At 57.5% G+C, this 57,671-nt stretch carries 34 protein-coding genes and 19 pseudogenes (2 of these 53 cut by a window edge); 31 read left to right on the top strand and 22 right to left on the bottom strand.

What is annotated here, in order from left to right:
- The 14 genes and pseudogenes from nodI to BC1002_RS33755 all read left to right on the top strand — a co-directional run.
- On the top strand, positions 1–610 hold the 3' portion of the coding sequence (gene nodI / locus BC1002_RS33825) for a nodulation factor ABC transporter ATP-binding protein NodI (RefSeq protein ID WP_013094470.1). Its footprint begins 305 nt before the window's first position; 610 of the gene's 915 nt are visible here — the last part of the coding sequence; its start codon lies off the left edge, out of view; its stop codon occupies positions 608–610.
- A gap of 2 nt (positions 611–612) precedes the next feature.
- Positions 613–1,401, top strand: a complete 789-nt coding sequence (locus BC1002_RS33820; RefSeq protein WP_013094469.1) for an ABC transporter permease — start codon at positions 613–615, stop codon at positions 1,399–1,401.
- Between the two features lie 90 nt (positions 1,402–1,491).
- The gene (locus BC1002_RS33815) at positions 1,492–2,244 is read left to right on the top strand and encodes a sulfotransferase (protein WP_013094468.1); all 753 of its coding nucleotides are present in this window, start codon (positions 1,492–1,494) and stop codon (positions 2,242–2,244) included.
- Between the two features lie 222 nt (positions 2,245–2,466).
- Positions 2,467–3,057: a NodA family N-acyltransferase gene (locus BC1002_RS33810; RefSeq protein ID WP_013094467.1), complete on the top strand. Its 591-nt coding sequence runs from the start codon at positions 2,467–2,469 to the stop codon at positions 3,055–3,057.
- Between the two features lie 86 nt (positions 3,058–3,143).
- On the top strand, positions 3,144–3,773 hold the full coding sequence (gene nodS, locus BC1002_RS33805; RefSeq protein WP_013094466.1) for a nodulation methyltransferase NodS: 630 nt from the start codon (positions 3,144–3,146) through the stop codon (positions 3,771–3,773).
- Between the two features lie 14 nt (positions 3,774–3,787).
- Entirely contained in the window at positions 3,788–5,533 is a 1,746-nt protein-coding gene (nodU, locus tag BC1002_RS33800) for a nodulation protein NodU (RefSeq protein WP_013094465.1), read from the top strand.
- A 180-nt stretch (positions 5,534–5,713) separates the two neighbouring features.
- The gene (gene cysC / locus BC1002_RS33795) at positions 5,714–6,310 is read left to right on the top strand and encodes an adenylyl-sulfate kinase (protein WP_013094464.1); all 597 of its coding nucleotides are present in this window, start codon (positions 5,714–5,716) and stop codon (positions 6,308–6,310) included.
- 217 nt (positions 6,311–6,527) lie between these two features.
- On the top strand, positions 6,528–8,120 hold the full coding sequence (locus BC1002_RS33790; RefSeq protein ID WP_013094463.1) for an efflux transporter outer membrane subunit: 1,593 nt from the start codon (positions 6,528–6,530) through the stop codon (positions 8,118–8,120).
- A 94-nt stretch (positions 8,121–8,214) separates the two neighbouring features.
- A complete protein-coding gene (locus tag BC1002_RS33785; RefSeq protein ID WP_013094462.1) occupies positions 8,215–9,366 on the top strand; it encodes an efflux RND transporter periplasmic adaptor subunit in 1,152 nt (383 codons plus the stop codon).
- A gap of 11 nt (positions 9,367–9,377) precedes the next feature.
- Positions 9,378–12,425 (top strand): efflux RND transporter permease subunit, encoded by a 3,048-nt coding sequence (locus BC1002_RS33780; protein WP_013094461.1) that lies wholly within the window; start codon positions 9,378–9,380, stop codon positions 12,423–12,425.
- Positions 12,426–13,968: 1,543 nt separating this feature from the next.
- Positions 13,969–14,909: pseudogene (locus BC1002_RS37145) on the top strand (IS5 family transposase); the annotation flags it as partial.
- A 231-nt stretch (positions 14,910–15,140) separates the two neighbouring features.
- Positions 15,141–16,829 carry an NAD(P)/FAD-dependent oxidoreductase gene (locus BC1002_RS33765; RefSeq protein WP_013094460.1) on the top strand — a complete coding sequence of 563 codons (1,689 nt, stop codon included), beginning with the start codon at positions 15,141–15,143 and terminating at the stop codon, positions 16,827–16,829.
- Between the two features lie 36 nt (positions 16,830–16,865).
- The gene (locus BC1002_RS33760; protein ID WP_013094459.1) at positions 16,866–18,209 is read left to right on the top strand and encodes an amidase family protein; all 1,344 of its coding nucleotides are present in this window, start codon (positions 16,866–16,868) and stop codon (positions 18,207–18,209) included.
- 82 nt (positions 18,210–18,291) lie between these two features.
- Positions 18,292–19,659 (top strand): carboxyl transferase domain-containing protein, encoded by a 1,368-nt coding sequence (locus BC1002_RS33755; protein WP_013094458.1) that lies wholly within the window; start codon positions 18,292–18,294, stop codon positions 19,657–19,659.
- A gap of 877 nt (positions 19,660–20,536) precedes the next feature.
- On the opposite strand, the pseudogene BC1002_RS33750 reads toward BC1002_RS33755, so the two are convergent.
- Positions 20,537–21,512: pseudogene (locus BC1002_RS33750) on the bottom strand (PLP-dependent transferase); the annotation flags it as partial.
- A gap of 890 nt (positions 21,513–22,402) precedes the next feature.
- Here BC1002_RS33750 and BC1002_RS33745 point away from each other — a divergent pair.
- The 4 genes and pseudogenes from BC1002_RS33745 to BC1002_RS33730 all read left to right on the top strand — a co-directional run bounded on the left by BC1002_RS33745 (position 22,403) and on the right by BC1002_RS33730 (position 26,664).
- Positions 22,403–23,695 (top strand): cytochrome P450, encoded by a 1,293-nt coding sequence (locus tag BC1002_RS33745; RefSeq protein WP_013094457.1) that lies wholly within the window; start codon positions 22,403–22,405, stop codon positions 23,693–23,695.
- A gap of 289 nt (positions 23,696–23,984) precedes the next feature.
- Positions 23,985–24,200: pseudogene (locus BC1002_RS33740) on the top strand (IS110 family transposase); the annotation flags it as partial.
- 415 nt (positions 24,201–24,615) lie between these two features.
- Complete coding sequence (locus tag BC1002_RS33735; protein ID WP_013094455.1) at positions 24,616–25,470, top strand: sterol desaturase family protein; 855 nt, start codon at positions 24,616–24,618, stop codon at positions 25,468–25,470.
- Positions 25,471–25,860: 390 nt separating this feature from the next.
- The gene (locus tag BC1002_RS33730; RefSeq protein ID WP_013094454.1) at positions 25,861–26,664 is read left to right on the top strand and encodes a GH12 family glycosyl hydrolase domain-containing protein; all 804 of its coding nucleotides are present in this window, start codon (positions 25,861–25,863) and stop codon (positions 26,662–26,664) included.
- Between the two features lie 205 nt (positions 26,665–26,869).
- Here BC1002_RS33730 and BC1002_RS33725 read toward each other — a convergent pair.
- A pseudogene (locus tag BC1002_RS33725) lies at positions 26,870–28,095 on the bottom strand (ISL3 family transposase).
- Positions 28,096–28,112: 17 nt separating this feature from the next.
- Entirely contained in the window at positions 28,113–28,346 is a 234-nt protein-coding gene (locus BC1002_RS39250) for an alpha/beta hydrolase (protein ID WP_238538112.1), read from the bottom strand.
- 577 nt (positions 28,347–28,923) lie between these two features.
- Here BC1002_RS39250 and istA (BC1002_RS33720) point away from each other — a divergent pair.
- Together istA (BC1002_RS33720) and BC1002_RS33715 are read left to right on the top strand one after the other, a co-directional pair.
- Positions 28,924–30,429: pseudogene (gene istA / locus BC1002_RS33720) on the top strand (IS21 family transposase).
- Positions 30,422–30,918 (top strand): annotated as a pseudogene (locus tag BC1002_RS33715) (ATP-binding protein); the annotation flags it as partial. The pseudogenes istA (BC1002_RS33720) and BC1002_RS33715, both read left to right, overlap by 8 nt.
- An 86-nt stretch (positions 30,919–31,004) precedes the next feature.
- Here BC1002_RS33715 and BC1002_RS33710 read toward each other — a convergent pair.
- Entirely contained in the window at positions 31,005–31,700 is a 696-nt protein-coding gene (locus tag BC1002_RS33710) for a tyrosine-type recombinase/integrase (RefSeq protein WP_238538111.1), read from the bottom strand.
- Here BC1002_RS33710 and istA (BC1002_RS33705) point away from each other — a divergent pair.
- Both istA (BC1002_RS33705) and istB read left to right on the top strand, forming a co-directional pair.
- Positions 31,678–33,219, top strand: coding sequence for an IS21 family transposase (gene istA / locus BC1002_RS33705; RefSeq protein ID WP_083788781.1), 1,542 nt, complete (start codon positions 31,678–31,680; stop codon positions 33,217–33,219). The genes BC1002_RS33710 and istA (BC1002_RS33705) overlap by 23 nt on opposite strands.
- 15 nt (positions 33,220–33,234) lie before the next feature.
- Complete coding sequence (gene istB / locus BC1002_RS33700) at positions 33,235–33,993, top strand: IS21-like element helper ATPase IstB (RefSeq protein ID WP_013094450.1); 759 nt, start codon at positions 33,235–33,237, stop codon at positions 33,991–33,993.
- Here the strand turns inward: istB and BC1002_RS37135 are convergent.
- Positions 33,909–34,688 (bottom strand): tyrosine-type recombinase/integrase, encoded by a 780-nt coding sequence (locus tag BC1002_RS37135; protein WP_238538110.1) that lies wholly within the window; start codon positions 34,686–34,688, stop codon positions 33,909–33,911. The genes istB and BC1002_RS37135 overlap by 85 nt on opposite strands.
- Positions 34,689–35,048: 360 nt before the next feature.
- Here BC1002_RS37135 and BC1002_RS37130 point away from each other — a divergent pair.
- Positions 35,049–35,255, top strand: a pseudogene (locus BC1002_RS37130) (IS3 family transposase); the annotation flags it as partial.
- 239 nt (positions 35,256–35,494) lie between these two features.
- Here BC1002_RS37130 and BC1002_RS33685 read toward each other — a convergent pair.
- Positions 35,495–35,737 (bottom strand): annotated as a pseudogene (locus BC1002_RS33685) (transposase domain-containing protein); the annotation flags it as partial.
- Positions 35,738–35,880: 143 nt separating this feature from the next.
- On the opposite strand from BC1002_RS33685, the gene BC1002_RS38145 reads away from it, so the two are divergent.
- The gene (locus BC1002_RS38145; RefSeq protein WP_157874874.1) at positions 35,881–36,231 is read left to right on the top strand and encodes a hypothetical protein; all 351 of its coding nucleotides are present in this window, start codon (positions 35,881–35,883) and stop codon (positions 36,229–36,231) included.
- Positions 36,232–36,233: 2 nt separating this feature from the next.
- Positions 36,234–37,058 (top strand): annotated as a pseudogene (locus tag BC1002_RS37120) (recombinase family protein); the annotation flags it as partial.
- On the opposite strand, the gene tnpB reads toward BC1002_RS37120, so the two are convergent.
- From tnpB to BC1002_RS33630, 10 genes and pseudogenes are all read right to left on the bottom strand, one after another.
- Complete coding sequence (gene tnpB, locus BC1002_RS33675) at positions 36,973–37,344, bottom strand: IS66 family insertion sequence element accessory protein TnpB (RefSeq protein WP_013094447.1); 372 nt, start codon at positions 37,342–37,344, stop codon at positions 36,973–36,975. The pseudogene BC1002_RS37120 and the gene tnpB overlap by 86 nt on opposite strands.
- Positions 37,341–37,757, bottom strand: a complete 417-nt coding sequence (gene tnpA / locus BC1002_RS39485; protein WP_041736223.1) for an IS66-like element accessory protein TnpA — start codon at positions 37,755–37,757, stop codon at positions 37,341–37,343. Before tnpA ends, tnpB begins: the two co-directional genes overlap by 4 nt.
- An 82-nt stretch (positions 37,758–37,839) precedes the next feature.
- Positions 37,840–38,211: pseudogene (gene phaP / locus BC1002_RS33665) on the bottom strand (TIGR01841 family phasin); the annotation flags it as partial.
- Positions 38,212–38,620: 409 nt separating this feature from the next.
- Positions 38,621–39,607, bottom strand: a complete 987-nt coding sequence (locus tag BC1002_RS33660) for an aromatic/alkene monooxygenase hydroxylase subunit beta (RefSeq protein WP_013094445.1) — start codon at positions 39,605–39,607, stop codon at positions 38,621–38,623.
- 385 nt (positions 39,608–39,992) lie between these two features.
- Positions 39,993–40,246: pseudogene (locus BC1002_RS39910) on the bottom strand (transposase); the annotation flags it as partial.
- A gap of 239 nt (positions 40,247–40,485) precedes the next feature.
- Complete coding sequence (locus BC1002_RS33650) at positions 40,486–41,592, bottom strand: IS5 family transposase (protein ID WP_013094444.1); 1,107 nt, start codon at positions 41,590–41,592, stop codon at positions 40,486–40,488.
- An 88-nt stretch (positions 41,593–41,680) separates the two neighbouring features.
- Positions 41,681–41,995 (bottom strand): MmoB/DmpM family protein, encoded by a 315-nt coding sequence (locus tag BC1002_RS33645; RefSeq protein WP_013094443.1) that lies wholly within the window; start codon positions 41,993–41,995, stop codon positions 41,681–41,683.
- Positions 41,996–42,014: 19 nt separating this feature from the next.
- A complete protein-coding gene (locus tag BC1002_RS33640) occupies positions 42,015–42,350 on the bottom strand; it encodes a monooxygenase system ferredoxin subunit (RefSeq protein ID WP_013094442.1) in 336 nt (111 codons plus the stop codon).
- Between the two features lie 7 nt (positions 42,351–42,357).
- A complete protein-coding gene (locus BC1002_RS33635) occupies positions 42,358–42,618 on the bottom strand; it encodes a toluene-4-monooxygenase system B family protein (protein WP_013094441.1) in 261 nt (86 codons plus the stop codon).
- Between the two features lie 23 nt (positions 42,619–42,641).
- Entirely contained in the window at positions 42,642–44,147 is a 1,506-nt protein-coding gene (locus BC1002_RS33630) for a ferritin family protein (protein ID WP_013094440.1), read from the bottom strand.
- A 648-nt stretch (positions 44,148–44,795) separates the two neighbouring features.
- Here BC1002_RS33630 and BC1002_RS33625 point away from each other — a divergent pair.
- From BC1002_RS33625 to BC1002_RS37110, 3 pseudogenes are all read left to right on the top strand, one after another.
- Positions 44,796–45,718, top strand: a pseudogene (locus BC1002_RS33625) (IS5 family transposase).
- Positions 45,719–46,181: 463 nt separating this feature from the next.
- A pseudogene (locus BC1002_RS33620) lies at positions 46,182–47,266 on the top strand (hydrogenase small subunit).
- Between the two features lie 59 nt (positions 47,267–47,325).
- Positions 47,326–47,508 (top strand): annotated as a pseudogene (locus tag BC1002_RS37110) (hydrogenase 1 large subunit); the annotation flags it as partial.
- A 320-nt stretch (positions 47,509–47,828) separates the two neighbouring features.
- Here BC1002_RS37110 and BC1002_RS33615 read toward each other — a convergent pair.
- A complete protein-coding gene (locus BC1002_RS33615; protein WP_013094438.1) occupies positions 47,829–48,854 on the bottom strand; it encodes an IS110 family RNA-guided transposase in 1,026 nt (341 codons plus the stop codon).
- 224 nt (positions 48,855–49,078) lie between these two features.
- On the opposite strand from BC1002_RS33615, the gene BC1002_RS38140 reads away from it, so the two are divergent.
- Together BC1002_RS38140 and BC1002_RS33610 are read left to right on the top strand one after the other, a co-directional pair.
- Positions 49,079–49,222: a hypothetical protein gene (locus BC1002_RS38140; protein WP_157874872.1), complete on the top strand. Its 144-nt coding sequence runs from the start codon at positions 49,079–49,081 to the stop codon at positions 49,220–49,222.
- Positions 49,223–49,558: 336 nt separating this feature from the next.
- Positions 49,559–50,420 (top strand): annotated as a pseudogene (locus tag BC1002_RS33610) (sterol desaturase family protein).
- 555 nt (positions 50,421–50,975) lie between these two features.
- Here the strand turns inward: BC1002_RS33610 and BC1002_RS37105 are convergent.
- Positions 50,976–51,279 (bottom strand): annotated as a pseudogene (locus BC1002_RS37105) (IS3 family transposase); the annotation flags it as partial.
- 43 nt (positions 51,280–51,322) lie between these two features.
- Between BC1002_RS37105 and BC1002_RS37100 the strand changes: the two are divergent.
- Positions 51,323–52,693: pseudogene (locus BC1002_RS37100) on the top strand (IS30 family transposase).
- A gap of 46 nt (positions 52,694–52,739) precedes the next feature.
- Here BC1002_RS37100 and BC1002_RS39905 read toward each other — a convergent pair.
- From BC1002_RS39905 to BC1002_RS33595, 4 genes and pseudogenes are all read right to left on the bottom strand, one after another.
- A pseudogene (locus BC1002_RS39905) lies at positions 52,740–52,949 on the bottom strand (IS30 family transposase); the annotation flags it as partial.
- Positions 52,950–53,013: 64 nt separating this feature from the next.
- Positions 53,014–53,276 (bottom strand): annotated as a pseudogene (locus BC1002_RS37095) (transposase); the annotation flags it as partial.
- A 133-nt stretch (positions 53,277–53,409) separates the two neighbouring features.
- Positions 53,410–54,801 (bottom strand): MATE family efflux transporter, encoded by a 1,392-nt coding sequence (locus tag BC1002_RS33600; protein ID WP_238538109.1) that lies wholly within the window; start codon positions 54,799–54,801, stop codon positions 53,410–53,412.
- Positions 54,798–57,671: the final stretch of a non-ribosomal peptide synthetase gene (locus tag BC1002_RS33595; protein WP_013094434.1), read on the bottom strand. Its footprint extends 3,639 nt past the window's final position; 2,874 of the gene's 6,513 nt are visible here — the last part of the coding sequence; its start codon lies beyond the right edge, outside the window; the stop codon is at positions 54,798–54,800. The genes BC1002_RS33600 and BC1002_RS33595 overlap by 4 nt, the downstream gene beginning before the upstream one ends.

Below are 57,671 nucleotides of genomic sequence, written 5' to 3'. Positions count from 1 at the left end.
CGGGAGCTACTTTGGCATGAGCGCAGGTGAGATTTCGGTTGTGATTCCTTCTTTGCTCGAATTCGCGCGTCTGGAAAGCAAGGCTGATGCGCGCGTTATCGAATTATCAGGAGGCATGAAACGGCGTCTGACGCTCGCTCGCGCGCTCATCAACGACCCCCAACTACTTGTAATGGACGAGCCCGCGACGGGCCTTGATCCGCATGCGCGCCACCTCATCTGGGAACGCCTGCGCTTGCTGCTCGCGCGCGGCAAAACAATTCTTCTCACCACTCATTTCATGGAAGAAGCGGAGCGACTGTGCAACCGTCTCTGTGTGATTGACGAAGGGCGCAGCATTGCCGAAGGTACTCCTAATGCGCTGATCGAAGAGCAGATTGGGAGCCAAGTGATTGAGATATATGGCGGCAATTCACATGAACTGCGCCCGTTACTCGAGCCCTACACACAGCGAACCGAAGTGAGCGGCGAAGCATTGTTTTGCTACGCCGCTGATCCTGAGCAGGTGCGTTTGCAGTTGCGGGCGCATGCGGGTCTGCGCATTCTCCAACGCCCCGCCAACCTGGAAGACGTGTTTTTGCGGCTAACCGGCCGCGAAATGAAGGATTAGTGATGCGTGATGTATTCATGTTAACTCTGCCCGGCAACGCACTGAACTGGCGCACGGTATGGCACCGCAACTACCTTGCATGGAGGAAATCTGCGCTTGTTTCGCTCCTCGGGAACCTTGCGGATCCAATGATGTACCTGTTCGGTCTTGGCTTAGGTGTGGGAATAATGATTGGCCGTGTCGACGGCACGTCATACATCGCGTTCTTGGCCGCTGGAATGGTTGCGACGAGCGCAATGACTTCTGCCACCTTTGAGACGATTTATGCGGCTTTCTCGCGAATGCATACTCAGCGCATGTGGGAAGCGGTGTTATGCACTCAACTCACGATTGGCGACGTCGTTCTAGGTGAACTTTCATGGGCGGCCACAAAAGCCCTTCTTGCCGGCGCTGCGGTGATGGTGGTTGCTGCGGTCCTAGGCTATGCGGCGCTGTCGAGTATCATCTATGTCATGCCCGTCGTCGTTCTCACTGGACTCGCCTTCGCGAGTCTGGCTATGGTGCTCGTCGCCATCGCGCCCACTTACGACTATTTTATTTTTTACCAAACCCTTGTTCTGACGCCTATGTTGTTCCTAAGCGGCGTCGTCTTCCCGGTCGGTCATCTCCCCGGTGGTCTTCGTCAAATTGCGAGATTCCTTCCGCTGACACATTCCGTTGAGCTGATCCGCCCAGCGATGCTGGCACGGCCTGTCGCTAGTATCAGCCTTCATGTGGCTACGCTTTGCGTCTACGCAGTATTGCCGTTCTTTATATCGGCGGTTCTACTTCGCCGCCGCCTAATGTCGTGACGATTTTGGCAATCAATCCGAGCCCACGAGCTTCGCAACGGACTATCTGCGGACCGCTCACACCCTCTTTCAACCCGTTAGATGAACACCATGACATACCCCATGCAGACAACTGAGCCATTTGTGATCGTGGGGATGCCGAGGACCGGCACGCACTACTTGGAAGAATTGCTGAATGCGCATCCGAACGTGTCAAGCAATGGTGAGTTGCTCAATCCGTATGACGCGATGTGGTCCGATCGCGCCCGGCTTTTGCGTAGCGATCGCGAACTGCTCGAGCTAGCCTATCTGCACCATCCGACCATGACCGGGAATCCGCATTTGACACACGTCGGTTGCAAGATCAACCAGCCTCAGTTTAACGAACGTCCCGGGTTTTTCGAGACGCTGGTCGCGTGGCCACGTTTGAAGGTACTGCTCGTGATTCGACGAAACACGTTGGAATCGTTTCGTTCTTTGGTGCAAGCAAGACAAAGCGGTCAGTGGCTAAAATACGGTCCTGACAACGACGACTCACGTCCGCCTCCGCAAGTCATATTGAAAATCGAAGACTGTGAGGCTTACTTTAAGGCCGCGGACGACTTCCACCACTTAATTCTGAGCTCGTTTTCACCGTCGAGCGTGCTCACTATCGACTATGAAACTCTTCGGGACGATCCGGCCCCAACCCTGAAGGCGGTCTCGGCATTTCTCGGCATCTCGAATCACCCTTGCTCTGACAACACATCTCTTAGACGTCAGGAAGTTCGATCGCTGCAGCAGACGGTACTTAACTTCGAAGAGTTGAGGCGTCACTTCCAGGGCGGTCGATACTTTAGATTTTTCGAAGCTCAAGGGGGCTGATCGGCCCGCCAAACATCAAGATTGCCGCGATAGCTCTCAATTGGCTAGCTTTTGAAGAGTATTGGCTTTATCGACTCGCAAACTCGGGTTTCGTGGTCCGCAGCCTAGCTAAAGTAATTCTTGCGTGCCGAGCAGCAGATGAACTCCGATGTGTATGGCCCACTGTTACGGTTCAGTGTTCAGCGAGTGGCGTATGAACGTATTGTTATAAGGTGACTTCAAATGGCCTCAACTGTGCAATGGAAACTCTGTTGGGAAAATGAGCTAGGGCTCTCGGACCACATAGAATTGTCCGAGTTCTTTCGGGCAACGTATGGCCCAACTGGATCTTTTAACGCAAAACCTTTCGAGGGCAGCCGGAGTTGGGCTGGTGCGCGGCCCGAACTCCGTGCGATTGCCTACGATTCGCAAGGGGTGGCGGCTCACATGGGCTCGCTGCGCCGGTTCATCAAGGTTGGCACGGTCGATGTTCTGGTAGCCGAGCTGGGACTTTACGGAGTTCGTCCGGATCTCGAAGGACTCGGCATCAGCCATTCGATCCGCGCGATGTATCCGGCACTGCAGGGCCTTCGGGTCCCATTCGCATTCGGCACGGTGCGCCATGAGTTGAAGAACCATATCGCGAGGTTGTGTCGGCATGGATTGGGAACGGTCGTCTCGGGCGTGCGGGTGCGGTCAACTCTGGCCGACGTTCGTCTAGATTTGCCCCCGACACGCACTGAAGACGTCCTTGCGGTAGTCATGCCGATTGGTAGCTCGATGAGCCAGTGGCCTGAGGGGAGTGCAATCGAGCGCAATGGTCCGGAGCTCTGAAGGCTGGCGCTTCACCACAGAAGGCGGTGGAGCCGACGCCCCCATGCAATTGTCCTTATAGTAAACGACTATCGAGGTATGTGAACTTGACACATGTAGCGAATTTCGACTTGCTGCTTCGGGAATTGAACTCCAACGATCCGTGGCGGCTGGACAGTAACCCGTTCGAATTCGATCGCCACAGGCAAATGCTTCGATTGTCACTTGCCGAGGGCGTCGTCACAAATGCACTCGAAGTCGGATGTGCGGGCGGGGCGTTCACGGAAAAGCTGGCGCCTCACTGTCGAAGGCTCACCGTCATCGATGTAGTTCCAGAGGCGATCGCGCGAACGCGCGCACGGCTAATGGAACGGACCAATATTACTTGGATCGTATCAGACATCCAGCGCTTTTCGGCTCCGGAAAAGTTCGATCTGATCGTTGTCGCAGAGGTTCTTTATTACCTCGGAAGCATCGCCGAGGTACGGGCCACTGTGCAGAGCTTGGCGCGCATGCTTGCGCCCAACGGCCAGTTGGTATTCGGATCGGCTGTTGACGCCAATTGCCGGCGTTGGGGGCACATCGCCGGGGCGGAAACGGTGCTCGAAATGCTACAGGAAGAGCTGACCGAAGTCGAGCGCGTGCAGTGCATCGGGCGGTCGTCCAATGAGGATTGCATGCTCGCGCGCTTCCGGAGCCCGAAGGATTTTCCAAATCAACCGAATTGCCTCCGTTAGAGCGGGGAGATACTATGCGCATCTGCGGCATCAAACTGACACACGATGGAGCCATCGCTGTTGTCGAGGATGGAAAGCTCCTTTTTTGCATCGAACAGGAGAAGCGGGACAATAACCCGCGATATCAGGAAATCGGGAATCTCGACGTAGTTGAAACAGTGCTGAGCGAACACGGGCTGAGTGTCGACGATATCGATCAGTTTGTAATTGATGGCTGGGACGGCGAGATAGAGTCAGAATTTCGCACTCTCAGCGGCCGTACGCCTGTGATCTTGAAAGGCGCTCCCTATATCGAACGGGCCGACGATCTCCTCCATCCGCTCGAACGCACCGGCCTGTTAATCGGCGATCAATCGTATTCGTATCAGAGCTACCCTCATGTTTCGGGCCATGTCGCGTCCGCGTACTGCACCAGTCCGTTCGCGATAAGCGGGGAGCCTGCATACTGCCTAGTCTGGGATGGCGGCATGGTTCCAAGACTGTACTATGTGCGACCGGACGAAGCACGCCTCGTCAATTGCCTGTTCCCAGTTATCGGCCAAATGTACGCGGCGGCTGGACATCATTTCGGGCCCTATAAGAAGGCGAGCGGCGCTGACTGGGACCTGGGCGTGGCCGGTAAGCTTATGGCATACATCGCGCTCGGGTCGGTCGACGAAGGCATCATTGCAGTCTTTCGGGAGCTTTATGAGCAACGCTTTGCCGGCGACACCGAACTTGCGCAAGACTACCGCGAGAATGTCCGCATACCAGAAAGATCTCTCGCAGCTATACGCGACTTTTTCCAAGAATGCGTTCCACAATTGGAGGCCAAGCCTCAAGAGGACATACTTGCATCCTTTCACGTATTCCTCGAGCGTCTTCTGGTTCAAGGAATGGAGGCAGCGCTCTCACGCCATCCGATTTTCGAGCCGCGGAACTTGTGCATCTCTGGCGGATGCGCTCTTAACATCAAATGGAACAGCGCACTACGTGAAAGTCGTCTTTTTAACGCAATCTGGATTCCGCCTTTTCCGAACGATAGTGGGTCTGCGATTGGCGCCGCTTGCTGCTCGATGGCGGCGAACAAAGGCTTCCTGCCGTTGGAATGGTCGATCTATAGCGGGCCAGCAGTGAAAACTGGTGACGTGCCGCCCGGATGGACAGCGTCCCCTTGCTCCATTGCACAACTCGCCGGCGTACTCGCTGAAAATAAACCCGTCGTCTTCCTAGCCGGCAGGGCAGAGCTGGGTCCCCGAGCGTTGGGTGCCCGAAGCATTCTCGCTGCTGCGACGTCCCCTGCGATGAAGGACTTCCTCAACGCGGTGAAGCATCGGGAGCATTTTCGTCCGGTAGCACCAATATGTCTTGAAGATCGGGCGGTTGCCGTCTTTTGTCCCGGTACTCCAGACCCCTACATGCTGTTCGATCATCAGACGCGCGAGGAATGGCGGGAGAGGATCCCCGCCGTAGTGCATCTCGACGGATCGGCTCGGTTGCAAACCATTGCAAGAACTTCCGCGCATCCCGTGGCGCAACTCCTGATTCAATACGAAAGACTCACTGGCGTTCCTTTGCTATGTAACACCAGTGCCAACTATCATGGACGTGGCTTCTTTCCGGACGCTGCTTCAGCCTGCGAGTGGGGAGGTGTCGAACATGTATGGTGCGACGGTCTTTTATTGAGCAAGGCATGTAGCACTGGCCTGCCACCGTCAATCGACGAACCAGGTTCTGGCGGCCGGTTTGAGCGGGCCGTAGCCGCACCGCTCGGGGCGTGACTTGAATGAGTGCGTCAGGGACTCTCTTTCACGGACGAACTGCACAGTCAGCAGCAGCATTCCTCAATGTCAAGATTTTCTAAGTTGCAATACCGATGCCCCACCACACTGCTCCAACGCCGTGATGCAGAGCGGACGCCTTTGCTTCCAACAGCGGTTTCACCCCTATCGTAGGCAAGTATGCAGAAGACCTCCGTTTCAGATCTTCATGTCCACGGCTTCCGGATTCAGCCGGAGTCGAGAGGACGATTGCTCCGGCAAACGCCCGCCATCCTGTGGTTCACGGGGCTGTCGGCAGCTGGAAAGTCGGCGATTGCCGACAAGGTCGAGGCACTACTGCATGCGTCCGGCCAACTCACCTACATTCTCGATGGAGACTCCATCAGACTCGGTCTATGCAAGGATCTCGGCTTTGCGGATGCGGATCGCCACGAGAACGTACGGCGCGTGGCCGAAGTTGCAAAATTGATGGCTGACGCAGGGCTCGTAGTGCTGGTGTGCCTCATTTCGCCGTTCCGTCGCGATCGGGAACTCGCGAGATCCACCGCGGGTAGGCATCGTTTTGCCGAAATCCACGTTCACGCTAGTTTGGCCGTAGCCGAATCTCGCGATCCCAAGGGACTGTATCGGCTTGCGAGAACTGGCGCCATACAGCATTTCTCCGGCATCGACTCGCCGTATGAACAGCCGACGGTCCCGGACGTATTCATCGACACATGTTCGAAGTCCATCGATGAAGGCGCGGACCTTGTGGTGAACTGGCTCAATAGCCGCTAGTTGGAGCGAGACGAGCGTGGGCACACCGCAGAACCGGATTCGATAACCCGATGTCCATGGCGGACGAGCGGCTCGATCGACGACAGTTGCCGGAGCGGGCGAAACGTCGACACTCGCATGTTGCATACCCTCCTTCCAGCGAACCCGGTGCCAGGGAGGTGAGTTTGTTCAGCCACCCATCTGATTGCACTGCGCTCACGCGGACCAAGGTAGACAGATGATTGATTACGGCAATCTCAATTGCTATCGCGGACGATCGCAGCCGCGGTCGCGCGACCCAGCGTTGCTTCCCGCAGCAAATCGGCCTTTCGGCCGTGCCGCATCGATCACTGTCCTGCTTTCACTAGTCTATTCACTTTCCGGCTGCACAGTCGGTTCCGAATATCGCACTCCCGCGCCGCCCGCGACCGACAACTATACACCGACGGCCCTACCGGAATACACGGTTTCGTCGCCCGGTGCGACCGGTCTTGCGCAGCAGTTCAAGGCTGGCGGCGAGCTGCCTGCACAATGGTGGACCCTTTACCGTTGCGAGCCCCTCGACGCGCTCATACGCGAGGCCCTCTCAAATAGCCCGAATATCGCTGCAGCCAGCGCGGCGCTGCGCCAGGCGAGTGAAAATCTGCGCGCGCAAACTGGGATCGATCTATATCCCGCCATCGATGTCAAGCTCAATACTACTCGCGAAAAGCTCAATGGCGCGACGCTAGGCCAGCCCAGCCTGAAAAGAATACTAAGCCTGTACAACGCATCAGTGAACGTTTCCTATAACCTGGATCTCTTCGGGGCTGCACGGCACGAACTCGAGGCACTGGGCGCGCAGGTCGACTTCCAGAGTTTGCAGCTACAGAGCACATACCTGGCGCTGTCGGCGAACATCGTCACCGCTGCGGTCAGGGAAGCTTCCCTCCGCGAGCAGATTGACGCGACCGAGCGTATCGCCGCGGATGAGGAGACTCAGCTCGGTGTATTGCGTAAGCAGCTTGAGTTCGGCGGTGTGGGTCGCGTGGCCGTGCTCTCGCAGGAAACGTTGCTCGCACAAACGCGCGCTACCCTGCCGCCACTGCGGCAGTCTCTCGATCGGGTGCGACATCAGCTTGCCGTGCTCGCGGGTAAGCCGCCTAGCGATAACAGCGTTCCCGAGTTCAGGCTGTCGATGTTCACCCTACCGCAGACCTTACCCATCGCCCTCCCTTCGTCGCTCGTCCGTCAACGTCCGGACATCCTAGCTGCGGAAGCCCTGCTGCGTCAGGCGAGCGCCCACGTCGGCGTCGCAACCGCGAACATGTATCCGCAGCTTACGCTGTCCGCAAACTACGGCCCGCAATCATTAACGCCAGCGGGCATGCTGAAGTACGCGGACATGATCTGGAACATCGGCGCGGGGCTCACGCAGCCGATCTTTAACGGAGGCGAACTGAGCGCTAAAAAGCGCGCGGCGGAAGCCGCCTTCGATGAGGCCAACGGGCAATACAGGCAAACGATACTGCTTGCATTCGAAGAGGTCGCGGATACGCTCCGCGCACTCGATCACGATGCAACCGCACTCGCCGCGCAAACCGGAGCGTGGCGTGCAGCCAGCAGCTCGCTCGAGCTGACGCGTGGCCAGTTTCGTGCCGGCGGTGTCAGTTATCTAGCTCTGCTCGATGCGCAGCGTCAATACCAGCAGACAATCGTCAATCTCACCCAGGCCCGCGCTGCACGCTACGCAGACACGGCCGCATTGTTCGAAGCACTGGGCGGCGGCTGGTGGAGTGACACTGCGAGTATCCAGACAGGACAGCCGGACTCCGATATCAACCCGCAGTGAACTCTCGTTCTGCTTGCCGCGCCCCGCATCGTTTCCAATGCTGCGCGTCCAACGGGATCTGCTCCATATCAGTTTGCCGTGCAAGGACACGACGATGACGACAAATAAACCAACAGCGAAACGGATGATCACCATGCTGATCTGCATGGGCATTCTGCTTGGCGCGCTGATCGGTTTCAACCTGTACAAGGCGCATATGATCCGGAAATTCATGGCGCACAACGCGGTGCCGGCTGCTACCGTCACGTCCGCCGTCGTGAGCTATCAGACATGGCAGCCACAGCTTGCCGCTGTGGGCAGCCTGCGTGCCGTGCGCGGTGTCGACGTGACGACCGAAGTGGCTGGACTCGTTCGCGAGATTGCATTCAAGTCCGGCGAGGAAGTCAAGGCCGGACAGGTGCTCGTGCGTCTGAACGACCGCTCGGACCGCGCGCAGCTCGCCTCGCTAAGAGCTGCCGCCGACCTATCGCAAACCGTCTATAACCGCGACACGGCACAGTACGACATTCAGGCGATCGCCAGGGCGCAAGTCGATGCTGATGCCGCCGACCTGAGAAGCAAACGCGCACAAGTCGAACAGCAGGCCGCACTGGTTGAGAAAAAAACGATTCGCGCGCCTTTCGCGGGACGCGTGGGCATCACGACAGTCAATCCGGGCCAGTACGTCAATCCGGGCGACGCCATTGTTACGTTGCAAGCTATCGATCCCATCTACGTCGACTTTCACCTGCCCCAGCAGGAACTCGGTCAATTACAGGTGGGACAGAGCGTCGCCGTAAATACAAGTGCATTCGTGAGCCGCGGCTTCGTGGGCAAGATCCGCGCTATCAACCCGCGCCTCGACAGCACGACGCGCAACGTGGAGGTCGAAGCGGCCCTCGACAACCGCGAGGGCAAACTGTTGCCGGGGATGTACGCTAGCGTAAAAGTCGATGTTGGTCACGAGCAGCGCTACCTGACACTGCCGCAAACAGCAATCACTTACAATCCCTACGGGGCAACAGTTTTCGTCATCAAACCGGGCGAACATAAGGACGCACGCGGCAAAACCATGCCCGTTGCGCAACAAATCTTCGTAACGCCAGGACCCACGCGCGGCGATCAGGTTGCGATCCTGAAGGGCTTAGACGAAGGCGCACTAGTGGTAACGAGCGGCCAGCTCAAGCTGAAGAACGGCACACCGCTCGTAATCGACAATCGCGTGTTGCCGGCAAACAGTCCTGCTCCGACGCCCCAAGAACAATAAGAGTTCCTCAGATGGATTTCACCGATATCTTTATCAAACGGCCGGTCCTCGCGTCCGTGGTAAGCCTGTTCATCCTCGTGCTGGGCTTACGTTCCCTGTCGACACTCAAGGTTAGCGAATATCCCCAGACTGGCACTGGCGTCGTTACCATCACCACCTCGTACTATGGCGCTAGCGCCGAGACTATGGCCGGCTTCGTTACTCAGCCGCTCGAAGCCGCGATCGCACAAGTGCAAGGCATCGATTACATGTCGTCAAAGAGTAACACGGGTGTCTCAAGCATCACCGCGACTCTGCGCCTGAACTACGATCCGAACCGCGCGTTAACAGAGATCAACACCCAAATCGCGTCTATGCGCAACCAGTTGCCACCCCAAGCGCAACAGCCAGTGTTGACTATTCAGGTCGGCCAGACTACTGACACGATGTATATGGGCTTCTACAGCGATGTGCTGCCAAGCAACAACGTCACTGACTATCTGCTGCGCGTTGTCAAGCCGAAGCTCGATTCAATTGAGGGCGTGCAAACCGCAGAGGTTCTCGGCGGCCGTCAGTTCGCGTTGCGCGCATGGCTTGATTCGACCAGCCTCGCAGCGCACAACGTCACGGCTTCTGACGTCTACACGGCACTCGGCAACAACAACTATCTGGCGACGCTCGGAACAACCAAAGGCCAGATGACCAGCGTCAGTCTAAACGCTGGTACCGATCTGCATTCCGTCGAAGACTTCAAGAAGCTGGTTGTCAAGCAGAAGAACGGCGCGATGGTGCGCCTAGAGGATGTCGCCAATGTCGTGTTGGGTGCGGACAACTACGATTCCAATGTCGCTTTTAGTGGAAAACGCTCGGTGTTCATTGGGATCAAGGTAGCACCCGACGCAAACCTGCTCGACGTAGCGAAACGTGTCAAAGCTGTGTTCCCTGATCTGCAGAAGCAGCTCCCCACGGGTATGTCGGGCGACATCGTCTATGATGCCACGGACTTTATCGAGACTGCCATCGACGAAGTGGTGAAGACGCTCGTCGAGGCACTACTGATCGTGACGCTCGTGATTTACCTGTTCTTCGGCAGCTTCCGCGCGGTGATAGTGCCCTTGTTCGCGATGCCGCTGTCTCTGATCGGCACATTCTTCATGATGCAGTTGCTCGGCTACTCCATTAATCTACTGACGCTGCTCGCGCTGGTGCTCGCGGTCGGACTCGTGGTCGATGACGCGATCATCGTGGTTGAGAATTTCGACCGGCACCTGACGACCGAGGGCAAGCGTCCCTTCGATGCCGCGCTCATCGCCGCACGGGAACTCAGTGGCCCGATACTCGCAATGACTGTTGTGTTGATTGCCGTCTATCTCCCCATTGGCTTCCAGGGCGGACTGACGGGCGCACTGTTCACGGAGTTCGCATTTACACTGGCAAGCGCGGTCTCCATGTCGGGCGTGGTCGCGCTAAGCCTATCGCCGATGATGTGCTCGCGACTCTTTCACAACGAGCAGCAACCCGGACGCTTCAACCGTTTCGTCCATCAGCAGTTTGAGAAAGTGCATCGGGGTTATATGCGGCTCCTGCGCTCGATACTGGACACATGGACCGTATTCGTCGTGATGGGTGCAATGCTGTTATGCGGAACCATCTACTTATTTGCGACGTCACAGTCCGAACTCGCGCCCCAGGAGGACCAAGGCATCGTACTCTCGCTGATCCAGGGACCACCCAATGCGACGATCCAACAGATGCAGATGTATGCCGACCAAGTGTTCCAGCTATCTAAGCAATTGCCCGAGTATGCCCAGATGTTTCAGTTGACAGGTGCGCCGACGCTGAATCAGGGCTTCGGCGGCGTGCTCTTCACGACATGGGACAGGCGAAAGAGAGGGACCTCCGAGTTGCAACAGGAGCTTCAACAGAAGTGGAACGGCATCGCGGGCGCGCGAGTTGCCGCGTTCCAGTTTCCACCCCTGCCCGGTGCGCAAGGCTTCCCGGTGCAGTTCGTGATCAACACGACTGAGCCTTTCGATGACCTCAACGAGGTGACCCAAGCGGTTTTGCAACAGGCGCGCGAAAGCGGCATGTTCCTCTTTGTCGACAGTGACCTAAAGATCGACAAGCCCGAGACCGTTCTGATGGTCGACCGCGACAAGGTCGCCTCGCTCGGCCTTACGCAAAGCGACATGGGACAGGCGCTCGGAGCTGCGCTCGGTGGTAACTACGCGAATTATTTCTCGGTCGCCGGACGTTCGTACAAGGTGATTCCACAAGTTCAGCAGGTCGACCGAATGAACCCATCGCAGCTACTAGACTACAACCTGCGCACTTCCGACGGCAGTATGATTCCTGCTTCGACTGTCTCGCATCTGAAGTCGACGGTTGTGCCCGAATCCATCAACCATTTTCAGCAAATGAATTCCGCAACGATCTCGGCCGTAGTCGCACCCCGCGTTTCGCAGGGCGAAGTACTCGAGTTCCTGCGCAACGCCACAACCCGCGTCGCTCCCTCAGGATACAACATGGACTATTCCGGACTTTCGCGCCAATTCATGCAGGAGTCCGGCGGTTTCGTAATCACTCTGATGTTCGCAGCGGTCATTGTGTTCCTTGCACTCGCGGCGCAGTTTGAAAGCTTCCGCGATCCCATCGTCATTCTGGTCTCAGTGCCGTTGGCGTTGTTCGGTGCGCTGATCTTCATTAACATCGGCGTTTCCACGCTCAACATCTACACGCAAGTCGGACTGGTCACACTCATGGGGCTTATCAGCAAGCATGGCATTCTCATCGTGCAGTTCGCGAATGAGTTACAGCGTTCAGGCCGCGGCAAGCGCGAAGCTCTTGAAGAAGCGGCAGGCGCGCGCCTGCGCCCGATCGTCATGACTACAGCCGCCATGGTGCTTGGTGTTCTGCCGCTAGTGATTGCGTCCGGCGCCGGCGCGGCAGGGCGCAACGCGATCGGACTGGTAATATTCACAGGACTGTCCATTGGCACTCTGTTCACACTGTTCGTTGTCCCGTCGATGTACATGTTGTTAGGTGCAGAACATCACGAGAAGACAACAGCAATGACGTGACCGCCATCCATTGTGCAGTTTTTCGCGCACTCCTCGCGCCGCGGTGTGGCTGGACCACACAGCTTGCGATGACTGCAAGGACTGCCGTCATGCGGGTCTTTGCGTCTCGCCATTGATCAGCCCCACGTATCTGAGGACACGAAGACTCGCCAAAGATCAGGGATAGCCTAGGCTAGCGGTAAGCCTAAGACATTATGTGAAACCGTTGAATTTATGAGTGAACCGACGCGCCGTCGGCGAGGCGTTTACCCGAACTAGGCGTCCGGTCGGACCGAGCGGGGTGGCAGCGATGAAAGCTGACGATACGTCGTACCGTCATCAGAGCACCAGGACGACCGGTGTCGGAACCTTATAGGAAGGCCTGGAATGGGACGCACAAAGACGTGTTTGCGCGCCCGCCTTGGTGCGGGGGGGGGGGGGCGACGATTGAAAGCGGTCTGCGAAGTTCTCGGCGCGGTCCACTATGACGTAGCAGTGACAACGGGCTCGCTTGTCCGATTGGCAAGCGGTCGTAGCGCCACACCGTCCGATGACTCAGAACGTCTCGAAGAAATGCTGGTCCATGTAGCGCATTTTCTTCCGACTTCAGGCGTCTGGGCGCTCCGGCATTCCGGTCGAGAACAGCCCCCCGCCGCCAACCACATGCGCGTGTATCGGGTTATCCGACAGCATCATCTGCTGCTGCGCCGTCTCGGCGCGCTGCGATACACGCGGCAGCACGACGATCGTGTTGTTGCCGTGGACAACAACAATACCATTCGTGGTCCGATGGCTTCAAGTTCCGGTGCGACGATGGCTCCCTCCCTATGTGTAACCTTCGAGCTGCCTGTCGCAACCGGAGGCGATTAGCTGGATTGCCACGCCTCGAAGTCATACCGGCAGCGTGGCGCACGGCGTGATGCTGATTGCCGTCTAGCAGACGCAGCTCATCGAATGGATGAGGTACAACGCTCTACCTACATCGACCATCGCACGCGTATCTTCGGGCGCGAGCTGCCCCCTGCATCCGCTGACCACGCACGTACACTGGCCGCACAGCAATGGTATGGCTCACTCGTTCGTGAAGACGATGTACGTTTCCTCGGGTTTATAGGGCAACTCCACGCCACCAACCCGCAATTGAGTCCGGTCCGAAAGTTTTATGCCCGTGGCGCCTCGTCGTCAAGTTAGTCGATATCCTGCACGAGGCAATCTTTTCCAGTCGACACGCTGACGCTCGCCTCGTTGCGACATTGCCTTGATGTCTTCGCAAGCGATGTTTAGGCAACTCAGCGGCGACAAAAAATAGACGACTGGTTGGCACCTCACGATATCTTTTCACAGGCATCAATTTTATTTGTTTGATCCTGAGGTAGACGATTTGCTATCGTGGCATTCATGGATATTAAAGATAAGTATCGCTTTGCGCTGACAGACAAAGCAGTTATTGGCAACGAAATATGCAATCTTTACCTCTCTCTTATCTATGGAAGCTCTGCAAAAGTCCTGACGTTGACGTCTCGGTGGACTATCCTGGGAGAATGCAGGTTTAAGGGATACCTCGATGACACAGCTTGGTCTTGGTCTGGATCTTTCAACGAAACGCACGCGCAAGCGGGAATTTCTCGATGAGATGAGGCGCGTTGTCCCATGGTCGAGGTTGATTGCATTGATCGAACCGCACTATCCAAGGGGTAAGACCGGAAGGCCGCCGTTTCCTACTGCGACGATGCTGCACATCCACTTCATGCAGCAGTGGTTTGGTCTGTCAGACCCGGCGATGGAAGAGGCGCTTTATGACGTGCCGCTGTATCGTGAATTTGCTGGGCTGGACGAGGGTATGACGCGTTTGCCGGACGAGAGCACGACTCTCCGGTTCCGTCACCTTCTCGAAACGCACGACCGGGCTGCGCAGACCCTCACGCTGGTCAATGAGATCCTGAGCGAGAAAGGCTTGATGCTGAAGGTAGGGTCGGCGGTCGACGCCACCTTGATTTCCGCACCCACTTCACCAAGAACGGCTCTGGTACACGGGACCGGAAATGCAACAGACGAAGAACGGAAACCAATGGTACGCAGGGATGAAAGCGCACGTCGACGTGGACGCAGAGTCGGGCCTGGTCCACACGGTCATCGGCACAGCCACCAACGTTCATGACATCAATCCGGCCGAAGCGCTGTTGCACGGCTAGGAAATGGATGTGTACGCTGACGCCGGATATCAGGGTATCGAGAAGCGCTGCCACGTAAGCGCGGTTCGCTGGCATGTCGCGATGCGACCCGGCAGGCGCAGACAACTGGACCTAACCGATCGGCTGGATCGCGATATTCGATCAGATTGAACGCCTGAAGGCCAGCATCCGCACCAAGGTTGAACATCCGTTCCGCGTCCTCAAACAACAGTTTGGGTATACAAAGACCCGGTACCGAGGGTTGATGAAGAACACCGCCCAGATCACGACACTATTTGCTCTGGGCAACCTGTGGATGGCACGCAAGGCTTTGTGCGAACGCTTGAAGCGCTCGCAGATTCAGTTCGCGAATCTCGGCAAACAGTGGTCCTCACGCTTCAATGGCCAGACGACCAACCTGCCAGCAGACTCTCATGGCTGATACGACGCAAGTGGCAAACGGCCAACTCTCTGGAAACGAGTTGTGCAGACCTTCCCTAAATCGTAGCGTTACTCTCAGCGATCGTCTTTTCGACGGGTAGAGGTACTCCAAAGGAGATAATTCATGAAAAACTGCGCCGCGTCTTCACACATTGCATCACCGACTATTGACCTATTGTATGACTATGCTCCTTTCCTCGAGATTTGCAAATCAGAAGGAGCAATTGGCTCGTTTTCCCCCAGTGCACAGACGCCGCGGGTTGCAATCGTGGGGGCTGGCATTAGCGGGCTTCTGGCCGCGGCAGAATTGATGCGAGCAGGTGTCACCGATGTCACCGTGTTTGAAGCCCGCGATCGCATCGGAGGTAGAGTATGGTCACAACGTTTTGATCCACGGTACCCGCATCTCATTGCTGAAATGGGTGCAATGAGATTTCCTCCGAGTGCGACCGGCCTTTTTCATTACCTTGACAGGTACGGCATTTCGACGACAGCCTCTTTCCCGGATCCAGGAATGGTCGATACCGAATTGCACTATCGCGGTACTCGCCATATCTGGCGCGCGGGAGACCCGCCGCCCCCATTATTCAGAGTCGTTTACGAAGGCTGGAAAGCCTTTTTGCAGGAAGGATGCGTGATCAACGGTACGTCTCTAGTTGCTCCCGCAAAAATCACCGCAATGTTGAGGTCAGGCCGGTTTGAGGAAGCCCGAGCAGAATGGCAAACGTGGCTCGACATGTTTCGTGACAGTTCTTTCTATGCAGCCATCGTGGCCATCTTCACTGGATCTCGCCCGCCCGGAGGCATCCGCTGGGAACGGCCTGACGACTTTGAACTATTCGGTTCTTTGGGCATAGGCTCTGGAGGCTTCCTTCCTGTTTATCAGGCGGCATTCACCGAAATACTGCGGCTCGTCATCAATGGCTACATGGACGATCAACGCTTGGTCTCTTGCGGAATTGCTACACTAGCTGAGCGCCTCGCAGCAGAGAAGATCGGAGAATGCACCGTTGCGGACCGGGTTCGCTTCAATGGCGTGGGCCGTATCTACAAAGAAGACGGAAAGATAAGGCTGATGACTGACGCGGACGAAATCATGACCTTTGACCGAGTTATCGTTACCAGCAACACAAGGACAATGCAGATGGTTCACGGCCTGACTGACGACGAGACGTTTCTCAGTCGAGACGTCTCACGGGCCGTCAGAGAAACGCATCTCACTGGGTCATCAAAACTATTCATGCTTACACATGGTAAATTTTGGATCGGTAACGATTTGCCAGTCACAATTCAATCTGACAGTTTTGCGCGCGGGGTATATTGCCTTGACTACGAGCCCGATAGGCCAGACGGTCCAGGTGTAGTTTTGCTTAGCTACACGTGGGAGGACGACGCGCACAAGCTACTAAGTGTCCCCGACAAAAAACAGCGCTGCGAGCGTTTTGTCGACGCCCTTGCTACATTCAACCCTGAGCTTGCGCGCCACCTCACTCCCGTGGATGACGACTACGAGCATGCCATCCTTCACCATGACTGGTTGACTGATCCGCATTCTTCCGGTGCGTTTAAACTCAACTATCCCGGTGAAGATGTGTACTCACAGCGGCTTTTTTTTCAATTTCAGACGGCAAACGACCTCGCAACGGATACCGGCCTATATCTGGCTGGATGCGGTTGTTCATTCACCGGTGGTTGGATCGAGGGGGCGGTCCAGACAGCTATCAATAGCGCCTGTGCCGTTATACGCAGTACAGGCGGAGACCTTCTACGGGGTAATCCTCTCGACGAAATACGCAGTGCCTACCACTACTGATATCGCACGCACTGACACCCTATTTTTGGACTCTTTATGTATTCGGAAGACACTCTGGAATCGCTTTGTGATGGTATACGCGATGGTGAAATCTCTGCGGATGACATGCGGAAGCACGCAATTAGCGCCAATGCTAGCCAGCAGAAGCTCAATTGTTTCATTGGTAGTCGCGACCTCGACGCACATTTCGCAAGGCCGAATGATGTGCTGAAAGGTGCACCACTCTACGGCATCCCCTTCTCATTGAAAGACAATATTTGTGCTAGCGGGTTTCCAGTAACTGCCGGTACGCCAGGGATGGAAGGATGCATAGCGACACGCGATGCCATTATCGTCCGGAAACTGAAATCCTTGGGCGCTGTCGTCGCCGGTAAGAACAATATGCATGAACTTAGTTTTGGTATCACATCGGTCAATCCGAGGTGGGGAACGGTGGGCAACCCGACGGCACCGGGATATCTGGCGGGCGGAAGCAGTGGCGGTTGCGCGGCCGCGGTGGCTGCCGGGATCGTTCCGATCGCGATCGGAACTGACACTGGCGGCTCGGTGCGGATACCGGCCGCCTTCTGTGGAATTGTCGGCTTCAGGCCAACAAGCGGTCACTGGTCTTCAGCTGGAATCATTCCAGTTTCTCGCACTAAAGATTCACCTGGGCTTTTGACGCGAACGGCGAAGGACGCGTTGATGATACATGAGCTGCTGTCCACCGGTACCCGTCCTCCGGCAAAACAGATACGTACTCCTTGCCGCATAGGACTTCCGGCGTCCATGTGGAGTAACCTCAATGAAGATGTCCGAAAGCATTGTTGGCATGCGATCACGCGTCTCATCCGCGCTGGGTTCGAGTGCGTTGATCTGGACGACTCGGCTGTTGCTGACTTAAATAGGATTGGAACTTTCACCATTCCCGTTTACGAATTCTTCATGGACTTTCCACGCACATTGCTTTCCTTCGGTTGGGCCAACAGGATAAATGCGATATTCGATAACATCCGTGATGAAGCTGTCCGCAACATCGTCCACAGCAACCTCAGTGCACAGCTGATCTCTGCGGCGGATTATTCTTTTGCGATCCAGAATGTGGGCCTTTTGCGTCAACAAATGAAAAACCTGTTCACCACCCAAGGTGTCGATTTTCTCGCATACCCGACGGTTCCGTGCAGCGTTCCCCACTGTAGCGATGCCGGGCGGCCCGAACTTTTCTCGGAGGTGATACGTAATACTGACTTGGCCAGCAATGCCGCGATGCCCTCGGTTACCCTTCCCGTTGCTCCGGATGGTGCATTGCCCGTTGGTTTGAGCCTTGACGCACCACGAGGTCAGGACCGCCGCCTCTTGACTATGGCAACGTCTGTAGAAGACGTTCTGAATTCGTCGTAACACGACTGCGATCTTCACCGCGAAAGGTTTCATGCGCAGGCAACAGCAAATGATTCGCACATCGTTTCGGAGGTGGTAGCCAATGCAGATTTCATTACAAAGAATAAACACTCTCTTTGACGCCGGTAGTTTTGTCGACCATCACCCTGTCGAGAGAAGTCATTTCATCTGCGGCGAAGGGTCTATAAATTCCGTAAGAACGTTTCTGGTCATGAATCGGGGACGAGACTGTGAATTCAGAGGAAGCGGACAGTGGCGCACCGCCACGCAGATTACAAAGACCGTAACGATGGCCCGGGAGAGTTGCGCCCCATTGATTTACGTTCAGGACCGTCCCGGAGGAACAGGTTGTTTCGATACCACAAAAGTTCTTTCGTCGGACATGTCGAAACTGCTTTTGTCACCAACTGGAATGGGCAGAGTCAGTGCATCCCTCGCCGAGTTGGCAGAGAAGAATTTGCTAATTTCCGCCATACTCGGCCCGACTTCAGGCCCCTTGGCCTTACCACTGATGCTGGCTGACTTGGTGTTGATGACCAAAAAGGGCGCCTTGTGCATGGGTCGCCCCGATATGGTGAAGGCCATGCTGGCTCAGGATTCAGATCTCTATTCGCTAGGTGGAACAGACGTTCACAGCAAGCACTCAGGTTCAGTTCAATTGGTATTCGAAGATGAAAAAGACTTATTCGGATGTGTAAGGCAATTTCTTCACGTCATCGCCAACCGCGGAGCGAACCGTGGTCTGGGATATGAAGAACCCGAAGCAGCTGATTTCAAGAGCTTGATTCCATTGGATCATCGTACGCCCTATGATATGCATCAGTTGCTGCATTCTTTCGTCGACAAGGACAGCTTCACCGAAATTAGCCCCGAATACGCAAAGGAAGTGTTGACAGGCTACGCGACCATTAAAGGAAGCGCGGTCGCTATCATTGCTAACAATCCCCGCTATAAGGGCGGTGCCATTCACAGGCAATCCGCCACCAAAATAGTCAAAATGGTTGGTGTGGCTGAGAAAGTCAGGATACCGATCATTTTTATTGCTGACATCCCTGGATTTATGATCGGCCGAGAGGCGGAAAATAGTGGGATTTTTTCTGCAGCGGCAGATTTGTTCAGAGCACACGTTCGAAGCAAAGTACCTAAGTTGCTGCTCATTGCAAGAAAAGCGTACACGGGAGGCGTGTATGCCATGTGCGGCCCGGGCTTTAACCCAGTAGCAGTCTTGGCTTATCCGCAGGCTCACATTGGTGTTTTCAGTCCCGATACGATGACAAAAGTTATGCCAGAACTTGATGAGACGACAAGGGACATAATACAGAAGCTGACCGACGAAATCGAAGATCCCCAACTGTTGAAGGCCGATGGACTGATTACCGACGTCATTGAAATAAAAGATACCAGGGAGCAGGTTTCGAGATATTTGTTCGCGGAGGCAGGCAAATCTTGAGTCGGATGTTCTGATCGCGGGACAATGCGCGACTCGCGAGACCATTGTGGCCAAGTCGTAGCACTGCCTCGATCAAACCTCTTCCGACTGTTGCCGCGCCAAGATCATCCGGTACTGCGTCATGATAGCCAGCGATTCGGTGTGTACGCATGTCACGTTTATCGCGCTAGGCGGGGCCCACGCACTATCAAGAAGATTGCGCTGCGTGTCAGGCTCAGCAGGACGATGCGAGGAAAGATGCGTTTGGCACGCCGACCTGTAACCTCCATAGTGCGACTGCTTTTCTGCCAAGGATTGCAGTTCAGCTGTCAATGCAAACGCCGCTCGCTTTTGACCTGCTCCGATCGAATTGTGTGGCGTCTACACGCGCACGGACTTCACTGTGGCGCCTTTGCGCACGTCGGGCGTGCCTCACGGATCAGTTCTAGTTGAAGAAATGACGTGCACCAAGCCTGCCGCTGAACTAGGGCAGATGTAACCTATACTATTGTCATTCGCGCTGTGGGACCAAAGTCCTGGACGAGGATGCCGGACGCGCCCGACTTCCGCGTCCGGCCCCGGTGACGAACTCGGCCGTGGTGTGGCAGCAGCAAGAAGTCTTAAGAGGTGACAGTCAAGCGAGCCGACTCGACGTGACCTATCAGTCCTCTGGTTGCTGCGGCTACCAGGCTGAGCGAGAATACTTGGGGCGTCTGTCACGGATCTGCGTAATCGAGCCAGGGATGATCGGCATAATGAGGCCAGTCACAATGGCCCGAAACGCGATTTCGAAGGGTCTCAAGAAAATTCAACATCGAGACGTCTGTCACGGATCGGCGTAATGGAGCCACCTGATGATCGCCGTAATCGAGCCAGTGCATGATCGGCGCAATCCGCCCAGTTCAAACATAATCATTGCGCCGTAGCCGACGCGTGCGTCAACTAATTCGCCGACAAGCTCACGTTCGTATCCTGAAGACAGCGATGGATATGAGACACATGCGACCCTCGAATGGACGTTAAGGAACTCCGCAACCGCGACGGCATTTTCGCAATGCCGCTGCATGCGAAGATGAAGGGTTTCGACTCCTTGTATCAGCTGAAAGCTGGCGAGGGGACTCATCGCGGCGCCGGTGTCACGAAGCCAAGTCATCCGGGATTTAAGCAAATAGGGACTGGCGCCAAAATCGTCCAGTTTCATAACAGCTTCTTTCCAGAGGATGTCGCCATGCGCTTCATCTCTCCGTCGTTGAACAACGGAAACCGGCCTGCGTCGTCAAACGCGAAGCTTCCGTTATCGACAATCAATCCACCAAGTGTCGTTCCGTGGCCGCATAGATACTTTGTCGCGGAATACGTGGAGATGTCGGCGCCCAGAGCTTTCGGACGGCAAATCAAAGGGGTTGTCGTGTTATCTACAATAACAGGAATCCCGCGCCGCTCACCGATTTCCACCAGCGCCGGAACAGGCAACGGGACAAGGCACGGATTGGAAAACGTCTCTCCAAACATGGCAATCGTCCTGTCGTCCAACATTCGCTCGAACGATGTTACGTCTCTTGGATCCGCAGATCGTGCCTCGATACCCAATCGTTTGAATGTATTGAAGAGCAGATTCCACGTATTGCCATATAGATACTTCGACACGACAACGTTATCGCCTGGCGTTCCGCTGCACAGGTTAGCGATAGCGAGAAAGGTTGCGGACTGCCGAGAGCTACCGCCATGGCGTCGCTCGCACCCTCCACTGGGACACCAAAAAAAGTGACCCATCGGAGTCGTCTATACTCTGACGGGTCGTCTAAAGTCCCCACGGTAGGTCGAGCGAGACGGTTCGCCCCCCTGCAACCCTGTACGAGACTGGCGCACGACAACCCTTGATCAAGGTCATACCTTTCTCACATCAGATAAGTAGCCAACACGGTCATGAATTGCTGGCAGCATAGGCTACGCGATGGAACGAATTCAGCGAGGACGCCCCGCCCAAATAGCCGCCCGGCGCTGGCGCCGTTGAAAGATTTCGTCTCTGACTGTTGTCCGGGCAGTTTGAAGGATACGGAAAAAGATTTTTACTCAGAGTTGCCTCCTGTCATGAGCACTTTTGTCATAGCGTCAAAGTGCCAGCCAATCTTTGGCAAGCCTGACATTCGACGAAGAAGGTCATTGGCGCGGTTTTGCGGGATGTGTGCTACCGCCCTCCTCAACCGCAAATTGATATTTCGTCGCGACCGTTCGATTCATGAATACAACTTCAGCGTAACCCGCGACCCACAGTGTCGACTAATATTCACCCCTTGCCGTGATAGATATGAACGACGGCCTCATTAGCATGGGCTGGAGAATCACTGCAGCGTGAGAGGCACCGTACCGGGCAAAGGTGCGCCGGTTCGACGGCCTTCCGGTTCTGTCACTTGACCACGAAGACATCGACAAGCGGTGAGCTTGCTCCTGGTGTGCGAATGCCATTGTCATGCCCTGTGTCGGACAAGGGATACCTTCGAGGCTCAAATGCATGGCCACGAGATCAAGAAAGGTTGACATGCAGTAAGGTGAAAGACGAAAGTCGTGAATAGTATGAAAGAACAACATCCGGCGAGCGCACGCATGCGCCCGGCCCCTTCGCCTCTTTTTTCCGACGCGACGGCTTCGGTGAGCACCAACTGGCGAGTGATCCGCAAACGTCGGTCGACCCCAAATGCCAGCCATGAGTGGATGCGTACACGTTGCTTGCCTCGATTCCACATGTCGATTTTTCTTCAGTATCGTGAGCATGACAAATTACGACCTACCGAAAGACATAGCAAACCGTCTGGTTGATCCGCAGTCTTATACAAACCTCGACGGGCTCCATGAGATATACGCGTGGGCGCGTGCAAACAACCCAGTCGGACGAGCAATGGCGGACGCGCATGACCCATTCTGGGTAGTAACAAAACACGCCGACGTCTCAATGATTTCCCGGAACAATGCCCTGTTTCGCAACGGCGATTATTCCGTCGTCTGCCGTCCGCAAGCATCTATCGCGCATGTTATAGCGGCCACCGGTAGTCCAAACATCGTCCGTTCGCTCGTCCACGTCGACGGCGACGAACACAAGAGGTTGCGCGCACTGACACAGTCGTGGTTTATGCCGAACAGTGTCGTTATACTTGAGGCTCGCATCCGATCATTGGCACATTTGATGATCGGAGAACTTGTGCAACAGAGCAGCTCCGTGATTGACTTTGCGAACGATTTCGCGTTGCACTATCCGCTGAACGTGATCATGGATATTCTCGGAGTTCCGCAGGAAGAATCTCCCCGTATGTTGAGACTCACACAGGAGATGTTTGGAAGCGAGGATGCCGAATACAAGCGCGAGATCAGTCGCCAGGGCGGCGCCGGAAGTGCGATCGGCAAGGCGCTGCTGTCCGTTGTAGCAGACTTCAAGGGTTACTTCGATCGCCTGACCGAAGATCGCCGAAAAAACCCGCGTAACGACATCGCCACCTTGCTCGCCAACGCGGTTGTCGATGGACAGCCTATTGATGAGGCAACCCGCCTCGGCTACTACGTGATTCTCGCCGCCGCTGGGCATGACACGGTCTCGTCTTCCATATCCGTTGCGATGTGGGCATTGTGTCAATTCCCCCATTTGCTGCCGCGACTAAAGGCTGACCCGTCGCTCATTCCGCAATTCATCGACGAGAGCCTCCGCTACGCATCGCCAGTGCGTCATTTCATGCGTACGGCGGCAGCCGAGACGAATTTGCGAGGCAGGACGATCCGCAAGGGCGATTGGCTGATGCTCTGCTACGGCTCGGCCAATCGCGATGAGGAGGTTTTCCCCGACCCTTTCGTATTCGATATCGACCGAAGGTCGAATCGGCACATTGCGTTTGGAGCCGGTGCTCACGTATGTCTTGGCCAGCATCTCGCAAACATGGAGATGCGCATCCTGTTCGAGGAACTGATCCCGAAGTTGCAGTTCGTCGAACCGGTGGGAGATGTCGAATTCACGACGTCTAATTTCGTAAGTGGGCCAAAGCACCTCCCGATACGTTGCGTGTTGCAATGACGGCATCAACGTAGAATTTGAACGCCACAAAACGACTTTGAGCGGGACCGTGCTTTCGTCTGCAAAATCAAACATGTAACAGCGACTGCCAACCATTTTGCCGCTTGCAGCCCCCAGTTACTATCTTCCCGCCTCGATAATTGAGGCTTTGGCCAGCCGGGCCCGGTATGATTCTCGCCCTCGCCCCCAGTCGTAGTCATGATCCGGGGGGGTGTTGTCACCGGGCTTGGTGGGCTGGTGATCGCTAATAGAGGCTCGGCGGGATATTCCAAGGCCGTCCGTAACGTCGATGCCGAGACTTGCCACCGTTGTCGCAGGCCCACTCGTTCGATCTGCAAAAAGTTCGATGCAAGAATTCCAACGACATGACGTCGTCGATGTCTTCATCGGCGTCGACGTCGGTAGAGGCCAGCATCCCGCCGTGGCACTAGCTCGGAATGGCAAGCGCCTGTACAACACGGCGCTCACCAACGACGAGGCCAAACTGCGCGCCCTCATCGCCGAGGCCACCGTTCGATGCGGCATACGCTGAGTGCAGTGCATATGCCTTCGACCATCCCTTGAGTCTGTATTGAGAAAGTCATTTGTGAAGCGAATGAGTCTTATCCAAACAATTGATTTTCGCGATTTCAGAAAATGGCGGATAGTGATGATGCCGCCACGGCACAGTCACGCGAAGCCCGGACGGTCGGCGGCATCGCGCACCGGGCGGTCCGCTAGGGCACCCTAAATAGACACTTTGCACGACCTTGTGGCGTGAAATGCCCATCGCCACCGATATCGATTGGCACTCCGAGTTACTAAATTGGTGTCCTCCTTAAGTCACGTAACTGCATGACACCCATGAAGAAGCCGGCCATTTTGACAAGCAGCTTTTCGACCCGAGATCTCCGTATTCGATCGGCTCACCGGAGCAAACAATGAATGCTGTCGATATCCACCAGATGGTCCAGTTCGCCGTCCAATCGTTCAAACTGCTTGCGATTTTTGCCACGTTATGTGCAGCTCTTGAGATCGCTTTTCCAGCTTATCGATACAGCGTTGCATCGTACCTTCGGGGCGCACGGAACTGGGCGATTCGGATTGGATGCGGCGCGCTAATCTGGCACTTGTACGCTGTGGGCTTGCAATGGTTAGGCGTCAAGCCGCTCCTGACGGTCAATCTTTCAACAGTGCTTCACTCTGACAACGCAGTTATCAAGACGGCTTTCGCCATCGTTTCAGGCGTTGTGGTCGCAATTGCCGGTGACTTCTTTTACTACTGGATGCATCGTGCACAGCACGCCGTGCCATTCCTCTGGCGCTTGCACGCTACACATCATTCGATTCGCGAACTGACAGCGTGGAATTGCAATCATCACATTTCCGAGCCGGTTATCTACGCCTTGTTTGTAGCATTACCGCTCGCGCTGATCCACTTCGAGTCTGGCGTGGTGCCGGCTGCTGCCATGACCCTCATTACTTTTCAAGCGCATCTCTCGCACTCCAGCACGCGCATCAACCTTGGGCCTCTGCGATATATCATCGGAGACGGTCAGTTCCACAGAATTCATCACTCCACTCAGCCGCATCACCGGCGCCGGAACTACGGGTTCTTTACGACCATCTGGGACACGATCTTCGGCACGGCATACTGGCCGAAACGGGACGAATGGCCCGAAGTGGGCCTTCGCAATCAATCCGAGCCCCTCACCGTGCGCGACTACTTTATGTTTCCGTTTGATCGACGTCGCTGGTTCAAAGCCAAATCTGACCGCATAACGCAGGAGAGTTGACGAGGATTGGGCGGGGCATTCACTTGAATTGACCAGCACTGGTAGACAAAACGTTTGCCAATACAACGTCACCTGAAACCATCGACGGTGAAGGCAAATCGCGAGTCATCGAACTATAGCGGTAACGCTGAGATCGCTATCATTTGCCGTCTCGTACGGCCTAACGGCGCAAGATTTTATGCCCTTATTCAAGGACGTTCGGTGTACATGCGCTCTCTCGGCAGTGCTACGGAAATTCCTGACATGAGCACCCACCGACGAGATGAACCCACCCCAGCCTAAGAGTACGTCGCCCCACGCACGGTTTCTCTCTCGATCGGAAGGTTGCCCAAGCCGCTGACCTTCACCGATGCCGACCAACCCTCACACCTGACAGGAGATCAGAAGACCATGCCTCGAAACTTGATCCGCGCGACCCGTGCCGCCACTGCCAGCGCCGCGCTGATGCTTTGGACTGCCAGTGCGCAGGCCCAGACGTGGTCTGCTACTTCCCCCGAAACCTCATCCTGCTCTGCGGAAAACCTCTTCGCTTCTCGGATCTACGGTAGGTTCACAATCAACAACGACGTGTGGTCACCCTGCAGTAATGTCACCGCGGGTCCCCAGACAATATGGGCTAACAGCAAGCTCGGGGGTGACAGCGAGCTCGACTGGGGCGTTACTTCAGATCAACCCAACACCAGTGGCATCAAGTCCTATCCGCACATCGGATACCAAGTCAACAAGACCATCGGCTCACTGAACTCGCTTTCCGCCATCGTCTCGGCTACTACGCCTTCTGGCGGCGCTTGGGAGTCAACGTTTGATATCTGGGCCGGTCGTAACGCGCATGAAATCATGATATGGCTAAACTACACCGGAACTGCGGAAGGTTGCGGCAATGTCAAGCCCATCTCCTACAACTGGACGCAAGCCGGATGCGCAATTCCACTTTACCGAAATGTATCGCTGTCAAACGGAAGTTGGAACGTGTACGTGGGCACCAACCGCAGCAACATCGTCTACACGTTCGTCCGCACGACGAAGACTGACAACGCCGCGATCGATGTGCTGGCGTTTATGAAATATCTGCGCTCGCTCAACTATTTTGATGATGATCTGGAAATCGGTGACCTGCAGTACGGGTTCGAAATCACCTCTTCGCGCGGAAATCTGAGCTTTGCATCCAAGAAGTTCACGGTCACTGCCGAGTGATCCCTTTCATCGCGTTGGGCAGGGAGCAGTCCAGGATGTCTGTCCAGACTACATTAGGAAGAAAGGACTGTCGCCCCCGGTCCATGAGTGGGTCCTTGCATGCTCCGCCCAGATCACGAAAGGGCAGCCGAAGAAGATGCGCCGCATGAGCGCGCCCGTGATCAGTTGCTCCAGGAAAATGAGGCTCTGTTGAAATTTGAGTGGGTTACGCCGCATGCGGGTTGATCGAAGCGAAGTCGAGCTTGCCGGCGATCAGAAACAGCACGGTACGCATGGTCGTGAGGTTGGCGTAACCGCGCGCGCGTCGCGTGGCGGCCTGAAACAGGCCGTTGAGAGCTTCCAGAAAGCCGTTGGTCTGGCGCGTCTGGGTCCAGGCGACGATGCCGTCGAAGTGCTTGCGGATCATGCGTGCAACCTCTTTCATGGGTTCGACTTTGGAGCGCATCACGTTGGTGCACCACTGCTCAAGCATCGCGGAGACGACGTTGATCTGCTTGCGATCGAGGATGTCTCGCAATTGCTCGCGGTAGAGCCAGGCCCGGGCGGTGCGCCTGGTCGTGACGTTGGCAACGAGCGCGTCCAGGTCGGCACGCTGCCCCACGTTCAACCGGTCGCGGTCCTTGAGCAGTGCCCAGCGCAGGCCCTTGAGGTCAGGGTCGGTCTTCTGTTCGAGCCGCCGCGTCTTGTCAGAGCAAACGATGCCTGAGCGACAACGTGGAATTTGTCGAAGGTGATGCGGGCGTTGGGCAGGTGCTTGCTGACGCCCTTGATGAAGGCAGGCGACATGTCGATGCTGACCGAGGTGATTTGCCCGGGCGTGGCGTTGTGAACTTGCCGATGGGCGGCGAACTGCTCGATGGTGGCAGCATCGCGGCCTTCGGTAACGAACACGATCTTGCGTTGTTTGGCGTCGGCCACGAGCGTCAGATAGTTGTGACCGCGCTTATAGTAAGTTTCGTCGACGGCAGCGCTCGTCAGGTCGGACACATCAATCTCGGCCAACGCCAGTTCGACGTAGCGCTTGCAGATCGCGTGTACGCGGTGCCACGACTCGCCGACGGCACGCGCCACTGCAGCAAAGGGCATCTGCTGCGCGAGCGTAAGTACCATCGCCTCGAAAAGCAGCGTGAAGCCACTGAGCTTGCCGGCCCAACTGGGCTCGACGAGCGCCACGCGGCCGTCGGGCAGCTTCACGCGCGGCGTGCGCACTTCGAGATAGCAGTCATGCTGGAAGAAGTTCAGGTGGCGGTAGCGCTTGACAACAGTATCATGCACGGGATGCGCGCCAGCCACTTCCGGATACGGAAAGCGAGTGCCGGCAGTGAAGTCGATCTGAATCGTCAGCCGTTTGGCAGCCGCGTCGAAATCGACGCCGCTCACGAACCACGGATCGCTCACACCCAATGCGGCTTCGAACAGCTGGCTATGCATGACTTCCCTTCGTCTTGTTATGCGAAAAACCGGACGATACCACCCACTCGAAATTCAACAGAGGCTGAATTTTTCAATGGGGCTGCAGTGGCGCGCGCTCCAGGCAGAGGCGTTGGACCATCATTCTCATCCTGCAGCAGGAGAACACGTAGCGTCGCGGCACTGTCGAACGACGGCAGCCTTCGCGTGCTGAACGGCCAGTAAAGACAGGGCTGACCGGAATATAAGCCCTCCACAAGCGGCGCAGACATGGCGAGAGAATTTCCAAGATCTGTCCAGCAATCCTCGCTTGAGTGGATCAAGGCTCCATCATTGCAGGTCACGGACACTTGGGTCGCCCGCCGGTCGTCCAGGGACCTTGCTACCGGAACCTACTTCAGCATATCTTGCGACCGCCTCTCCGGCAATCTTTTGCGCGGCATTTTCCACGGCTCTGTTCCAACGGAAAGAAAGGCAGCGAGACTACCTCGCGATGAAGGTCATTAGGGGAAATCTGCGGGTTTTCTGCCAAAACCGTCTTTATTCTTTTGGCCACTGCCAACTTTTCTACCACAGCATCAATTTGCCATTGAGCATGCAGTGAATCAACTATGGTTCGGCCAAGCCAACTTGTGAGCCAAGGGGGACCGTTCCTAGCAATTTCTTTGACTTCGTCCGCGTTCGAACCGAGGCCGAAAAGCTCGTTCTGTGCGGCGACATAAGGAGCAATGATGCTGTTAACGGGCGCGCAGAATTGACCCACCTGCCCGTGTGATTTGCATCGAAATTTGACCCACGTGATTGAATGTCCTGCTCGATATTTGAGCAGGGGACACAGAGGTGATCACGGTGGGTATGCTGGCCAAGATCAGGCGGATGTATTTCCGCGAGAAGGTGCCGCTGCGGGAGATCGCGCGACGGACGGGGCTGTCGCGCAACACGATCCGCACGTGGCTGCGTTAACCAGACGCGGCAGAGCCGAAGTACCCGAAGCGGGTCAGCCCGAGCGTGGTAGACGCCTGGGCTGGACAGCTTGAGGAATGGCTGAAGGCCGACAGTCACCGGCCCAAACGCGAGCGTCGTACGGCGCGTTTCATGTTCGAGGCGATCCGCGCACAGGGCTACGGCGGCAGCTACACGCGTGTGAGCATATTCGTGCGGCGCTGGCGCGAGCAACAGACGCAGGCCCCACGCCGCCAGGCGTATGTTCCGCTGGCGTTCGAGCTGGGCGAGGCATTCCAGTTCGACTGGAGCTGCGAATACGCCTTCGTGGGCGGCCTTCGCCGGCGCCTTGAGGTCGCCCATGTGAAGCTGAACGCCAGCCGCGCGTTCTGGCTGGTGGCCTACCCGACCCAGAGTCACGAGATGTTGTTCGATGCGCACGCAAAGGCGTTTGCCGCCTTCGGCGGCGTGCCGCGACGCGGCATCTACGACAACATGAAGACCGCGGTAGACAAGGTCGGGCGTGGCAAGGCGCGCACGGTCAACGCCCGCTTCGAGGCGATGTGCAGCCATTACCTGTTCGAGCCCGAGTTCTGCAACCGCGCGGCGGGCTGGGAGAAGGGCATCGTTGAGAAGAACGTGCAGGACCGGCGCCGGCAGATCTGGCACGACGCCGTGCAGCATCGCTGGGATTCGCTCGAAGCGCTGAACGCTTGGGTTGCAGACCGGTGCCGCCAGGCGTGGAAGATGCCGCATCCGCAGTGGCCTGAGCTGAGCGTCGAGGATGTGCTTGAGGATGAGCGCACCCAGCTGATGCCCAACCCCCGTCCCTTCGACGGCTATGTCGAGCAGATCCTGCGCGTGTCATCGACGGGCCTGATCCACTTCCAGCGCAACCGCTACAGCGTGCCGACCGAGTTCGTGAACCAGCTGGTGAGCGTGCGCTGCTATCCGGCGCTGCTGAGCGTCGTCGCCGATGACCGGGAGATTACCCGTCACACGCGCAGCTTCGAGCGGCACCTGACGTTCTATGACTGGCAGCACTACATCACGCTGGTCGAGCGCAAGCCCGGCGCCCTGCGCAACGGCGCGCCGTTTGCGACGATGCCCCAGCCGCTTCAGGAGCTGCAGCGGCACCTGCTGAGGCATCCCGGCGGAGATCGCGTCATGACGCAGGTTCTGGGCGCCGTGCGTGAGCACGGGCTCGACGCCGTACTGCAGGCCGTCCAGGCCGCACTGGACTCGGGCCGGCCCAGCGGCGATCACGTGCTCAACGTGCTGAGCCGACTGAAGGCTCCGGCGGCTAGCCACGCCGCAGCGATCACCCCGCTGAACCTGACCGAGGAACCCGTTGCAGACGTTGGCCGCTACGAGCGACTGCGCGTCACTGAACCGGAGAAACGCCATGTCTAACGATATCATCGCCCGCCTGAAGGCACTCAAGCTGCACGGCATGGCCAGCAGCTGGTCCGAATTGTATGCGCAGTCCCGGCATACCGAATTCGATCCCGAGCGCTTCATGCAACAGTTGCTGCTGGCCGAGGGGGCCGAACGCGAGGTCCGTTCGATTGCCTACCAGATGGGAGCGGCACGCTTCCCGGCACACCGCGACCTCAAGGGCTTCGACTTTGCACAGGCGCGTGTCGATGAGGAGTTGATCCGCGACCTGTACCAGCTGAAATTCCTCGAGAGTGCGCACAACGTCGTGCTCATCGGCGGACCGGGCACGGGCAAGACGCATCTGGCGACGGCGATCGGGATCGAGGCCGTGCAGCGGCACGGCAAGCGTGTACGCTACTTCTCGACGATCGAGCTGGCCAACGCACTGGAACGGAGAAGGCAGCGGGCAAGCAGGGGCAGGTTGCTCACCGGCTCACGCACGCAGATCTGGTGATTCTGGACTTATGTGTAGCGCGCGGTTATGTGGAGAGGTCGTGCAGCAAGGCAAACCCGCCTGACTTGAGCATGCCTTAACTGCACATAACAGGTCAGAGTCTACGCAGCCAGCCAACCAGGTCAGCACCGTTCAAGATGAATGCTCCGCCTCGTGGAGGCGCGAGGATTTCTGGGAACACCTGCGCGAGTGCTTGACGTTTGAGATCGATATCGGCACGCGCATAGCGCATCGTGGTATTCAGGCTCGCGTGGCCGAGCCACTGGCTGATAGTCGCGAAGTCTACGCCAGCCTTCAGTAACTGAATCGCGGTGGTATGCCTAAGCGAATGCGGGTGGATTTCTTTGTGCGCAAGGGTTGGGTTCCGGGTGCTCGCGATGAGCATGTATTTGCGCAGCAGATAACGCACGCCAAATCGGCTCATCTGAGTACCGCGGCAATTGACGAAGACAGGCAGTTCGGCCGAGCCTTGAGTGTCCAAAGGACGAGTGCGAATGAGTTCGCGCAGAAGCTGCGCAGTACGCGGCCAGATCGGACACACTCTCACCTTGTTCCCTTTGCCATGCGTATTCCACGCCAAACCGAACGCTGATTCCACGGCAAACCGAGCACGGATTCCACAGCAAAGCGAGCGCCGATTCCACGGCAAACCGAGCAAGGATTCCACGGCTGCCCGAGCGCGAATTCCACGCGTAACCGAGCAGTAAGCTGGGGAGACGGCGACGCGGATAACCATGGCACGCTCGACGATTTTGTCGGGCCGCCGAATGTCGAATAAAAGGTTATCCATGCGTCAAATCAGGGAAGTGCTGCGCCTGCGCTTCGTGTGTGAACGCAGCCAGCGCGAGATCGCGACGACGATCGGCGCTTCGAGCGCGACGGTCTGGGACTACCTGGACCGTGCGCGGCGTGCGCAACTGGACTTCGGGAAGGCGATGTCGCTGGATGACGCGGCGCTTGAGGCGCTGCTGTTTCCGCCGCCGCCGTCGTTGAGCCGGACACGCCCGCTGCCCAACTGGCCGCTCGTGCATCGCGAGCTTGGCAGGCGAGGCGTAACGCTCGACCTGCTCTGGAACGAGTACAAGGCCCAGGAGCCCGAGGGTTACGGCTACAGCTGGTTCTGCAAGCACTACGAGCGCTGGGCAGCGGCTTTGCCGGTTACGCTGCGCCAGACGCACACGCCCGGCGAGAAGCTGTTCATCGACTACTCGGGTAACAGGCTCGGTATCGTTGATCCGCACACGGGCGAGATCCGCGAGGCGGAGCTGTTCGTCGCGACGCTCGGCGCATCGAACTACACCTATGCCGAGGTCACCTGGACCCAGCAGCTTGAGGACTGGATCGGCTCGCATGTGCGCGCGTTGAACTTCATCGGCGGTTGTGTCGAGATCCTGGTGCCCGACAACCTGAAGTCCGGCGTACACAAGGCCGATTTCTACGATCCGGTTCTGAACCGGACCTACGGCGAGATGGCTGCCCATTACTCGATGGCGATCATCCCGGCACGCAAACGTCGGCCCCGCGACAAGGCGAAGGTCGAGCAGTCGGTACTCCTGGCACAGCGCTGGATTCTGGCCCGGCTGCGCAACCAGCGGCTGTTCAGCCTCGACGAAGCCAATCGGGCAATCGCCGCGCTGCTCGTCGAACTGAACAACAGGCCGTTCAAGAAGCTGCCCGGCTGCCGCCGCAGCGCTTTCGAGCAACTTGATCGCCCGGCACTTCGCCCGCTGCCGGGACGGCCTTACCAGTACGCGCAGTGGAAGGTTGCCCGCGTCGGCATCGATTACCACGTCGAGCTCGACGAACACTATTACTCGGTCTCGTACTGCCACGCCCGGGAGCAGGTCGACGTGCGCCATACGAAGACAACGGTCGAGATCTTCCTGCGCGGTCAGCGAATTGCCGCGCATGCGAAGAGCGAGCGCCGCGGCCATCACACCACGATCGCTGCGCACATGCCGCCGAATCATCGGGCCGCCACCACGGAGTGGAATCCGCAACGGCTGATCAACTGGGCCACCGACATCGGTCCGCATACCGCTGCGGTTATCGAACATCTGCTCGGCGGTCGCCAGCATCCGCAGCAGGCTTACCGCGCCTGCCTGGGGGTGCTGCGCATGGGCAAAGACTACGGCCGTGCGCGGCTGGAAGCCGCCTGCCAGCGCGCCATTGATCTGAAAGCGCCGAGCTACCGGTTCATCGCCTCAACGTTGAAGAATGGCCTGGAGAGCAAGGCCGATGCGCCCGTCGCCCAGACCGAACTGCCGCTCGTGCACGCCAACGTGCGCGGGCCGTCCTACTACCACTGAAAGGAGATCATCGACATGCTGCATCACCCGACCGTTGAGCGGCTGCACGAGCTGCGCCTGTTCGGCATGGCCGCGGCGCTGGCCGACCAGCAATCCCAGAACAGCATCGATCAGCTCGGCTTCGAGGAGCGCCTCGGGCTGCTCGTCGAACGCGAAGCAAGCGAACGCGAGTCACGCCTTCTCACGGCGCGGCTGCGCCGCGCGAAGCTGCGCTTCCCTGACGCGGTACCTGAAGACATCAACTACCGCGAGCCCCGCGGACTCGACCGCGCTCTACTCGCCCGACTGCTCACTGGCGAATGGATCCGGGCGCACCAGAACGTGATTCTGGTCGCGCCGACCGGCCTTGGCAAAAGCTGGCTCGCATGCGCGCTGGTCAACCAGGCATGCCGTCAGGGCTTCTCGGCCCGCTATCTACGCATGCCGAAGTTCAATGAGGAGATGGCCATCGCGCACGGTAGCGGCGGTTACGCGAAGCTGCTCGCGCAATGGGCGAAAACCGACATCCTCGTCATGGACGACCTCGCCATGGCGCCGCTGTCGGATTCGGCGCGGCGTGATCTGCTCGAGGTGCTCGACGACCGGCACGGCCGGCGTTCGACAATCGTAACCAGCCAGATTCCAGTCGACAGCTGGCATGCCGCCATCGGAGATCCAACGCTTGCAGACGCGATCCTCGACCGGCTGGTTCACAACGCGCATCGGCTCACACTATCGGGCGAGTCGATGCGCAAGCGCCGAAATGGTTTGACCATCGAAGACGAGAAGGAGTAAAAGAACTCACCCCGCGTCGCCACGTCCGCAGCGCTCGCTTTGCTGTGGAATCCCCGCTCGGCTTCGCGTGGAATGTCTGCTCGCTTTGCCGCGGTACGGCTGCTCGATTTGCGTGGAATACGCACTTTGCCACGCAGCCGGACCTGCGGCGGTGCGTCGAGTCGTAGGTCACAGACCCGCAAATTGAGGATCTCCTGCACACGAGCTCCGGTATTGAACATCAGCGCAAACAGTGCGAAGTCGCGTTGCCCCGCTGGACGGCTCTGGTCGATGGTCCTCAGCAGTGTATCGATCTCCGCCGTTTCCAGATATTCCATTGGTGCCTCCCGCGCTCCCCGCTTAAAAGGTACCCCGAGTACCTGCTGAAACGGTGCTAGATGTTCGGGATGCTCGGCAATCACGAAACGCGCGAATGCATGAATGGCGGCGAGCCGAGCGTTGCGGGTCGCGATGCTATTGCCGCGCTCGGACTCAAGGAATTTGAGGAATCGCTTCACATGATCGGCAGTCAGATCGCTCAAATCAAGGGCTTCGATGGGGCGCTGGCACTCGCGCGCGGTGAACTGCAGTAGCAAGACGACGGCGTCCCGGTAGCTCCGTATCGTATGCACGCTAACCCCGCGCAGTGTGGGCAGATAATCCTGGAAGAAGCGCAGCAGACATCGGCCGAGCTCTGTCGGTTTGCGCGGTTTCATGGCTTTCTCCCGCCGAGCACGTGGCCTAGATGCTTCTCGAAGCGTTCACTTGCGAGCGCCGCGATCGTCGGAACGAATGGAAGGTAGTATGCCGTCGATACGATCGAGACATGCCCCATGTAGATGGCCAGTTTCGGGAGGTTCGACTGTACGTCCGCGTCTTCCTGATACCACCGGATCAAAGCCTGGACTGCAAAGCTATGCCGCAAGTCGTGAATTCGTGGACATCGTCCCTCGGCATCGCGAACGTCAGCAAGCTCGAAGAGTGCATGTATGAGACGGCTGATTCCCGTGCCGGTGTACCCTCTAATCTTGGCCGATCTGGCCGATTCGACGGGTATCGGTTGACATAGGAGCGTCAACGCGCCGACCGAAAGTCTGTGGGGTTCGCTGAAGGTAGCACGCATGCATGGACGACACTTCGCCACGCGGCGTGCCGCAATGGATGAAGTAATTGATTGGCTGGGCTTTTACAATGAACGCCGGTTACACTCGACACTCGACTACGTCAGCCCCATGAATTTCGAGAAGAACTGGTTCGCGGCTCAGCAAGGCGAAGCCGTATAATTCCCCCAGCTATGGGATTCGTCAAACGGGGGCAAGGTCATTGTAGCTACAGGTTTGGTGCTCTTCGACGCCTCCGCGCCGACCTCAAGGTTACCTTTTGCGACTTCAACTTCTTGCCGACCAGCACTCCGGTAAGCGGCTCGGCAGGGCCGATCCCCGATTCGCGCGCGCGTGGGGCATGATGTGAGAGCGTGGATTGTTTGCATGGTCGTTGACACGACCTATCTCGATCTACCCGGTCAAGCGGTGTGCGTGGGCGGAGCTGCAGGCTTCAGTTTGTCGGCCACGTTCCAGGGAAGCAGTTCGTCGATGCGGTTGACCTTGTGGTCCGCGATACGGGTGTGCACGTGTTCGAGGTAGGCACGCGGGTTGATTTCGTTGAGTTTGCACGTGCCGATGAGACTGTACATCGCCGCCGCACGCTCACCGCCGCTGTCGGAGCCAACGAACAAATAGTTTTTCCTGCCCAACGCAATTTCCCGTTCATTCTGCCCATATCGGGCAGGAAGTCGAGATTCATTATCGCTGGCATCCGCTGTATGGGCGTCGCGTCAAGGTTAAAGACATCGAGCATCGCGGCGGAGGTCAGGTCGTCCATGTGGAGGCGGACCCCGGTGTAATCAGGATGATCGCGGCATGGATGCTCGATGCCGCGATCTGTTCAGCGATGGTTCTCGGCGAACCGAGAGTTACCTTAGCGGCACTGCATAATCTGCATCAATTGCTGGTCGATCTGCGTTTGCGGGGAAACTCTCCGGACGGTTCCACCAACGTCCGGGAGAAACGCAATGAGCAATCTGCCAAACGCCGTTCCAGCAGGTCAACAGTCATCGCGGTCGATGCCGCCTCAGATGAACCTGATGTTCGACGCGGTCGAGCTTCAGGGAATGAACGCAGTGCAACGGGCAAACACGCTCAGGCATCTCGCATGCCTGTTGATGCAGGCTGCGGGCATCTCGACTGCGAAGGGGCGTAACGATGACGAATGATGATCGTTTGCCCGCAGATCTTCTTAAACGCAAGGCGGTAGTTTATGTCCGACAGTCCAGCCAGACGCAGGTTCAGATGAACCTCGAGAGCCGGCGCCGGCAGTATGACCTCGTGCAGGAAGCAAAGCGACATGGATTTCGCGACGTCGAAGTCATCGACGACGACCAGGGACGCTCGGCGAGCGGCACAGTTGCGAGACCGGGCTTTGATCGTCTGGTCGCGTTATTGTGTGCAGGCGATGTCGGCGCAGTGCTTTGCCTGGATGCCTCACGCCTTGCCCGCAATGGACGCGACTGGCATCATCTGCTTGAGCTCTGTGGTCTCGTTCAAGCGCGGGTAATCGACCTTGACGGTGTGTACGACCCTTGCCGGGCAAATGACCGGCTATTACTTGGCATGAAGGACAGCATCAGCGAATTCGAACTCAACGTGCTTCGAACGCGCATGCACGACGCCAAACGAGAGAAGGCACATCGTGGTGAATTACGTATCAGCGTGCCGGTCGGCTATATCTGGCATCGTGATGTTGGTCTGGGTTTCGATCCAGACGCGCGGTTGCAGGAAGTCATACGCCTGATTTTTACTCGTTTCCGGCAACTGGGTAGCGCGCGGCAGGTTCTGTTGTCGATGAACGCTGAACAGGTCCACTTCCCGCGCCCCTCTGACGGCCGGACGCTGATGCGGGTCGACTGGACTCCAATACGCTACCGTAACGTGATTTCGGTGCTCAAGAATCCGTTCTATGCCTCGCGGTTTGCAACATCGAGAGTGCGGCGGTGCGTCGTGGCTGTCGCCAGTCGATGCCCTCGAGCAACATCGACAACTGTGCACTCGTCAGATGGATCTTGCCGCCATCGGCCTGTGGCCAGATGAAACGCCCTCGCTCCAACCGTCTCGCGAGAAGCCAGAGTCCGTCCTCAGTAGCCCAAAGCACCTTCACGAGATCGCCGCGGCGCCCGCGGAAGATGAAGACGTTACCGTCCAGTGGATTCTCATTGAGCGCTGTCTGCACCTTCGCCGACAGCCCTTGGACGCCGCAGCGCATGTCGGTGATGCCGGCAACGAGCCAGACACGCGTGCCCGCCGGCAGGCCGATCATCGGGCAAGCTCCCGAATGAGCAGCCGCAGCAATGCCGGCGAGACCTCACCGGAGATTCGAACGCGTGCACGATCAAATTCGAACTCGCAGACGTTGTCGGGCGGCGAGTTGGTATCGTCGGTCATGGGCGTTGCCTCCGAAGGCTCCGCGACAACGCCCACTGGAAGAAGTACCGTCGAGCTGGCATCAGGTTTCGAGGCCACCGCCGAATGCTCTGGACATGGCTCGCCGAACACGCCTTGCAGATACTGACGCCGCCACCGGAACAACAAATTGGTGTTGACGTCGTTACGGCGTGCAACCAGCGAAACCGAAGCTCCTGCTTCGAAGGTCTGCTCGACCAAGTGCCGCTTGGTTTCCACCCGAAAGTTTGGTGGCTTGACCTTCGCGATCCGATTCAATGTCTCGTCCACTTTAGTTCCCACCAAATTATTTAGCGGGAACTAAACTACCAACCGGTTCGCTCAGCCGTCGAGAATGGCCGTCATGAGCCGCTTACGCACTCCGTAGGCTTTCGCATAGAGAATCGGCAGCCGAAATCGCGGAATTCAAAGCGCTCGTGACTGGAACATTCTTGGCGACGTTCTCCACCATCGTCTGCACCTGACGGCGGCAGGCGCTACCTTGCACATGCACAAATCGTGCGAACTCGGCCTGTGTTACCAACACGATGTCGACCGCCTGACGGCTATACGTCAGCACCCTCTCGGTCATCCGCTCAGCGAAGTTGTCTTTAAGCGCGAGCCAGTCCCGGTGCTCCTTCGACGATAGCGACTTTTGCACCAGTTCGAACATATCGACAAGCGTCGTGCAGGTCCATCGATTGTTCAATGCAGCCAGTTTCCCGACGCTCTCCACTGTCTTGTCGCCGAGATCAAAGAGCTAACCTAGCGTTACGTTTTGGATTGCGGCAATCTGTTCCCGGTTCAGCATGATGAAGCTCCAGTGTGCGCGATCCGGACACGAAGGCGGTGCCTCCACGATCTTGCGACAGAGATCGCATAGTGGGTCAAAAACGCGCGCCGGATGTGGTGCGCGTCAGAATCCCGGTCCGGCAACCCGTTGCTCCGGCGAGATCGGCTCAGTTGCCTACAGAATATCAGGCTCTTCTCGATTGATTTTCATCTGCTTGAATGTGTCTTGACCGCCATCAAGGACTGAATCTGCGGTAAAGGCTTCTCGGCGTTCACATTCGTCGGTACAGACGACGAAGCAATCGTCGATGGGGACAACTCAAGCACGTCGCTTTCGATGCTCCGCCGGCTCGTGCCGACACTCATATACCGACGGCGCGCCTGAACTCGCGCGTGGCGTTCTTCGCGCGCGCGCTGGCGTCCGGTGCGTCGGGGAGAGCAATGCACCACGCCGCGATAGCTTTGTCGGCGAGCGGCTCCCACTTGCTGACCCAAGCCGTCAGCACCGCGCGGTTCTTTTGCTCCTCGAGCGCCATGCGAACGAGTTCGGCGGCCCAACGCCGATGGCGCTGGGCGTCGATCAACTGCGCATCGGTGATGAGGCCGAGCAGGGTATCGCCGTTGTGCCGCGCAGCCACTCCGAGGCTTCGCAAAATGGTTTCTTCCACCGCCGGGCGCGCGACGAGGTTCAGCGCGGCGAAGCTCTCCGCCCAGTCCCATGCTGTGAGTGCGTGCTCGACGAGATTGCGCCAGCCCTGCCATGCCGGATCGTCCTCCCAGTAGTGCCGCTCGTCAGTGCCGAAGCCGAGGTCGCCGAACGTCTGCGACAGCTCTTTGGTGCGATACGCCGTGTGAGTGAGCCAGCGCAGCGTGTCCGCTGTCTGGTAAGCGGCGCAGTTTGAGATCGTGGAAGCGGGCGCCATCTGGGTCAGATACGCCGAGCCCATTTGCAGTGCATGGAACAGGAAGCGGGCGGGCGTGTAGTGGCGCGCGAGCGTACCCGCCCAAGTGTGTGCGAGCATGCTGTCGTGACCGCGTGCGGAGAACTGGTCTAGCAGCCCGAAGACATACGTTTCCTGCCCGTCCTGGAGCATGTTGTAGGTGCGGTAGACGAGCTCGTCAGGATCGCGGAACGCATTCCAGTCGGGCCGAGTCAGCGGGGATGCATTGCGGTTTCGCTTGAACCATTGCGCCATTTCGAAGTTCGGATCGAGCTCGAACGGCGCATCGGGATTGTCGGTCGTGTAGTGCAGATTGGTCGTGACGATCTCGTACTCGCTTGGCTTGCGCCGCCGGGCCGCCAGATGGCTCCATGTTTTCAGTGGCTTAAGGACTTCTGGTTGCGTCATGATTGTCTCCAGTTAAGAAAACCTCTGCAGAGGTCGCTTTCGCAGCGGTGACTCCACACTCATCGCAGTCTGAACGGCCACGACATTCTTGTGTGGAGATTTCGCAGCAGAGTCACCCATCAGGTGCCGTGCCGGTGAAACACATGACCGCACCGGCCAGATCTTCAGCGTTTCGCAAAGCTCTGCGCAACATCCATAAATCGCCCAGAGCAGACCGCGTCGTCTGGACAGCATTTTTTCACCAAACCTATATATCGGGCCCTCGCATAGCCGAACTGTCGCTTGATGAAGTGTAAGGGATGCTTAACCTTGGCACGGGTCTCTGCCTTGAGCCGGTCGATGTGATCATGTATAGCGTCCAGATGATCGCTCTGGTCCAGTGCACGATGCCGCCGTCGAGACCCCGGAACTCGCGATACAGCGCCTCTTCCATTGCAGGGTCCGACAGAGCGAACCTGTGCTGCATAAACCGAATTTGCGGCATCGTCGCGATCGGGAAAAGTGGTCGTCCGTTTTTGCCTCGCGGATAAATGCGGCTCGATCAGCACAAATCAGCTCCGACCAAGGCACAACACGCCGCATCGCCTCGAGAAGATTCGAACTTCCACGTGGTTGAAAGATCCAGGGAACTGCGACAATACACTTCTACCCAATTAATTCGCGATGCTTCCAAGATAGCTGAACGGGCGTCAATGCCAGGACTTCGGCAGACCTTCCTTAACAGGCTGTTGAAAAGCGCCCCGTCATGACGACCGAAGCTACGTTCAGGAGACTTGCGCGTGCAATTTCCCGCTGAATTACCGGTTTGCCGCGCGATCCGCGCGGGGCATGCGCACGCATGCAGCCCTGCTGGCGCGCAGTCTTCACGCCGTGACGGCTCATCGCGCCGCTCCTTGCGGCACCAGCCCTGGCATTCGGGCCATGCGGGTCAGATTGCTCGCAACCATCGTCAGCTTGAAGTGCTGGTCGACGCGCCTGATACCGCGATAGACCGTCTGCCGGATCCGACCGACCGTTTTACCCCAGCCGAAATGCTCTTCGATTCGTTTGCGGATGATCTGGCTGATCCGGTAGCCCACGTGCCGCGAAGTGCGACCGTCGATTGCGCTGCCGCCGCAACGCTCATCGTTGCGCGCGACATGCGGTGTCACGCTGCGAGCGCGGCAATCGTTCACGAAGTCGCGGGTGTCATACGCCTTGTCGGCACCAACTGTTTTCGCATGAGCGCCTGGCACGCAATCGCGCAATTGCAATGCGCTGGCCCGCTCGGCGAAACCATCTGCGTGACTGACCACGGCGCCGACCACCAGCCCCGAGCGATTCTCCATCAGGATGTGCCCGTGGTAGCACAGGATGGCCGGGCTCTTGTGGCGCTTCTTGAACAATCGCGCCTCCGGATCAGTAGTCGACTCGTGCGTGGCATTGCTACGTCGCTCGCCTTGCCAGTCAGTCTCGGCGTTGCGGCCACCGCCGGCTGGCGGACCATCGTCCGGGCCGTCCTTGCGGCGGAAGCTCTTGTGACTGGCCCACGCCTGAATCAGCGTGCCGTCCACCGAGAAATGCTCTCTCGACAGCAAGCCCCGCTTCTCCGCCAGGCTCATGACTTCGGTGAAGAACGCTTCCACGACTTCATGCTCCAGAAGCCGGTCGCGGTTCTTCGAGAACACCGAGTGGTCCCACACGGCGTCCTCGATCGCCAGCCCGACAAACCAGCAGAACAGCAGGTTGTAGCGCATCTGCTCCATCAGCATGCGCTCGCTGCGCACCGAGTAGAACACCTGCAACAGCAGCGCCCGCATCAGCTTCTCAGGCGCAATCGAGGCACGGCCGGTGTCCGCGTAGATGACGCTGAACAGCCCGTTGAGCCGTTTCAACGCATCATTCACCAGCAACCGGACCGGTCGCAACGGGTGATCTGCCGGAACGAAGTCCTCGAGCTTGACCGTCGTGAACAGGGGTTCCTGCATCTCGTCCATTCCGCGCATCGCATCCGCTGCCAAAGATCATGAACACGATATCTATAACGTCCGTCCCTCAAACCCCGTTTACACGGGACCCAAATTCAACAGCCTTTTAAAGCGTCTTTTCGTAGTAGAAACGCACATACTCGTCGGTCGTCTCGATGCGGCCCGCGAACGAGCTGAGGTTGACTTCGAGTTCGGACATCCTGAACGGCCGACCCAGCGCTTCCTCCAACGTCGCGCGGCAAAGGATCAGTTCGCCGTCCGCGTCGATGCGCACATATGCGAGCTTGTCGTCCACGCGGATCACCTTGCCGGGGTTATCCTCGTGCGCGGCTTCGATGACGCCGGCCGTGATGCTGCTCGCGCGAAGCACGGGACCCACGCGGTTGTTACGGTAAGCTTCGGCGGTCTTGTCAACGATCATGCTGTGTTCCCCTGCGGACTCAGGAATGGCCAAAGAGCACATGAACGCCTTCTACGGCAATCAGAAGATCGTCGCCTTGGAGCTTCACGGCATATTCGGCGAGACGACAGTCACCCGGATTGATTCCTTTGCCCGTATTTGCGTCGAAGATCCACTGATGAGCCCGGCACGTCAGCACGCGGCCATCGAATTTTCCTTCAACGAGCCGAATGTCGTGGTGCGGACAAATGCCCTGAAAGCCGCGCGGCTCGCCGCCTTCGGGACGTACCAACACGATCACGTGGCCATCCACTTCCACCTCGGTCATCTCCGCTTCCCACAGGTCATCGAGAGTGCAAACTTTCCGAAATTTCATGTCGCCCTCAATCATCGCAAAAGATGAATTCCAGCGTTTCCATCGGCTTGATGTCGGTCTCGGCGAGTTTCGCGTTGCGCGGATAGAACTGCTTGCTACCTTGGCGGCGCACGCGGATCACCTTGTCGGGTTGAGGCGCTACTCGCCGGCCCACCGAATGATGAGATGCTGCGGCGGCGATCTCGTCCATGGAATTGTCGGTATCCACCGTGACGAGTTGCAATACAAAGTCGTACTGAAAATTGGAAATCACAGGGACAAGAGCCATATCGCCCTCCATTGAATCGCCTCTCATGCAGCCTTTTCTTCGTAAAGCTTGTCGCAGTACGCCTTGACCCACGCGTAGTGGTGCGCGTCATCGCCAATTTCGCCCGGTGCGAGTTCCATGTACTTCAACGCACCCCTCAGGTCGGGTGGCTGGATCTGCCCAGCCAGTAAGCGATCAACGAGCGCGAGGTGATTGCGGTAGCGAACGGGATCCTGCTGGAACACCCAGCGATCAATTTCCGAGTTGAAGTGATACGTGCGGCCGTTGTAGTCGAGCGGATAGTCCTTTACATTCCAGCCATTGCCAGGGATCGCGCAGATGGGCAACTGGCTCATGTTGCAGACGATCGGCAGCGTCTCGGGAACGGTGAGTTCAGGCTTGCCGGCAAGCAGGTTATCGATTATGACATCCCACACTTTGCCGAACGTGTCGTTCCAGCCGGGATATTTTTCTTCGAGCCAGTCGCGGCACTCAGGTGTAATGCCGGCAGCAGGATTCCACCACACGGTAGGCCGCCAGAACCAGATAGCCAATTGGTACGCATGGTGCTGGTAGTCGAACTCGCAAACGATCTGTTCCCAGTACCATGGCAGGTCGAGTCCGAGGTCGATCAGGGTACGTTCGAACTGACCTACGATCCATTCCCGCATGAATTCCTTGAACGACTGCTTGCGATGCACGAGTGGCGTGGCGTAATCCATCGAGGAGCCCGTGAGCAGGCAGAACAGACGCCACGCGCGCGCGATGGCGACATCAACGAGCTTTTGAGCATGCTCTTTACGGCCGTTGGCGATCAGGATCTGCAACACGGGCCCCCCGATTTGCGCATGGCGCGACTCATCTGTCTGAATGCTGGAAATCAGGCTTGCAAAAGTGAAGTCGCCCGCTTCGGCGGCATTGGCCGCGAGGCCGAGAAACTGCATGTTGGTAAAACCCGTCTCGAACGCAAAGGTTAGCATGACTGCGATTTCGATCGCACTGCGCGACATGAACAGGTCATCGAACGCGCTGCGCGCGGCAATCGCACCCCACGCGTTGGTGTGATACGCCTTGTGGGCCCAATCGAACTGGCGATCCCTGGGACAGTAGTCGTGAGGGAAGTAAAGCTGCAACTGACCATGACGATTCTCGTCGAGCATGCCGAAGGTGGCCATATTGCGCATGCCGGGCGCACGGCCGAAACGTACCATTCGAGCCTCGGCGCTCATCGCCGCATATTCGCCGAGCGCAATTGCACCGTAGTGCGCCTTCAGAATGGAGAGCCACCCCGGATCGGCGTCCTCGAACATGCGGCTACGCTCAAGTGCCTCCTTGACTGAATATGCGCCAGCATCCTTCTCACGCTGGATGCGCACATACTCGGGATACGACGTCTTGTAGGGCTCGTCGTAGGTTTCCCAACTCGCCATGGGAATGCCTTGCGCCCCAGACATGAGATCGGGAAAGAGCTCCGACTCCGTCACATATCTTGGGGTCCAGTTGGTGGCACGTGCAATGTCATACCATGCGGCTCGTTCCAGTAACGCCATCGTGATGCCTCCTTTTGGAATGGGCGATGCGTCTTCCCGGCACGATGCGCACTCCACCGGGCCCCTTGGGAAGGCAAGATCAATGCCAATCCGCGGCGTTGCTTTCTTGGCGATCGAGGCGACAAATCTGAGAGCCGCCGCGGAGCGAACGGGGAACCAAAATTGCGCAGGTATAGCCAGTAGGACATGTACCACCGCATGCACAGCATGGCCGCATCCAGTGGATGACGACAGCGTTTGGGCCCCGTGGCGGCGCTATCAAGATGCGGGGGTGAATCTTACCGCAACGCAGCGCCCTACCGCGACACTGCATTGAGATGGTAAGCCGGCAGTTGTCGAGGTCCAGGACGATGAGTGACTTCCGCCGTAAAGGCCCATTGATCGTTTAGTCCAGCACGGCCCCACTCTGTACGCAAGCGCACAACGAGCATCGAGTTGATAAGCGTCTGGCGAAGTTAAGCGGTCGTTGCGACATAACCGCCGCCTTAATTCTCCGTTGTCGCGGCAACCGCAGTGTTGCATGTCCGACGTTGTCGGAAATGCAACATCTCCCAGCGCACAAATGATACTTCACGCAACGCTGATCAAGTCGACCGCAGAGCTACTGCGAGCGTTATAGATCCGGGTGGATGCGGAGGACAGAACAGGATGAAGCCGCCGACGCTGTCGACGGCCGCTGAAGGTGCTGCTTTCGAGACACATCACAAACGGACGCGACGCGATAAGTTTCTCGCGATGAATGCAGTTTCGTCGTGTGGGCTGAGCTTTGCGCGGTGGTCGAGCCGTATCATCCGAGGTGCGGCAATGGCCGCCCGCCGATTGACCGGGAGCGCATGCTGCGCCTTCATTCTATCCGGCACTGCTTCAACCTGGCCGATTTCGCTTTTGAAGACGCTCTTTACGTTAGTGCTAGGCTGCGTCGCTTTGCGAGAGTCTGGATTGGAAGGCAGTACCAGACTGCCACCGCACTGCTGAAATTTCGTCGTCTTCTTGAAACCCTCAAGTTGGGTGAGAAATTGATTGCCGAAGTCGGCCAAGTGGCGAGCGGCATGAAACTCCAGAGCGTCACGGTCGTGGATGCCACCATCGTCGGTGCGCCAAAATTCGAGGAAAAATGAACAGAATTCGCGCTCCCCCAAATGCACCAGACGCGCAAGACTAGCAATGGCACTTCGACGCTAAGCTATACATCGACGAGGATAGCGAGAGTGGCCTGGTGCACAGCGTAGCACCGGCCAACGTGCATGAAAAGCTTCCACTGCCGCAATTGCTACACGGCCAGGAGCGGAAGGTCTACGCTAACAGCGCTTACGCCAGCCAGACGGCTAATCCACAGCAAAGCAGCACACCCACCGCGCGTGTGAAGTCAATACGGTGCAGCGCGGCGAGAACTGCCACAAGTCGAGGATCCGCGCACGCGTGGAGCAGGTCTTCGCAGTGGCCAATCGATGTGGGGTTTCACGAAGGTGCCTACCACGGTTAGCGCAGAGTACGAACCTGGCTTCATAGCTTTGGCGCGCGCCAATCTCTACCTGTCGGGCACGCGATTGATGGCACGAGTGCGTCCGTAATGGGCGAAAGGCGCCCCAAAAGCCGAGGTGTATCTGGAGTATGGTCGGCGTCACGACCTGAACACCTCCACAATGCCGACACGTCGCAAATTCGGCGACATTTTCAGCCTAGCCTGAACGTGACAACGCCGACATATGTCGTCGAGAATTGGACAAACAAGACAGGCACTCGAAGAATTTATCGAGCTTGCTTCGTTCTCTGAAGATGCCGTACTGGCTGACCTCTGTCAGACGAACTGCCCGTCGCCACTATGAGAAGGTTTTGTCGGCGCAGCACGTAGTCCTCCCGCTTCCGCCTCAATTATGGGAAGCGCCGCGGAACATTTTTTTCGTTAGGGACCCGCGACGCCAAGGCCGGCACGAATCTTGTTATTTTCAAGACGCTTCACCGACAGTGAGACGCCGAAGACGCGGTCGTATGCCAGCTTCGCGGGGCCGAACGCCATCAAGGGACCACATAGTGATCGAAACGTTTTATGAAGTCATGCGACGTCAAGGGATCTCGCGCCGTAGCTTCCTCAACTTCTGCTCGCTGACGACAACGTCGCTCGGCCTCGGGCCTGCGTTCATGCCGAAGATTGTCCACGCAATGGAGACCAAACTGCGCACGCCGGTGCTCTGGCTACATGGACTCGAATGCACCTGGTGCTCAGAGTCGTTCATCCGATCGGCGCACCCGCTGGCGAAGGACGTCGCGCTTTCAATGATCTCGCTCGACTACGACGACCTCTTGATGGCTGCCGCGGGACATCAGGCCGAGGCGATCCTCGAAAACGTGATGGAGAAGTACCGTGGCAACTACATCCTCGCCGTCGAAGGCAATCCGTCGCTGAATCAAGACGGTATGAGCTGCATTATCGGCGGCAAGCCATTCGTCGATCAGTTGCGCCGTGTGTCGAAGGACGCGAAGGCTGTGATCTCGTGGGGGTCGTGCGCGTCGTGGGGCTGCGTGCAGACGGCCACGCCAAACCCGACGCAGGCGGTGCCAATCCACAAGGTAATCACCGACAAGGCGATCATCAAGGGGCCCGGCTGTCCCCCGATCGCCGAGGTGATGACGGGCGTCGTCACCTACATGCTCACGTTCGACCGGATACCGGAGTTGGATCGCCAAGGCCGTCCGAAAATGTTTTACAGCCAGCGCATTCACGACAGGTACTACCGCCGTCCGCATTTCGACGCGGGCCAGTTCGTCGAGCGTGGGACGACGAAGCGGCACGGCGCGGCTACTGCCTCTACAAGGTCGGCTGCAAGGGCCCGACGACCTACAACGCCTGCTCGACCGTGCGTTGGAACCGCGGCACGAGCTTCCCCATTCAGGCGGGCCACGGCTGCATCGGCTGCTCTGAGGAAGGATTCTGGGACAAGGGCTCCATCTACGATCGGCTCACCCGGATCGATCAGTTCGGAGTCGAAGCGAACGCCGACAAGATCGGCGCTACCGCGGCCGTCGTGGTGGGCGCCGCCACTGCTGCGCATGCAGCCGCTTCGGCAATTCAGCACGCCAGGTCAAAGCAGGACTCTATGGACGACCGCGACGGCCAATAGCTACACCTCGCGTCGGGGTGCAGCCGACAAGCACAGGAAGCCACAAAAGAAGAGCAACCATGACAGCCATTTCGAACCCAGGATTTCAGCTCGGTAGGAACGGACGCCGGATGGTCGTCGATCCAGTCACACGCATCGAAGGCCACATGCGCGTCGAGGTCAACGTTGATTCGAACAACGTGATCCGCAACGCCGTTTCCAGCGGCACCATGTGGCGTGGCCTTGAAGTCATTCAACAAGGGCTTCCCCGTTGAGCACAAGCTCAATCGAGGTTCGCTGTTGATATCTACTGCAATGCCGCACCGATGCGTGTGAGAAGGTGAAGGACTGCAGTTCTACAACCGGTCATGTTGGGCTCATGGCCCGGACCCTGATGAAAGACGCGCGCGGAGGCCTCATTCTCTAGCCGGGACTGGATATCCCCGCCGTGTTAGCCAGGCACGCTCCGCGCGGGTCCAACCCGCTTCACATCACCGCTGGCAGTGCAAAGTGATCGTTTCACGTGCTCATGATGTCATTGCTTCTGTCCAGTTGACGGTTGATCGACAGGCTCGAACCGACCTCAGCCTGCCGCTGGTTCGAGCTTGAAGTCATCGCCATATTTCAGCACTGCCCACGCCAATCTCGTGTTCTTTGCGGCGATCGCGATGGCTACCCGCCAGTAGCCCCGGCGTTCGACTAGGGTTCGGGCCCACCGGCTGAAACGGTCCTGTTTCTCGCCGAGACTGGCAATAACGGCGCGGGCGCCGTTGACCAACAGGCCCCGCAGATAGGCGTCGCCTGCCTTCGTGATGCTCCCCGGCCGGGCCTTGCCGCCACTGCTGTATTGACCGGGCGTGAGTCCGATCCAGGCTGCCACCTGCCGGCCGTTTCTGAAGTCGTGCCCGGCACCGATACTGGCGAGCAACGCACTGGCCGTGGTTGGGCCGATGCCGCGCAACTGCATAAGCCTCTTGCTGCGCGCATCCTCACGCGCGATCTCGGCGATCGCACGGTCGTATTCGAGCAGGCGATCCTCGATATGGCCGGCATGCTCCAGCAGATCGCGGATACTGCGCTTTGCCCAGCCTGGCAACGCGTCCAGATGTTCCGTAATGTACCTGCGCAATTTCTCCGGGCTCTGCGGCAGCACCACGCCGAATTCCGAGAGCAGGCCTCGCAACCGGTTGTAGGTCGCGGTCCGCTCTTCAACGAAACCTTGCCGTGTCCGATGCAGGCAAAGCGTCGCCTGCTGATGTTCATCCTTCAACGGCACGAAACGCATGCTCGGACGCGTCACCGCTTCGCAGATCGCAGTGGCATCCGCCGCATCGTTCTTGCCGCGCTTGCCTGACATGCGATAAGGCGCCACAAGGTTGGGCGCCATGAGCTTGACCGTATGGCCGTGCTGCTGGAACACGCGGGCCCAGTGATGCGCACCGGAGCAAGCTTCCATGCCGATCAGGCACGCAGGCAACTGCGAAATCAAGGTCACCAGTTGATCGCGCGGCACACGCGGCTTGATCAGCATCACCTTACCGTTCTCGTCCACACCGTGAACGGCAAATACATTCTTGGCAAGATCGATTCCGATAGTGACAATAGGCATGGACTTCCCCTCTCGCTGGTGTCGATGAACGTTCGCAACTTCATCCTGGCACCTTGATGCCGACTCGCGGCTTCCGCCGCGGCCTCGGGACGGGGAAGGCCCTTTCATTCTCTAGTGTCAATGCCCCGCCCAACGGAAAGCTTCTTCATCGGCTCGAAGAACGAACATTCACGCCGCCCGAGGGGACGCATCGGGACGCAAAGGCGAACTGTTCGAATACTTGGATGACCGCAGTCATCGCCATTCCTCAATTTGTTTTGTCTCCCGAGAGCAGTTTTCCCGGGATTGGTTTCAAAGCTCAGCAGGCCACGGATGCGGTTGCAAAACTCAGACCGGCGAGAACGAAAATTCGCAGACGCGCGGCATGACAAGTTGGCCGCTGGCAAATCGCGCGAATGAATCTTATTGGACCTATGACGACAATATTTTCAGAAAATCCTTACCATCCAGCCCGTGTTGTCAACGAGTAGACTGTACAAACCGAACGCTGCGGGTCGTCACGGTTAGTTGAGCTTGGGAGAGACACGTATCTGCGTTGTCGGATAGAGACGCACTATCTTCCCGAATGATTGACCTGATTTATCGTACCGTGTTGGCAATCGATAGCCTTTCGCCCTGTAACCGCCTAACGAAGACGACACAGGGTTTATATCTCGCGTGCCGAAAAAGGGCAGCGTATTTGGCCTGTTCGACGGAACAAATCAATGTATGTTCTCGATGTCCAATCAAATGACCGACTTTCTTTTGAATTCGTTTAAGTTGGTTTCGATCTTCGCGACCGTGTGCACCGCGCTTGAGCTATTCTTTCCGGCTTATCGATACAGCGTTGCATCGTACCTTCGGGGTGCACGGAACTGGGCGATTCGGATTGGATGCGGCGCGCTAATCTGGCACTTGTACGCTGTGGGCTTGCAATGGTTAGGCGTCAAGCCGCTCCTGACGGTCAATCTTTCAACAGTGCTTCACTCTGACAACGCAGTTATCAAGACGGCTTTCGCCATCGTTTCAGGCGTTGTGGTCGCAATTGCCGGTGACTTCTTTTACTACTGGATGCATCGTGCACAGCACGCCGTGCCATTCCTCTGGCGCTTGCACGCTACACATCATTCGATTCGCGAACTGACAGCGTGGAATTGCAATCATCACATTTCCGAGCCGGTTATCTACGCCTTGTTTGTAGCATTACCGCTCGCGCTGATCCACTTCGAGTCTGGCGTGGTGCCGGCTGCTGCCATGACCCTCATTACTTTTCAAGCGCATCTCTCGCACTCCAGCACGCGCATCAACCTTGGGCCTCTGCGATATATCATCGGAGACGGTCAGTTCCACAGAATTCATCACTCCACTCAGCCGCATCACCGGCGCCGGAACTACGGGTTCTTTACGACCATCTGGGACACGATCTTCGGCACGGCATACTGGCCGAAACGGGACGAATGGCCCGAAGTGGGCCTTCGCAATCAACCCGAGCCCCTCACCGTGCGCGACTACTTTATGTTTCCGTTTGATCGACGTCGCTGGTCTGCGGCTAAGATCGCAAACGATGTACAAGAACGTCGACATTAGAGATCGAGCGCAGTGGAAAGGTTATGCGGGAACTCGGATTGACGAGGTGGGGAACCAGAAAAACACCAAAACATCTCGAAGAACAATCGAAAGATCGGTGAAGCCGCTGGATCCGCTCGTGCCTACCTCGCTTTACGTAGTCGTTTATAATTACGTGCGCTAAAGACACGCGTCGGTTTCGATCAGTAGAAGAACCTCCGAACCTCAGTGTCGGCGTGTACATCGCCTTCCGGACGAGCAGTTTCTGATTGATGATATCGGAATAGCCGAGAGCCTCATAGAGACGATGAATCGCGACTGCGCAGCGTTCATGTGGAAGGCGGATGCAGCGACAATAGCTGCAATCTGACCGTCGCATTCGAGTATTGGTTCGATAAATTCCCACGTAACGCATTAAAATTACAATTTATCAACCTTAGTGTGAGACGGCGTTTGGACGTGAAAGGGAGCACGAATTAGATCGTTGCTCATTGCGAGCTTGCTCATGTTGGACCAACCAGCGAAGATAGAACTCCATGAGGTTCCCTCGGTTTTTCGCCTTCCAGAGGCCCCGAGTTATGCAGCCGTATCCTTTGTCCGCTGAGCCGCAAGCCAGTCTTGCATGAACTGGGTTGGCGACTTGAAGCCAAGCGATGAATGGCGACGACTGCGGTTATAGAACACTTCAATGTATTCGAACAAGTCCGCCACGGCTTCGCGACGCGTGCGAATACCGCGTGCCGTGAACCCGTTCGTTCTTCAGGCTGTTAAAGAAACTTTCCGTCGGCGCGTTGTCCCAGCAGCTGCCCTTGCGGCTCATCGAGCAGCGCATGGCGTACGAACTCAGCTTGCGCTGGAATTCACGGCTTGCGTATTGGGCGGATTCAACCGGTCGTTGCAACATCTCCTAAAGGAGGTGTCAAATGGGACGACCACAGAGCTGGGGTTCGGAAAAGACGGGAAGACCAATAATGCGATCGCCTGGCAGGCCTGGTGTCAATCAACTCGAGACAAAGCGAGCGTTCTGGAACTGTATCCGGCAGGGCATGAGACCGAGGCTGCAGCGCTGGAATGTGGCGTGTCGCAACCTCTGGGACCAAGGTGGTTTCGTGAGGCGGGAGGAATGCCGCCAATCGAACTGACGCCGGGCGGTGGGCCCTATCTGTCTTTTTCTGAACGCGAAGAAATCGCGTTGCTGCGGGCACAGGGTTGCGGGGTTCGTGAGATCGCGCGGAGACTGCAGCGCTCACCTTCGACCATCTCACGCGAGTTGCGCCGTAACGCTGCAACCCGTGGTGGTACTTTGATATACAGGGCGACGGTTGCTCAGTGGAAAGCAGAGCGTGCAGCGGAACGTCCCAAAGCGTCCAGGCTGGCAGGGAACGAGAGATTAAAGAAGTATGTGCAAAGTCGATTGGCCGGAGCAGTCACCGACTCTGGAGGCAGGCCGATTGCCGGACCTGACGTACCGTGGAAAGGACGACGACAAGGCCGCCGCGCGGACCGGCGTTGGGGGCACCTGCTGGAGTCCCGAACAGATCAGTCGACGATTGCAGGTTGACTATCCCGACGACAAATCCATGAGAATCTCTCACGAAGCCATCTATCAGGCGCTTTACATCCAGGGCCGTGGCGCTCTGCGACGAGAGCTTACTGCGTGTCTGCGTACGGGCCGTGCACTTCGTGTGCCTCGAGCCAGGACGCAAAAGCGTGGAAAGCATTTCATCACTCCGGAGGTCATGATCAGTGAACGACCGGCTGAGACTGTTGACCGCGCTGTTCCGGGCCACTGGGAAGGTGACCTGATCATTGGCCTTAACCGATCTGCGGTAGGCACGCTGGTCGAGCGTACCACCCGCTTTAGAATGTTGCTCCATCTCCCACCTATGGAGGGCCATGGCGACGGCGTGCGAGTCAAGAATGGGCCACCGCTGGCGGGGCATGGAGCGGAGGCGGTCCGTAATGCCATAGCTGCCAAGATCGTGCTATTGCCAGAGCGGTTGAGACGATCACTCACGTGGGACCAAGGCGCAGAGATGGCCCAGCATGTGCAGCTTCGAATCGATACGGATCTGGCGATCTATTTCTGCGATCCTCAAAGCCCATGGCAACGTGGGACCAGTGAGAATACAAACGGTCTGTTACGTCAATACTTTCCGAAAGGCACTGACATCAGTCGGTACACGGAGCGTGAACTCGATGCCGTCGCAGACGCACTGAATTGCAGACCGCGTAAAAGCCTTGGATGGAAAGCACCAGCAGAAGCACTGAGAGATCTACTACTCGCGTCATAAACATCAGGTGTTGCAACGACCCCTTGAACCTAAGTTGACTGCCTCTATCCTCTCGTTCGGCAAGTGTTAGCACGCGGGCTGACCGTTTCCTTACCGTTGGCATGATGCCGCCATGCGGTCGAACGATCGCGTGAATCGATGCTGCATGCTTGCCTAGCGAGCGGCCGATGTCGCTTAGCGACTCACCTTCTTTCCATCTCTGCCACAACAACGCCTTTTGTTCGGCGGATAGTCCGCACCGCTTCTTCTTGCTCACCTACCTTACCTCTTGGGACGACATTAGACCAGAAGGTGTTGCAACGACCAGTTGAACGCGCCGCCGCTTTTTTTGCGATTTCCAGCTCCATCTGCAAGCGCTTATTCTCCGCGCGCAGACGCGAGAGCTCCATCTGTTCAGCCGTGACGACTTTCGCGCGGCGCCGTTCAGCTTGCCGGCTTCCGACGCTTTGAGCCAGTTGCGCAACGTCTGCATCGACATGCCTAGCTCGCGGGCCACAGCGCTCACGCTTTGCCCGTCCTTGACTCGTTGCACGGCCGCTTCCTTGAACTCTGCCGTGTACACCTGGTGCGGTACCTTGAACATCTCTTCTTTCCTTCCTTTGGGTCGAGTTTATACGCGACCTGCTGGAAGGCGAAATTTCAGGGGAAGCTCACGGCTGATGACGATAACAGGGAAGCGATGACCGTGATAACGCGGTTTTGTCTTCTTCATTACGTCATTCTACGGCCCCCATTCCATTAACCTGACAGAGCCGGGAGGCCTTGTCGATCTGCCGCATTTCACTGTATAGAATAACCATAGCGATAAGACCCGCTGCCATATCGGCAGCCGCTACCGAGAACAAAAGGCCGTCTTGCCCATAAGCGTGCTGCAGCAAGGCCATCAGAGGCATCAGAAACAAGCCATGCCGCAGTACCGCTACAAGCGTTGCCCAGATTGCGTTGCCCTTGGCCTGCATGAAAAGCAGGCACACCTGTTGCACCCCTAACACCGGCAACGCACAATGGAATAGCAAGATCGCGCGGCTACCAATCTCTATCGTCGCCGACTCGTGCGCAAACCAGCCGATGATGGTTCTAGCTTGCCACACGACCGAGCCGGCATAGACTCCGGCGAACGTTAGCGCGACGGCAACCATAGCCCGAACCGCTTGCGCCACCCGTGTCCAGTTACCTGCGCCGACATTAAACCCAACAACCGACTGCGCCCCGCTGCACAGTCCATACAGCGGAAGTGCTGCCAGCATCGCCAAGCGGCTGGCCAAACCTATGGCAGCCACCGATGCCTCACCGTAGCGAGCAGCGAACGCATTGAGCATGGACATGGCCGCTATCGCGAGCAGCGTATTGAGCGCTGGCGGAATGCCGATGCGGGCGATGCTCGCCAGCCGGCACCCGCAGCGACCCACCGATGGCCACGATAAGACGATGGCTCCGTGCCTGCCCGCGAAATGTCGCCAATACAAGGTTAAGCCGCACAACTGGGCCAGAAATGTTGCGATGCCAGCCCCTTCGATGCCCAGCCCGAACCAGAAAATCATCACCGGGTCGAGTGCCGCGTTCATTGCGAAGGATGAAACTTGGGTCGTCATGCTGAGCACGGTATTGCCATCCGCTCTCACGATGAAACCACAGACCATATTGAATACCACTGCCACATAGCCCGCCAGCAGCCAATGAAGATAAGCGACCGCCAGTGGTAAAATCGATGGTCCAGCGCCTAGCCATGTCAGCAAAGTTGGAGCCAACTGCCAGCCCGCGATAGCCGTTATGCCAGCAATTATCATCGCAGACCATAACGCGTGCGATGCATAATCGTTGGCAGAGTGATCGTCGGCACGTCCCAGGCTTCGAGCAATCAACGAGGCGGCCCCTGCACCGAAGATCTGGCCTATTGCCGTGATGCACATCGCAAATGGGAACGACAATGCCATCGCCGCGAGTGCTGCTGTTCCGAGCCGCCCCACGAAATAGGCGTTGAGCAACTGATAAGCGGCACTGACAGTGACGCCAATGACGGACGGAAGAGCCAGCCGCAGGATCAGTGGCAACAGTCGATCGTGGGCCATTGACTGCATCCGTGATGCCGCAACTGCTGGGGTGTTCATACTGTGGCCCCGTCCTTCACGCTTGCTGCGTCCACATCTTTCTGATTGTCCCTGAGCCATCCGGCATAAGCCGCGAGACAATGCAGCAACTGACGCCCCAGCATATTCGCCTCCTCGGCGGAAAAGCAAGGCAACGCACAATGCATCTGCATACGAAGTTTACCGTCCACATTATCGATATCTAACCGCAACGTGTGATGACGGTTGGGCCCCATCCCATCACCCGTCCAGATCGTCGGTTGAGCAAGGCCGAGCAGCATGCGGGTACGAAGATGATCTAACACAGCGCGATAGTTGACGACAACACGCGGCCAGTCGAAATCCACCAGTGCCTTCGCCTGATCATCCGGCAGCAGATACGCAGCCGCCCGTAGCCCAATGCCATGGATCCGTGCCGAATTGCGCTGACGACGCACCGCTTTCAGACGTTCCGCGACACTGAGTCGCCCCTCACAAATGATGGCCAGCGGGACAAGTTCCGCGGTAAAGCCCATAACCGTCGACAGATCCTGACCAGGCAGGATAGGCGTGCGCAGCATGTCCATGCTGTCCAGAAACAGCCCTCGTCGCTGGTTGCCCCGTCCTGCCACCTCCGCCAAGGCGCACAGGATGACGTCGAACGCGTCAAAGCCGTGCCGGTCCGGATGCAGATCGAGCAGGATCTTTGTCGATTCCGCATCCAGATCCAGATAGCGAATCCCCTTGTGCGCGCACAAGGCCTCGAAAGCAGCATTACCGTGCATCTGCCCAGTATGGAGCATCTCGAACAAGCGCCGGCCGGAATCAGCGTCACTATCGACTGGTTCAACCTCGAGGACTGTTCCACCATCCTCACGCAGCAGTTCCCATGGCCGGCTTCGCCAATAAGCAATGTTGCTGTCCAACGAACCGCTCACATGTTCGCGCAGCGCCTTCACCCATCGATTCAACTGCGCGCGGCCACTGAATGCGGGAGCCGGTGCTTGGCCATGCTCTATCGCCAGATAGTAGCGTTCTACTTCGTCCAGCAGCAGCCGGAACCCATATCCGTCGACCAGGAAATGATGGATTATGATAAAAATCCAACTGTGCGGCCGCCCACCGACCTCCGCCTCGATCAATTGGAAACGCGACATCCAGGTACGACCATCGAACCGGAATGCATATTGCGCTTTCTCAGCGATACCAGATACCTCTCGCGTGCAATCCCCGAGCTCCGAGTACGAGCCCAATGCAACTCGCTCCAGATGCAACGCTCCGACTCCGGTATGGAAGCGTAGATCAGCGTCATCTCGAGAGATCCTGGTGCGCAACAGTGGGTAGTCTTTCGCCAACCTAACGATAGCGGACTCCAATATCGCCGGATCCAAACGGCAGCTATCGTCCTGCCAGATCGCGCACATGTTGAAATGCTCGTCTAAACCCATGCGCCGATTCATGAAGCGTATCGTAGGCGTTACTTCCACTCCACCGTCGATTTCGCCATCGTCGTGCACCAGTTCGCCGCAGCGGGCATCGATCAGCGCAGCCAGTTCGCGTAACACTGGATAATCGTACAACTCGCTGACAGAAAAGCGGATGTCCATCCTGGCCGCCCGCGCCACACAGCGCACGCTCAGCATAGAGGTACCACCCAGTGAGAAGAAATGCGCGTCCCGACCAATCGTCGACAAACCAAGCACTTCCTGCCAAACCGCGGCCAGTGCATGCTCGGTCGTGGTGACTAGCGGCGCGAATACGCCCCCCGCAGTTTGCCGTGGCAACGGCAAGCGGGAACGGTCCACTTTACCGCCCGGCAGCTTAGGCAAAGCCCGCAAGCGAACAAATGAACGGGGAATAGTATGAGGCAACAGCGAATGACGGAGCATTTGTCTGAACCCATCCTCTGTTGACGGCAGCTTCTCCTCCGTGCCCACCACGTAGGCAGTCAACAGCGGCTCGCCATCCGCATCGCGGTGCAAATGCACCGCGGCCTCCTCGACCCCAGGACATTTTCCCAAGACGTGAGAAATCTCATCCAGTTCAACGCGCAAGCCATGGATCTTGATTTGGTTGTCACGCCTTCCGAGGAACTCTAGGCGGCCGTCGTCGCGGTGGCGCCCCAAATCGCCAGTGCGATAAGCCACAGTTCCGAAAGGCTGTAACTCTGGCACCGAATTAGCAACAAATCGCTCGGCTGTCAACTCCCTGCTGTCATGATAGCCATTCGCCAGGCAGTCACCCGTCACCAGGATCTCCCCCACCGCACCTTGAACTACCGGCCGCAACTTGTCATCTACTACGGCTATGCCGACATTGGCCACCGGCTTCCCGATCGGGACAGTCCGTTCATCAGGGCCCACTTCGCACACCTCCCCCCAAGCGGCGTTCGAGCTACACTCCGAGGAGCCGTAAAAGTTGAACAAACGGGCCTGCGGGAAAGCCTCGAGAAAGCGCCGAGCCAACTCCGGTGGTAACGCCTCAGCGCTTGAGGTGACCAGCCGCAAATCTGAAACTGACCGTCCGTCTGTCAATTGTGCCGTCAAAATGCCGGTGATCAACGGTGGCGAGCACAGCAGATGCGTTATTCGGTGACGATCTAGCTGCAATAGCAGCAGGGATGGATCTTGCAGTTCTTGCTGACTCAGCAGCAAACTAGGAACGCCTTGTAAGAGTGGCCCGAAAATTTCCCATTGACTGGCAACCAGCGCCGCCGACTTCTGCACTACGCAGGCATCGCCTGCCTGGAAGGGGAATTGCCCCCACATCCAGTGCAAACGATTTAGGCATGCTGAAGTGGGAACCACAACGCCCTTCGGTTTTCCCGTGGAACCAGATGTGTAGACGATCTGCAGCACTTCATGCGAACAAGCTGGGGAAGGGGCGGCATCCGTTTGCTCATTGCCGCATGC

The sequence above is a fragment of the Paraburkholderia atlantica genome (assembly GCF_000092885.1).
Taxonomy (GTDB): Bacteria; Pseudomonadota; Gammaproteobacteria; order Burkholderiales; family Burkholderiaceae; genus Paraburkholderia; species Paraburkholderia atlantica.
Note: the sequence above shows the minus strand (reverse complement) of the source record. Positions and strands in the feature narration are given on the sequence as shown.

Bases quoted from the DNA above. Each gene is read 5' to 3' on its own strand.
- BC1002_RS33660 (WP_013094445.1), bottom strand. From the start codon at position 39,607: ATGACGCAACCAGAAGTCCTTAAGCCACTGAAAACATGGAGCCATCTG.
- BC1002_RS33735 (WP_013094455.1), top strand. From the start codon at position 24,616: ATGAATGCTGTCGATATCCACCAGATGGTCCAGTTCGCCGTCCAATCG.
- BC1002_RS33765 (WP_013094460.1), top strand. From the start codon at position 15,141: ATGAAAAACTGCGCCGCGTCTTCACACATTGCATCACCGACTATTGAC.
- BC1002_RS33600 (WP_238538109.1), bottom strand. From the start codon at position 54,801: ATGAACACCCCAGCAGTTGCGGCATCACGGATGCAGTCAATGGCCCAC.
- istA (WP_083788781.1), top strand. From the start codon at position 31,678: ATGTCGAATAAAAGGTTATCCATGCGTCAAATCAGGGAAGTGCTGCGC.
- BC1002_RS33780 (WP_013094461.1), top strand. From the start codon at position 9,378: ATGGATTTCACCGATATCTTTATCAAACGGCCGGTCCTCGCGTCCGTG.
- nodU (WP_013094465.1), top strand. From the start codon at position 3,788: ATGCGCATCTGCGGCATCAAACTGACACACGATGGAGCCATCGCTGTT.
- BC1002_RS38140 (WP_157874872.1), top strand. From the start codon at position 49,079: ATGACCGCAGTCATCGCCATTCCTCAATTTGTTTTGTCTCCCGAGAGC.
- tnpB (WP_013094447.1), bottom strand. From the start codon at position 37,344: ATGATCGGCCTGCCGGCGGGCACGCGTGTCTGGCTCGTTGCCGGCATC.
- BC1002_RS33755 (WP_013094458.1), top strand. From the start codon at position 18,292: ATGCAGATTTCATTACAAAGAATAAACACTCTCTTTGACGCCGGTAGT.
- BC1002_RS33635 (WP_013094441.1), bottom strand. From the start codon at position 42,618: ATGGCTCTTGTCCCTGTGATTTCCAATTTTCAGTACGACTTTGTATTG.
- BC1002_RS33710 (WP_238538111.1), bottom strand. From the start codon at position 31,700: ATGGATAACCTTTTATTCGACATTCGGCGGCCCGACAAAATCGTCGAG.
- BC1002_RS33650 (WP_013094444.1), bottom strand. From the start codon at position 41,592: ATGCGCGGAATGGACGAGATGCAGGAACCCCTGTTCACGACGGTCAAG.
- BC1002_RS33760 (WP_013094459.1), top strand. From the start codon at position 16,866: ATGTATTCGGAAGACACTCTGGAATCGCTTTGTGATGGTATACGCGAT.
- BC1002_RS33810 (WP_013094467.1), top strand. From the start codon at position 2,467: ATGGCCTCAACTGTGCAATGGAAACTCTGTTGGGAAAATGAGCTAGGG.
- BC1002_RS33615 (WP_013094438.1), bottom strand. From the start codon at position 48,854: ATGCCTATTGTCACTATCGGAATCGATCTTGCCAAGAATGTATTTGCC.
- cysC (WP_013094464.1), top strand. From the start codon at position 5,714: ATGCAGAAGACCTCCGTTTCAGATCTTCATGTCCACGGCTTCCGGATT.
- BC1002_RS33640 (WP_013094442.1), bottom strand. From the start codon at position 42,350: ATGAAATTTCGGAAAGTTTGCACTCTCGATGACCTGTGGGAAGCGGAG.
- BC1002_RS39250 (WP_238538112.1), bottom strand. From the start codon at position 28,346: ATGTCTGCGCCGCTTGTGGAGGGCTTATATTCCGGTCAGCCCTGTCTT.
- BC1002_RS37135 (WP_238538110.1), bottom strand. From the start codon at position 34,688: ATGAAACCGCGCAAACCGACAGAGCTCGGCCGATGTCTGCTGCGCTTC.
- BC1002_RS38145 (WP_157874874.1), top strand. From the start codon at position 35,881: ATGATCGCGGCATGGATGCTCGATGCCGCGATCTGTTCAGCGATGGTT.
- BC1002_RS33730 (WP_013094454.1), top strand. From the start codon at position 25,861: ATGCCTCGAAACTTGATCCGCGCGACCCGTGCCGCCACTGCCAGCGCC.
- BC1002_RS33645 (WP_013094443.1), bottom strand. From the start codon at position 41,995: ATGATCGTTGACAAGACCGCCGAAGCTTACCGTAACAACCGCGTGGGT.
- BC1002_RS33820 (WP_013094469.1), top strand. From the start codon at position 613: ATGCGTGATGTATTCATGTTAACTCTGCCCGGCAACGCACTGAACTGG.
- BC1002_RS33790 (WP_013094463.1), top strand. From the start codon at position 6,528: ATGATTGATTACGGCAATCTCAATTGCTATCGCGGACGATCGCAGCCG.
- BC1002_RS33630 (WP_013094440.1), bottom strand. From the start codon at position 44,147: ATGGCGTTACTGGAACGAGCCGCATGGTATGACATTGCACGTGCCACC.
- istB (WP_013094450.1), top strand. From the start codon at position 33,235: ATGCTGCATCACCCGACCGTTGAGCGGCTGCACGAGCTGCGCCTGTTC.
- BC1002_RS33785 (WP_013094462.1), top strand. From the start codon at position 8,215: ATGACGACAAATAAACCAACAGCGAAACGGATGATCACCATGCTGATC.
- BC1002_RS33815 (WP_013094468.1), top strand. From the start codon at position 1,492: ATGACATACCCCATGCAGACAACTGAGCCATTTGTGATCGTGGGGATG.